Raw genomic sequence first — 57,671 nt, forward strand, 5'->3', positions numbered from 1 at the left:
GCGCCCCCCCCCCGGGCCCCCCGGCGGGGGGCCCCCCGCCCACCCCCCCCACCCCCTCTCCCCCCCGGGGGCCGGGCCACCACCCTCACCCGGGGGGCCCCCGGTCGACGCCACCCCCGGGTGGTTACCCCAGGCGGGCCTCGATGGCCTCGATGATGCGCGGACGCAGCTCGGCGGCGCGGATGACGGCGTCCACCGAGCCGACCTCGACGGCGCGTTGGATGTTGTGCACCCTGTCGAACTCCGTTGCCACCTCGCCGACCTTCTCGGCGCGCACCGACGAGCGCAGCTCGTCGAGTTCGGCGGTCAGCGCGGCACGCTCGGTGCCGGCGGCGGCCGCGGCCCGGGCCTCCAGGTCCCGGACCCGGGGGTCGGCCGCCGTGCGGGCGTTGACGTCGGCGGAGAACACCACAGCGGCGGCGGGGGCGCCACCGAGCACCGAGGCGAACGAGCCCTCCAGCGCGAGCACCGTCATGTTCGGGTTCAGTGCCTTGGAGAACACCACGAACGCACCGCCGTGGTAGCGCGAGATCACGCAGAAGACGATGGGCCCCCGGAAGTTGACGATCGCGCGGCCGATCTCGGCGCCGTACTCCAGTTGCAGCTTGCGCATCGACTCCGGCGAGCCGTCGAAGCCGGACAGGTTCGCCAGGACCACGAGGGGCCGGTTGCCACTGGCCGTGTTGATCGCCCGCGCGGCCTTCTTCGACGAGCGGGGGAACAACGTGCCCGCCGTGTAGGTGTCCGGGCCGTCGGTGGGCGGGAAGCCGTGCCGGGGCACCGACCGGGATTCGATGCCGAGCAGGCAGACCGGGATGCCGCCGAGGTGGATGTCCTGCACGACCGCGGTGTCCGCGTCCGCCATGCCCGCCCAACGCTCCAGCACCGGGTGGTCCTGGTCGGCCAGGGCGCGCATCACCGTACGGATGTCGAACGGCTTCTTGCGGTCCGGGTTGTGCGCGGCGGAGAAGATCTCCCCGACGGTGCGGAACGCGCTGCCCGCCACGTCGTGCGGGAAGTCGGAGATGTCGCGGTCGGTGGGGTCGGTGGTGACCGCCCGCCGGGGCGCGGCCTCGCCGGGCGCGACGTACGTGTGGTCGTAGTGCGCCATCACCACGTCCCGCGCGGCGGTCAGGCTCGGCGCCCAGTATTGCGCCTGCCCGTTCGGCCCCATCACCCGGTCGTAGCCGCCGATGCCGAAGTTGTCCTCGGCGGATACGCCACCGGAGAAGTCGAGCGACTGTTTGCCGGTGAGCACCATCGCCGAGTCGGGTGTCATCACCAGGATGCCCTTGGTGTGCATGAGCATCGTGGCCTCGGCGTTCCAGTACGGCTGCGCGCCGACGTTGATGCCCGCGACGACGATGTTGATCTCACCACCGGCCTGGGTGAACTCGACGATCCGCTTGAGCGCCGCGGCCACCCAGTCCATGTTCTCCGTGCCGGAGGTCATGGAGATCCGGGCGCCGGCGGACAGCGCCCACCACTCCAGCGGCACGTTTATCCGCTCCGCGAGATCCAGAGCGGCGATCACGCGACGGCACTCGGGCTCGGACAGGGCGCCCAGGGACTTCGTCGGGTCGCCGAGCAGCACCACCCGGGTGACGCCCTGTGGGTGCCGCTCGGTCGGCGTGGTGACCACCCCGGCGACGATGGCGGCGCTGTTGCGCCCCTTCGGCCGGTCCACCGGCACCAACGCGTGGTCGGCGTCGAGATCGTGCTCGACGAAGGCGCCGAGCCGGCCGGTCAGCTCGTACGGGTACACGGTGTTGCGGCTGCTGGCGCGCAGCACCTTGAGCCGGTACTCGTCCAGCGGCTCGATCGGCTCGACCGGCGGCTCACCGACGGCCAACTCCGCGCCGCCCGCGGCGTCGAACGTGATCCGTACGGCGATCTTGGCCAGCTCGCCGGTCCGGCGGTCGCGCTGCCGCGCGATGAACAGGATCTCCTCCAGGCCGGCACCCACTGTCGTCGGGCGGACACGCCCGGCGATCATCTCCATCTCCTGGCGGGTCAGCTCGCTCGGCGGCCAGACGTAGACGACGATCCGGTTGGTGTTGAAGCGGGTCTTCGACGGCCGCCGCGACTGGGCGCGGCGGATCGAGTCGAGGCAGGTGGCGATGGCGTCCTCGGCCGTCGGCAGTGCCACGAGGCGGCCGTCCTGCTCGCGAAGCTCGGTCAGGTCACGCACCTGCGCGAACGCGACGAGGCGTTCGTCTGCCCGGTTGTCCCGCGCCACGCACTGGAAGAGGTAGACCTCCTCGTCCGACGACGGCAGCCGGGTCAGGTCGAACTTGTGCAGCCGCTCCAGCTGCATCCGCTGCGCGATGTAGGGGTGCAGGCCCCGGATCAGCCGGTCCTCGGTCAGCGCGTCGTTCGACGGGCGGAAGGTGAAGTGGTGGTGCATGACCGCCCCACCGCGACCCGCGACGGTGGTGGTGACCCGGCGCACCTGGGGCGGCAGCGGGTGCGCGGAGATGACCTCGGCCAGCGCCGCCGCCATCTCGTCGAAGTCCTCCGGTTGGTTTTCCCAGCCGAGATAGATGTCGGCGTCGACGGAGTCCTCGTCGGTGGCCAGCTCGGCCAAGCCGCGCAGCGCGCTGCCCAACGCCTCGAAGCTCACCGCGGCCGAGACGACACTGGAGTCGGCCCGCTCGGCGACGACGAACGTGCAGCCCGCGACCTCGTGGGACCGCACGCTGGTGAGCGCCTTGTTGCCGTAGTACCGCCGGGTCAGCACCTCCAGCATCACCGCGTTGTCCAGGTGGTCACGGACGATCCGCTGGCCGAGCAGCCGGACCAGCGGTTCGGTGCTGCGGACCATCTCGGCGACGCGCTGGGCGCGGTCCGCGGCGTCCGGCTGGGCGTCCAGGTGCCGCAGGTGCCTACGGACCTCGGCATAGACGAGGGCGCGGTTGCGGCGCAGCAGCGGCTGGGCGAACCAGGCGAACACCACGCCGCGGGCGAGGTCGGCGATCGCGGGGAAGCGGACCTGCGTCGCGGCGATCAGCCGCTCCAGCGCGAGACCGGCGGGCTCGCGCAGCGCCTCGCTCGGCGGCGTTTCCGGCAGCCAGGCGCGCAGCAGCGCCGCGATGACAGCGGAGTCGGCGGACGCGCGTTGCTGGGCGAGGAAGATCCGGAAGACTGCCGCTTCGAGGGCGGGGGAGCGCTCCAGGTCGGTGACACCGTAGTGGCCGAGCGCCTTGGCGAGCTTGGCCTGGAAGGCGTCCGGCAGCCCGGCCCGCTCGACGTCGAGGCTCTGTAGGTAGGTGTGGAAGTACTCGCGGGCGCTGTGCACGTGCGCGGCGCCGCCGTCCTCGCCGGTCGGCCGGTTGCGACTCAGCTCGGCGAGGTCGGCGAACACCTCGATGAGGTCGAGCTCGGCGGCCAGGGGCCGCTGGCTGGTCGACCAGCCCGAGGATCGGGGTCCTGCCTCGGTGGCGGCCTGTCGGGCGGTGAGGTAGTCGTCGAGCACCCGCCGTTCGTCGTGCGGGTCGACGTCGAAGCCGAGCAGTAGGCCGCGCAGGTCTTCCTGACCGCGCCTGCTGCGCTCGTACGCCGGCACCTCCTCGGCGGCGGTGGGCAGCTCCAGTTCGACGGCCTCGGCGCTCGGGCCGGCCGCGGTCTCGCCGGCCTCGTCCGCGAGCGGCTCCAGGCGCAGCAACGGCGCACCCGCCTCCACCTGGCTGCCCACCGAGACGGCGCACTCCTTCAGCCGCGCCTTGAACGGCGCCCGCAGCACCGTCTCCATCTTCATGGCTTCCAGCACCAGCACGGGTGCGCCCGCCTCGACCTCGGCGCCGATCTCCAGCGGCGTGGCGACGACGAGCGCGGGCATCGGGGAGCGCAGGACGCCGCCCTCGTCGCGGCTGACCCGGTGCGTGACGCCGTCCACCTCGACCAGGTGGGTCGGCCCGTGCGTGCCGGTGAGCAGGCGGTATCGGATGCCGTTGACGACGATCTGGCCGGTGTGCCGGTCGAAGCGGTCCAGCTCGACGTCGGCGGTGCGCACGACGGGGCCCGCCTCGATGCCGACGCGGAACCGGTGCGCGCCGACCCGGGCCACGCGAGTGCGGTAGCCGACGCCGCGCAGCTTCAGATCCAAGGGGCGGCCGCTGGCGTGCTGTACCTGCGGGCGCCCACCGGACGCCGTGGACAACAGCCGCTGCCGCTCGATGCGCTCGTCCTCCTCGTACGCCTCGATGGCGGCGGCGGCCAGCGCGACAGCGGAGTGGCGGTGCGTGACGAGCCGCCCCTCGCCGCGGACGCGGTCGATCCAGCCGGTGTCCGCGCTGGCGTCGATCACCTCGGGCTGGTCGAGCAGGTCGAGCACGAAGCTCTTGTTCGTCGCGCCACCCTCGATGATCACCGTGGTGTTCGCCATCGCCCGACGCAGCTTGCCGAGCGCCTCGTCACGGTCGCGGCCGTAAGCGATGATCTTCGCGATCATGGAGTCGAAGTCGGCCGGGATGGTGTCGCCCTCGCTGACGCCGGTGTCCACCCGGATGCCGGGGCCACTGGGCAGGTCCAGTCGCGCGATCCGCCCCGGCGACGGCGCGAAGTCACGGTCGGGGTCCTCGGCGTTGAGCCGCGCCTCGATGGCGTGCCCGCGCTCGGCCGGCGGCGTACCCTCCAGCCGTCCGCCCGACGCGACGTGCAGCTGCGCCTTGACCAGGTCGAACCCGGTTGTCAACTCGGTGATCGGGTGCTCGACCTGGAGGCGGGTGTTGACCTCGAGGAACGCGAACAGCCGGTCGCCGGGGTGGTACAGGAACTCGACTGTCGCCGCACCCCGGTAACCGACAGCGATGGCGAGTCGCTCGGCCGACGTCTTGAGCTCGGCGGCCTGCGCCGGGTCGAGCACCGGCGACGCCGACTCCTCGATGACCTTCTGGTTGCGTCGCTGCACCGAGCAGTCGCGCACGCCGAGCGCCCACGCCGTGCCCTGCCCGTCGGCGATCACCTGGACCTCGACGTGCCGAGCGCCGGTGACCAGGCGCTCCAGGAACACGATGCCGCTGCCGAACGCCCGCGCCGCCTCCTGGCTGGTCCGCTCGTACGCGTCGACCAGCTCGGCCTCGCTCCGGACCACCCGGATGCCGCGCCCGCCGCCGCCCGCTGTCGCCTTCAACATCAGCGGGTAGCCGATCTCGGCCGCTGCCGCCCGGGCGGCGTCCAGGGTCTCGACGGCGCCGCGGCTCCACGGCGCGACCGGCACGCCGACCTCCTCCGCGATCAGCTTGGAGCCGATCTTGTCGCCGAGTTGGCGCATGGCGTCCGGGCTCGGCCCGACGAACGTGACGCCGATCTTCTCGCACAGCTCGGCGAACGCCGGATCCTCGGCGACGAAACCCCAGCCGACCCACGCGGCGTCGGCGCCGGTCTCGGTCAGGGCACGCTCCAGCACCGCGAGATTGAGGTACGGGCGAGCGGATGCCGGACCGAGATCGTAGGCGATGTCCGCTTCACGGACGAAAGTGGCGGTGCGGTCGACGTCGGTGTAGAGAGCGACGGTTTCGAGCTGTCTGCCGGTTTCCGCAGCCAGCTCGCGGACCGCGTGGATGAGCCGCATGGCGGCTTCACCTCGGTTGACGATGGCGACACGGTTGAACACCCGACTGACCCCTTAACTAGACCTCGAACTGCGTGCCGCGAGACGACGGCTCCCAGCAGTGATCACCCTTCCGTCTGGCGGCGGCCAGCGCTATGGCGCAACCACCGAACCAACAGTCCCTCAGTTGTAGGAAGTGCACAAAAGTTTTTGGCTGTCGCACATCGTCGATCGACAGGCCCGGCCGGTCGGGTCCAGCGTAATAACCTATTTTTCAGATAGGGATGAGTGGTTAACCGGTCGTCCCTATGGTCATGGGCAACCGTGACCCGGAGGTGCCCGTGAGTCTCCTGTCCGCGCCTGCCGCAGCCCCCAGCACGACAGACCCGCCCACCTTGACAGTGGTGCCGGCCCGCCATCCCTGGCGTTGGGTCGCCTCCGTCGTCGCGCTGGTGCTCGCGGCGCAGTTCACCCACGGGCTCGTCACCAACCCGGGCTGGGACTGGCCGACGTTCGCCGGCTACTTCCTCGAACGGTCGGTGCTCCGCGCGCTGCTGACCACCATCGAACTCACGGTGGCCGGCGCGGCGCTGGGTTTCCTCGCTGGGATCGCGCTGGCCGCCATGCGGCTGTCGCGCAGCCCCGTCCTCCAGGCGCTCAGCTGGACCTACATCTGGGTGTTCCGTTCGGTGCCGCTGATCGTGCAGCTGCTGTTCTGGGCGAACCTCGGCTACCTCTACGACACACTGCAACTCGGTGTGCCGTTCGGGCCGGGCTTCTACCAGGTGCAGACGGCGAACCTGATCGGACCGTTCGGTGCCGCGCTGCTCGGCCTCACCCTGCACCAGTCGGCGTACGCGGCGGAGATCGTCCGCGCCGGCATTCTCTCGGTCGACCAGGGGCAACTGGAGGCCGCCGCCGCGCTGGGCATACCTCGGCACCGCCAGTTCCGCCGCATCGTGCTGCCGCAGGCGATGCGGGCGATCCTGCCCAACGCCGCCAACGAACTGATCAACCTCCTGAAGAGCACGTCAGTGGTCTACGTGCTGGCGATCGGTGAGATCTTCTACCAGGTCCAGGTGGTCTACGGCCGAAACGGCAGAGTGGTGCCCCTGCTCATGGTGGCCACCGTCTGGTACGTAGTGCTCACCGCTCTGCTGTCGATCCTCCAGTTCTACGTCGAGCGGCACTTCGCCCGGGGGGCGCTGCGGACCCTGCCCCCGACGCCGCTGCAACGCCTGCGCGTCGTCCTGCGCCGGACGGTGACGCGGTGACGGTCATGGTGGACGTGCGTGACGTCCACAAGACGTTCGGCACGCACGAGGTGTTGCGCGGCATCGACCTCACGGTGCAGACCGGCAGCGTGACGGTGGTCCTCGGGCCGTCGGGTTCGGGCAAGTCCACTCTCCTGCGGGCGATCAACCACCTGGAGAAGGTGGACCGAGGCACGATCCGGGTGGACGGTCAGCTCATCGGCTACCGCGAGGTCGGCGACCGGCTGTACGAGCTCAGCGAACGTCAGATCCTGCGGCAACGCGCCGACATCGGTTTCGTGTTCCAGAACCTCAACCTGTTTCCGCACCTGACCGCCCTCGACAACGTCGCCGCGGCGCCGCTGGCCACGCGACGCCGACGGCGGGCGGCTGCCTTCACCCACGCTCGGGAATTGCTCGACCGGGTCGGGCTGGCCGACAAGGTGGACGCCTACCCCCGGCAACTCTCCGGGGGCCAGCAACAGCGGGTGGCGATCGTCCGCGCGCTGGCGTTGGACCCGAAGCTCATCCTCTTCGACGAGCCCACCTCCGCGCTCGACCCCGAGTTGGTCGGTGAGGTTCTCGACGTGCTCCGCGCGCTGGCCCGGTCCGGCACCACGATGATCGTCGTCACCCACGAGATCGGCTTCGCCCGGGAGGTCGCCGACGCTGTCGTGTTCGTGGACGCCGGGCGTGTCGTCGAGCAGGGGCCGCCCGCACAGGTGCTCGACAAACCCACCCACGAACGCACCAGAACCTTCCTGTCCAAGGTCCTGATCTGAGGAGACGCACCATGCGCGCCCGCCCCCTCCTGCTCGCCGTCGTGCTCGCCCTGGGCCTCACCGCCTGCGCCGCTCCGGAAGAGACTCCCCGGGCGACGGCCGCCACCCCCAGCACCGTGAACGACAGCCCGGACCAGAAGCGGATCGTCCCCGCGAAGGTCGACGCCGTCGCCGCGCTCCTGCCGGCGGACATCCGCGCCGGCGGCACGCTCGCCATCGGGGTCGGCGCCGCGGGTGCCGGCTCGCCACCGTTGGCTTTCACCGCCACCGACAACAAGACCCTGATCGGCAACGAACCCGACATCGCGGTGGCCGTGGCCGGGATCCTCGGCCTGGAACCGCGTCTGGAGAACACCTCCTGGGAGAACCTCTTCGTCGGTCTGGACAGCGGCAAGTACGCCGTTGGCGCCTCCAACATCACGGTCACCGAGGAACGGAAGCAGAAGTACGACTTCGCCACGTACCGGTTGGACAACCTCGCGTTCGAGGCGAAGAAGGGCGCGGGTTGGAAGGCGGCCGGGCCCAGGGACGTCGCCGGCAGGCGAATCGCGGTGGGCTCCGGCACCAACCAGGAGAAGATCCTCGTCGAGTGGAGCGCCGAGGCGAAGCGGCAGGGTCTGGCACCTGTGGACATCAAGTACTACCAGACCAACCAGGCCACCCACCTGGCGTTGGCCTCCGGGCAGATCGACGCGTACCTCGGCCCGAACCCCAGCGTCGCCTATCACGTGGCGGTCGCCGGTGAGACCGAGATCATCGGGACCTACTCGGGTGCCGGCGCCGCGCTGCAAGGGAAGATCGCGTTGACCACGAAGAAGGGCAGCGGCCTGGTCGGCGCGCTCGCCGCCGCGGTCGACGAACTGATCCGCTCCGGCGACTACGGCAGGATCCTGGCCCGGTGGAACCTCGGCGACGAGACGACCACCAAGTCGGAGATCAACCCGCCGGGCCTGCCGAGCGAGGGCAAGTGACAGACACGCACACCGACGAAGCCCTGGACAACCCGGTGTGGGCCGCGTTGACCGGCCCGCACCGGCGGTTCGCCGAGATCCACGGCCGGGCCGCCCGTTACCAGCCGGACGTCGCGCCGTTCACCTGCGTCAGTGTGGATGACGATCCCGGTGTCTGGGCCGACCTCGCCACGCTTGTCGGGCCGGGCGCGGTGGTCGCGGTGACCGGGACCACCGCACCCCTGCCCGACGGCTGGGCGGTCGACGCCACCATCGCCGGGGTGCAGATGGTCGACGTCGGGGTCGACGCGGCCGACGACTCGGAGGCGGTGCGGCTCACCGCCGCCGACCTACCGGAGATGTTCGCTCTGATCGCCCGCACCGAACCGGGCCCGTTCCTGCCCCGGACCGTCGAGCTCGGCACCTACCTCGGCATCCGGCGAGGCGGCGCGCTGGTGGCGATGGCGGGCGAGCGCCTGCACCCGCCGGGCTGGACCGAGATCAGCGCGGTGTGCACCGCACCGGAGGTCCGCGGTCAGGGCCTGGCAACCCGACTGGTGCGGGCCGTCGCGGCCGGCATCCGCGCTCGGGGTGAGCGACCCTTCCTGCACGCGGCGGCCAGCAACACCACGGCGATCCGGCTGTACGAGTCGCTCGGCTTCCGGTTGCGGCGGCACACCACGTTCCGTGCGGTCCGGGCGCCGAGCACACCCGGGGTGGACCGCCGACTCGGAGTCTGAGCAGCTCAGGCCCCCGCAACCGAGCCGCGGCGTCCGCGGCCACCGCCGCACCAGCCCGTCCGACGGTACGAAGCGTCTGGTCGCCAACGGCTTCGGTGTTCCCGTGGGCCGCCACTGCCCGGTCGGCCGAGCACGGATTCGCCCCGCCCTGGTCCCGACGGGACGGGGCGAGAGCGTGCCCCCATGGCCGAGGCGGGACGGACGGGGTGCGCGGCGATGGTGATTGGGCACGTTCCACGGGAGGCGATCACATGACATCGATGGGACGAAGTGACGCCGGGCAGATCCGTACCGACGGCAAACTCATCGCCGTCGGCGGGATCGGAGTCGGCAACAGCGCCCCCGACACCACGCCGGGTGCGGTGGTTCGCAAGATCGAGGTGTTCTCCTCCACCGGGCAGCGCCTGGGCTGGGCGCCGGTCTACAACTCGATCACCTGATGCCGTAGACCGACGCGCTGGTCGATGCTTGCATCGATGTTCGTCAACTGCCATGCTGTGGTCGGTCGTGCTCGGGAGCCAGCGCGCACCACACCTTCTCCGGTCCACGGGGCGCACGCGGTGGTCACGTCACCCGTGCCGGGCAGTCCTCGTCGATGACCGGGCACCCGAGCGCGGCACCGACCACCACCTCGGTCCTCGGTGCCCGCTAGACCACGGAGGCACCGATGCTTCGCACGTTCCTCGCCGTCACGACAATGGCGCTGGCCGCCTGGGCCGGGACCGCCGTCGCCGAGGCGACGCCAGCACCGACACCGTCGGCCACTGCGGCACCCACGCCCACCCCGATCGCCACGCCCACGATCGCCTGCCCGCCGGCCCTGCCGATCAGCGCCAGCGTCACCGCTGTCACCACCACGAGCGTGACCCTCTCGTACTCGATCTTCTTCCGCCCGCCCTGCGGCTACGACCCGCCGATGACCGTCAGCCTCTTCACCAGCCGCGAGGACGCCCTGCATTGGCAGGCCCCGGTGGCGACGGCCGTCTCCGGGCCGGACCGCACCGGCTCGGTGACCATCGCCGGGCTGAAGCCCGGCACCGAGTACTGGTACCGGTTCACCGACGCCGGGGGCCGGCGGGACCCGTTCGTGATCGCGTCGACCCGGACCGCATCGCCGACGTCGTGCCGGGCGACGGCCACGATCGACGCTCACTGGGGCAGCGGTTACGTGGTCACGGTCATCGTGCGCAACATCGGTAGCCAACCGGTGGACCGGTGGCGCGTCTCCTGGCGGTGGCCCGGAGACGAGCGGGTCGAGACGGTCTGGGGTGGGGTGACCGAGACGAACGGTGCCGACATCTCGGTCCGCAACGCCACGTACAACGGGAACCTGGCGCCGGACGGTGTGGCGAGGTTCGGGCTTGTCGTGTCGGCCAGCGCGGTGCCCGACGGGTTGACGATGACGTGTGACGCGTGAGTGACGTCCGCCCCGCTGTCGCGGTCGTACGTGGCGGCGGGGCGGCGTCCGGTCGGTCAGGGCTTGCGGGCCACCGCGCCGTAGGCGTCGATCCCGACGGCGTCGGGATCCTCCGGTCGCCACAGGGGGATCGGCACCAGGCCCGGCTGCGCCATCGTCAGCCCGTCGAAGCAGCTCTCAAGCTCCTCCGGGCTGCGCAGGATGTACGGGACCCCGCCGCTCTGGGCCAGCCGCTCCGCGCCGGACACCACCGCCGGGCTGGTGTTGGTGCCATCCCAGAGCACCAGGTGCGAGCCGGACGGCATCGCGTCCATCGTCCGCCCGACGATGGAGCGCACCACGTTTAGGTCGGGCTCGTAGCCCAGCACACCCATGAACATCACGGCGATCGGCTTGTCGAAGTCGAGTGTCTTCGCCGCCTCGGCGAGGATCTGCTCCGGGTCGTGGTAGTCGGCCGGGACGTAGGTGGTGACGCCCTCCGAGGTCGTGCTGGCCAGCAGCGCCCGCGCGTGCACCAGCACCATCGGGTCGTTGTCCACGTAGACGATCCGCGAGTCGGGCGCGATCTTCTGGGCGACGGCGTGCGTGTTCTGCATGGTGGGCAGGCCGGTGCCGATGTCCAGGAACTGCCGGATGCCGGCCTCGGCCGCGAGGTGACGCACGGTTCGCACCAGGAACACGCGTGACTGCTGCGCCATGAGGACGATCTCCGGGTACACCTCGGCGACGGCGTCACCGGCCGCCCGGTCGGACTGGAAGTTGTCCTTGCCGCCCATCCAGTAGTTCCAGATCCGGGCCGCGTGTGGCACGTCCGGCTGAAGCTTCGCGGCGAGTTCGGCGTCCGGACCGGCCATGCCAGGCTCCTATCGAGGGGTCGTCGGCGGGAGATCACCACCGAGTACGAGCGGGATCGTACTCCGGTGACGTCCACTGTCGACGCTGGCCAGGATGGGCGACGGCACCCCGCTCGATCCGGGGCTTGAATTCCTACTTCATCGGTAGGAAAATCGAGGACATGCCGTCGGTTCGGTTGTTCACCTCCCGCCGGGTCGTCGACCTGATGCGCGTCGCCGCGCAGCTCTGTCCCGGCGCCCTCAGCGCGGCCTGAACGGGCTGCCCAGCCTCCGCCGGTCCCCTTTTCCCATCGCCGACGCACGGTCGCGACCGGCATCCCGCATCCCGCGCCCGCGGCGGCGCATCTCGTCGAGGAGGACGCTGCGATGACAAACGCCGCATCGGCGACAGCCGTGGACCCCCGGCTCGACTTCGAGGTGGCCTGGTGGGAGTGGCACCGACGCCACGAGGAGGTTCGGGACGACCCGCACGGCATCCTCGCCGTCACCGGTCTGCACCGGCTGACCTCGGCGCCGAGGCGGTTCCCCGACGTGCCGGGGGAGTGGCACACCGGCGACGACGGGCCGGTGGTCGCTCTCGGCGATGGCGAGTTGCTCGTCATCGACGGCCGGCAGGCCCAGGGTCGGCACGGGTTCGGGCCGATCGCCGAGCGTGCCGGCGTCATCGCGGGCATCGACGGTGGGGTGCTGGAGGTGGCCCGCCGGGGTGGGCACGACATCCTGCGTCCCCGGCGCCCGGACCACCCGCTGCGCGTCGGCTACCGGGGCACCCCCACCTATCCGCCCGACCGGCGGTGGGTCCTGAGCGGGCGCTTCGTACCCTTCGACAGCCCTCGGCCGACCACCGTCGGCGCGGCGGTGGAGGGGCTCCGGCACGTCTACGACGCCCCCGGTCAGATCGAGTTCGCCGTCGACGGGGTGCCGCTGCGCCTGACCGCCTTCAACGGCACGGCACCCGGGAGCCTGTCGGTGCTCTTCACCGACACCACCTCCGGCGTGACGACGTATCCGGCCAGCCGGTCCCTGGCCGTCGGCGCACCGGACGAGCAGGGCCGGGTGATCCTCGACTTCAACCGGGCCACCAATCTGCCGTGCGCGTACACCGACTTCGCGACCTGCCCGCTGCCCCCGCCGGAGAACCGGCTGCCGGTCGCCGTCGAGGCCGGCGAGAAGACCCCGTACGAGCGGCTGGCGGGCGATTCCGCCGACCGTTCGTAGCCCCGTGCGTACCAACCCCCTCGGGAGGCTCGTCATGCCCCAGTCCAGCGACGCCCCGATCGACGCCGACAGCGACGCGCTGCGGACGCTGCTGCGCCACCAGGCCAGCACCGTCACGGTGGTCACCGCTCCCGGCTCGCCGGCGGTCGGCTTCACCGCCACCTCGTTCACCTCGGTGTCGCTGGCGCCGCCGATCGTCTCGTTCTGCCTGAACCTCGGTTCGTCGAGCTGGCCAGCGGTCGCCCGGGCCCGGCATGTGGCGGTGCACCTGCTCTCCCACCACCAGCAGGAGCTGGCCCGGACGTTCGCGACGAGCGGCATCGACAGGTTCGCCGCTCCCACCCGCTGGCACACCGGCCCGGAGGCGGTGCCGATCCTGGACGACACCCTGGCCTGGCTGCTCTGCCGGATCGTCGACCGGGTGACCGTCGGCGATCACGCCGTCGTGCTGGCCGAGCCGGAGGTGCTCCGGCACGCCGACGTCGGCTCGCCCCTGCTGTACCACCGGGGCCGCTACGCCGGGCTGGCCGGCGACCAGAACGCGGCAGCCCGGCGTGCCGCCGCCTGACCTGGCGCTCGCACGCCGCATTCACCCGGAGGAGGAAGCCGTGCAAGCGATAGTCGCCGCACCGGACACCCGTGCGGGGTTCCGGGTGACGGACCTGCCCGATCCCACTCCAGGCCCGGGGCAGGTTCTCGTCGAGGTGCGACACGTCGGTGTCAACGCCGGCGAGATCCGTCATCTCGACGTCTGGCCGGCCGGTGCGGTGCTCGGGCATGACGCCGCGGGTCACGTGGTGGACGGCGGCGTCGACGGGGCCGGCCTGCGCGAGGGTGACCGGGTGGTCGCGTTCGGGCCGGGCGCCTGGGCCCGCCTCGCGGTGTTCGACGTGGACAGTGTGGCGGTGGTGCCCGCCGGCGTCGACCTGGCCGAGATGGCCGTGCTGCCCACCGTCGGCCTCACCGCCCTGCGCACACTGCGGACGTCGGGGCCGCTTCTCGGCCGTCGGGTGCTGGTCACTGGCGCGTCCGGGGGAGTGGGCCGGGTGGCCGTCCAGCTCGCCCGGCACGGCGGCGCGTACGTGGTCGCGGTGGTCGGCTCGCCGGCTCGTGGCGCGGGGCTGGCGGATCTCGGCGCCGACGAGGTCGTGGTTGGTCTCGACGCGATCACCGACCCGGTCGACGTGGTGCTGGAGACGGTCGGTGGCGCCCCGGGGTCGGATCTCGGTCTGCTCACGGGCCTGGTGGCGCGTGGAGCGCTGCGCGCGCCGATCGGTTGGCGCGGCTCGTGGCAGCGTCTCGAGGAGGCGGCCGACGCGCTGCGGGAGCGCCGGGTGAGCGGGAAGATCCTGCTCGAGCTGGACTGAGCGCAGCGGTGGCTGTCAGGCCGCGCACTAATCCTGTAAACCCTATAGCCATAGTAGGATATCCGTCAACGGATCGACGTCCGCGCGTGCGATAGCCGACATCGATCGTCGGATTCGTTGACACCACCACCGCTCGGAAGGTGGACTCGGCTCATGTCCAGCGAGCTGCGGTTGACGATCCGCGGCCACATCGACTTCGGTCGGGTGTGGTCGAGTTCCTGTCTGGCCTGACCCGGCACCCTCGCCCGTAACCCGGCCCGCCGCACCGGCCCGCCGAGGTGAGGCGCACCGCCGCGCCGCCACCGCACCGACACCGTCACCGGCCCGCGCCCCTGGGCGCTGCCGGGTGTCGGCACACCCGCTTCCGCCTGCCTGGACAGGAGATCCCCGCATGCCCGCGTACCGTCTGCGTACCCTGGCCGCCACCGCGCTCGCCCCACTGCTGGCCGTCGTCGCCGGCTGCTCCACCGGCACCACCCCGGCCGCGTCGGCGGCCGGCCAGCCCCGCTCCGGCGGCACCCTCACCTGGGCCGTGGAGACCGAGCCGATCACCCTCAACCCGCACCAGTACGCCCAGGCCAAGGCCCGCCTGCTGGTCTGGAACACCTTCGAGTCCCTGCTCACCTACGACGGGCAGGGCAAGCTGGTGCCGTGGCTGGCGACCGGCTGGCAGGTCGCACCGGACGGGCTGTCCTACACCCTGACGCTGCGCGACAGGGTCACCTTCACCGACGGCACCCCCTTCGACTCGGCCGCCGTCAAGGCCAACATCGACAAACTCCGCGAACCCGGGTACGCCCCGAACGTCGCGGCCGTCCAACTGCGCAACCTCAGGACCGTCGAGACCGTCGACCCGCGCACCGTACGACTCGTCCTCACCGCGCCGGACGTGCTCATCCTCGACTTCCTCGCCTCCCCGCAGGGCGCGCAGGTGTCCCCGACGTCGCTGCGGCAGGCGAAGAACCTCAAGGCCGGTGGCACCGACGTGGTCGGCACCGGGCCGTTCGTGCTGGACCGCTACGTCCCCGGTCAGGAGCTGCGCTATCGGCGCAACCCCGACTACGACTGGGCGCCGCCCACCGCGACGCACACCGGCCCGGCCTACCTCGACGGGATCACCTACCGGTTCCTGAAGGAGTCGGCGGTGCGGGTCGGTGCCCTCACGTCGAGCCAGGTGCAGCTCATCGAGGGGGTGCCCGCGACCGATCAGCCGCTGGTCACCGGCAACCAGGCGCTGCGCCTGAGCCGCGAGCTCAACTCCGGCTCGGCGTACTCCTACTACTTCAACGTCTCCCATCCGCCCTTCGACGACCTGCGGGTCCGGCAGGCGTTCCGGGAGGCCGTCGACGTCGACACCGTGTTGACGTCGGTCTACCGCGACACCGCCACCCGCGCCTGGAGCGTGGTCAGCCCGTCCAGCCCGCTCTACGACAAGCGCCTCGAAGGCGGTTACGGTGGCGACGCGGGCAAGGCGAACACCCTGCTGGACCAGGCCGGCTGGGCCACCCGGGACGCCGACGGCTACCGGGTGCGCGACGGCAAGCGGCTCACCGTACGGCTCGTGCAGGCCGCACCCTTCGTCCGGGACCGCCGCGACGTCCTGGCCCAGGCCGTGCAGGCCGCCGTCAAACAGAGCGCCGGCATCGACCTGAAGGTCTCGCTCGTCGACCAGGGCACCGCCACGGAGGCGTTCCAGCGCAACGAGTACGAGGTCTTCGACAACTCCCGCGCCGACACCGACGCCGGTGCCGCGCTCAACCTGCTGCTGCACTCCAAGGGCGGCATCAACCGCACCCAGCTCAACGACCCGCACATCGACAGGCTCCTGGAGGCCGGTCAGGCCGCCGCCGACCCGACCAAGCGGGCCAGCATCTACGCCGACGTGCAGCAAGAGGTCGTCGCCGAGCGGGCCGTGGCGCTGCCGCTGTACGCGCCGGCCGACCAGATCGCCGCCAGCACCGCCGTCGGCGGGGTGCGCTTCGAGCCCACCGCCGGGGTTCCCGCGAGCGCCTACGACCTGTGGATCGGCAAGTGACATGGGCCGCCCACCCGTACGTGCCGTGGCCCGCCGGCTCGGTGCCGGCCTGATCGTCCTCTGGGTCGCGGCAACCGCCGCCTACCTGGCGCTGCTGGCCGCGCCCGGTGACACGGTGGACAACATCGTCGGCGACGGTGCGGACACCCCGCAGATCCGTGCCGAGATCATCGCCGAGTGGGGTCTGGACCGACCGGCCCTCGTCCAGTACGCCGACTACCTGCGCCGGCTCGGCGAGGGCGACCTGGGCCGCTCCTACCTGCTGCAACGCCCGGTCGCCGAGGTGATCGGTGACCAACTCGCCCCCACCCTCACCCTCGCGGTCGCCGCCGCCGGGCTCGGGGTGCTGCTCGCCCTGCTGATCGCGGTCGCCACGGCCGGGGACCGGCGGCCCTGGCTGCGCCGGGTCAGCTCCGGCACCGAGTTGCTCCTGGTCTCCACCCCGTCGTTCCTGATCGGGCTCGTGCTGCTCAGTGTGCTGTCGTTCCGGTTCGGGCTGTTTCCGGTCTCCGGCGACCAGGGGGTCACCGCGCTGGTGCTGCCCGCCGTCACCCTCGCGCTGCCCATCGCCGGGGTGCTCGCGCAGGTGCTCCGCGACGGGATCGACAGGGCACTCGACGAGCCCTTCGTGCTCACCGCCCGGTCCCGGGGCGTACGCGAGCGCACTGTGTTGCTGCGCCACGCGCTGCGGCACGCTCTCCTGCCCGCGGTCACCCTGGCCGGTTGGCTCTTCGGCATCCTGCTCGGCGGCGCCGTGATCGTCGAACAGGTCTTCGGCCGGCCCGGTCTCGGCCAGGTCACCCTCAGCGCGGTCACCAGCGGAGACATGCCTGTGGTGCTGGCCGTCGTCACCCTCTCGGCCGCCGTCTACGTGGTGGTCAACACCGCCGCCGACCTGGCCTACCTGCTCGTCGACCCGCGTCTGCGAAGGAGCTGACCCGATGACCGTCACCCTGGGCCCGCCGCTCACCGACGCTGCGGCGCTGACCCTCACCGACCCGGCCCGTCCGGCCGTACGCCGACGACCCCGGCCGCGACCCGGCCTGCTCGTCGCCGGGGCGTACCTGCTGCTGCTTGTGGTCGCCGCGGCCGGGCCGGCGGTGCTCGCCCCCGCCGACCCCCTCGCCGCCGACCCGCTCGCCGTGCTCTCCCCGCCGAGTGCCGCGCACTGGCTCGGCACCGACCACCTCGGCCGCGACGTCTGGACCCGGGTGGTGCACGGTGCCGGGCACTCCCTCACCATCGGGGTGGCCGCCACCGCGCTCGCGGTGACCGGCGGCGTGCTGCTCGGCCTGCTCGCCGGCCTCGCGCACCGGCTCGCCGACGAGGCGCTCAGCCGTACGCTCGACGCGCTGTCGGCGTTTCCGATGCTGCTGCTGGCGCTGCTGTTCATCGCCATCGCCGGCCCCGGCACCGTCAGCCTGATCGTCGCCATCGGCATTGCCACACTGCCGCACCACGCCCGGGTGGTCCGCGGTCAGACGCTTGTCGTCCGCCGCTGCGGCTACGTCGAACAGGCCGTCACCTTCGGCCAGTCCCGACCCCGGCTGGTGCTGCGGCACGTGCTGCCCAACGTGGTCGGCCCGGTGCCGGTGCTCGCGGTGATCGGGCTCGGCGAGGCGGTCCTGGCCGCCGCCGGGCTCAGCTTCCTCGGCATGGGCCCGCAACCACCGTCGCCGGAGTGGGGAGCGATGCTCTCCGAGGGACGTAACTACCTCCAGGTGGCCTGGTGGATCAGCATCCTGCCGGGCCTGGCGGTCACCGCCACAGTGGTGTCGCTGACCGTCGTCGGCCGCCACTGGCAGACCCGCTTCGACGGGCGACGGCGCTGATGGCCCCCCTGGTCACTGTCGAGGACCTGCACGTCGACTTCGACACCCCGACCGGCCGGGTGGCCGCGGTGCGGGGGATCAGCTTCACCGTCGAGCGCGGCGAGTGCGTGGCGGTCGTCGGGGAGTCCGGCTCCGGCAAGAGCGTCACCGCTCGTACCCTGGTCGGTCTCGCCGGCCCGGGCGCGCGGGTCCGCGCCGCTCGGCTCGAACTGGCCGACCAGGACGTGCGGGGGCACCGGCCACGGGACTGGCGGCGGGTCCGTGGCCGGCTCGCCGGGCTGGTCCTCCAGGACGCGCTGGTCTCCCTCGACCCACTGCGGACGGTGGGTGCCGAGATCGGCGAGGTGCTCGCCACCCACGGCATCGTCGGCCGCCGGGAACGGGCCGGTCGGGTCGCCCACCTGCTCGACGAGGTGCACCTGCCGGAGCCGGAGCGCCGCGCCCGGCAGTATCCGCACCAGCTCTCCGGAGGGCTGCGCCAGCGGGCCCTGATCGCCTCGGCGATCGCCGGGGAACCAGCCCTGCTCATCGCCGACGAGCCCACCACCGCACTGGACGTCACAGTGCAGGCGCAGATCCTGCGGCTGCTCGCCGAGCGGCGGGCTACCGGGGTGAGTCTGCTGCTGATCAGCCATGACCTGGCTGTCGTCGCCCAGATCGCCGACCGGGTCCTGGTGCTGCGCGACGGTCGGATCGTCGAGCAGGGGCCCACCGGCACGCTGTTGCGGGCCCCCGCGCATCCGTACACCCGGCAGTTGCTGGCGGCGGTGCCCTCGGCGACGTCGCGGGGACGCCGGCTCGGGGTGTCGCGGGCCGGGGACGCACGGACGGCCCTGCCCGCCCGTCCCGAGGTCCGCGCCGACGACACGGTGCTCGACGCGGACGGGCTGACCAAGACCTACGGCGAGCACACAGTCGTCCGGGACGTCTCCTTCTCCATCGCGCGGGGCGAGACGCTCGGCCTGGTGGGGGAGTCCGGTTCCGGCAAGAGCACAGTCGCCCGGCTCGTCGCCGGTCTGCTCAACGCCGACGCGGGCGCCGTCACCTTCGAGGGCGCCGCGTGGACCGGCGTGCGGGAACGGGCCCGTCGCCCGCTGCGGCGCCGGTTGCAACTGATCTCCCAGGACCCGCTGACTTCCTTCGACCCCCGCTACACCGTCGGACGGGTCGTCGCGGAGAACCTCGACCCCGGCGTCAGCCGGCCGGATCGGCGCGATCACGTCGTCGACCTGCTGCGGCGGGTAGGTCTCGGCGCGGACCTGGTCGACCGGCACCCCCGGCAGCTCTCCGGCGGCCAACGGCAGCGTGTCGCCATCGCCCGCGCGATCGCCCCCCGTCCGACGCTGCTCGTCTGCGACGAGCCGGTCTCCGCCCTCGACGTCTCAGTGCAGGCCCAGGTGCTCGACCTGCTGGCCGACCTGCGGGCCACCGACGGCACCGCCCTGCTGTTCATCTCCCACGACCTGGGTGTGGTGCACCACCTCAGTGACCGGGTGCTGGTCATGCACGACGGCGCGGTGGTCGAGCAGGGGCCGGTCGGTGACGTCTTCACCTACCCCCGACACGACTACACCCGGTCCCTGCTGGACGCGCTGCCCACGCTGGTCACCGCCGGCCGACCGTAGGAGGAACACCCATGACCGACAAGAGCCTGCACCTGGCCGTGGCGCTCGACGGTCTCGGCTGGCACCCCGCCGCCTGGCGGCTCTCGGGTGCCGAGGCGACCGCGCCACTGACCGCCCGCTACTGGAACGCCCTCGCGGGCGAGGCCGAACGCGGCGCACTCGACCTGCTCACCATCGAGGACAGCCTGGACCTCCAGACGTCTGCGCCGGACGGCCCGGACGACCGCACCGACCAGGTCCGGGGGCGACTGGACGCGGTGCAGATCGCCGCCCGCCTCGCCCCGCTGACCCGGCACATCGGGCTGATCCCCACCACCAGCACCACCCACACCGAGCCGTTCCACCTCTCCACGGCGATCGCCACCCTCGACCACGTCAGCGGCGGGCGGGCCGGTTGGCGGCCCCGAGTCTCCGCCCGCAGGGCCGAGGCCGGGCACTTCGGCCGCCGCGACATCCCGCCGCTGGACCCGGCGCGGCTCGACGAGCCGGAGGTCGTACGGCTCGTCGGCGACCTCTTCGCCGAGGCCGGCGACGCGGTGGAGGTGGTCCGCCGGCTCTGGGACAGCTGGCAGGACGACGCCGTGATCCGGGACGTGCCGACCGGCCGCTTCGTCGACCGCGAGCGGCTGCACTACATCGACTTCACCGGCCGGTGGTTCTCCGTCAAGGGCCCCTCCATCGTGCCCCGGTCGCCGCAGGGGCAACCTGTCGTCGCCGCGCTGGCCCACTCGTCGGTGCCGTACGCGTTCGCCGCCCGGCACGCCGACGTCGTCTTCGTCACCCCGACCGATCCCGGGCACGCCGCCGCCATCGTGGCGGAGGTGCGGGCGGCCGAGGAGACCGTCGGTCGGGCCGGCGCCCCGCTGCGCATCCTCGCCGACGTGGTCGTCCTGCTCGACGACTCGTCGACATCGGCCGGACAACGCAGGGCCCGTCTGGACGAGTGGCATGGTGCCCCGTTCACGTCCGACGCGGCCATCTTCGCCGGCACCCCGGGACAGTTGGCCGACCTGGTCGCCGCCTGGCACCGCGCCGGGGTGGACGGTTTCCGGCTGCGGCCGGGCGTACTTCCCGACGACCTGATCGCGATCACCCGGGCGGTGGTGCCCGCGCTGCGGGAACGGGGCCTGTTCCGCGCCGGCTATCCGGTCGGGACGCTGCGCGACCTGCTCGGCCTGCCCCGACCGGTCAGCCGGTACGCCGCCGTGGCGACCGCCTGAGCACTGGAGACCCTCATGCCCAAGCAGATCGTCCTGGCCGCGCACTTTCCCGGCGTGAACAACACCACAGTGTGGAGCGACCCGGCCTCCGGCAGTCAGATCGACTTCTCGTCCTTCGTCCACCTGGCCCGTACCGCGGAACGGGGGAAGTTCGACTTCCTCTTCCTGGCCGAGGGGCTGCGCCTGCGCGAGCAGCGGGGCCGCATCCACGACCTGGACGTGGTCGGCCGCCCGGACACGTTGACGGTGCTCGCCGCCCTCGCGGCGGTCACCACGCACCTGGGTCTGGCCGGCACGCTCAACGTCACCTTCCGCGAGCCGTACGAGTTGGCCCGGCAGTTGGCCAGCCTCGACCACCTGTCCGGCGGGCGGGCGGCCTGGAACGTGGTCACCACCTCCGACGCGTTCACCGGGGAGAACTTCCGCCGGGGCGGCTACCTGGACCGCTCGCTGCGCTACGACCGGGCCGCCGAGTTCGTGCGTACCGCGCGGGAGTTGTGGGAGTCGTGGCCGGCGGACGCGATAGTGGGCGACCGCGACAGCGGCCGGTACCTCACCGAGGCCGGACCCGGCGCGTTCGCCCACCACGGCGACCAGTTCGACATCGCGGGGCACTTCACGGTGCCCCGCAGCCCGCAGGTGCACCCGGTGATCCTTCAGGCCGGCGACTCGCCGGACGGGCGCGAGTTCGCCGCGTCCAGCGCCGACGCGATCTTCTCCCGGCACGGCACCCTGGAGGACGGCCAGGACTTCTACCGGGACGTGAAGTCCCGGCTGGCCTTCTACGGCCGCCAACCCGAGGATCTGTTGATCATCCCTGGTGTCACATTCGTGCTCGGCGACACCGACGCCGAGGCGCAGGAACGCGCGCACCACATCCGCCGCCAGCAGGTCAGCCCACAGACCGCGATCCTGCTGCTGGAACAACTCTGGAACCGGGACCTGTCCGGGTACGACCCGGAGGGCCCGCTGCCCGCCGAGGACCCGGACGTCTCCGGCGACGCGATCAGCCGGGGCCGGGCCGGCATGTATGCCGACCCGGTCGACACCGCCCGCCGGTGGCGGGCACTGGCCGAGGAGAAGGGGCTCGGCATCCGCGATCTGATCATCGAGGTCACCGGCCGGCAGTCGTTCGTCGGCACCGCGCGGCAGGTCGCCGAGCGGATGAACCACTTCGTCCAGTCGGACGCCGCCGACGGGTTCATCCTGGTGCCGCACCTGACCCCCGGCGGCCTCGACGAGTTCGTCGACCAGGTCGTGCCGCTGTTGCAGGAGCGCGGCGTCTTCCGCGGCGAGTACACCGGCACCACACTGCGCGACCACCTCGGTCTCGGCCCCGCCCGCCCGGTCACCCGACCCTCCAGCCGAAAGTGACGGTCGCCGCATGAAGTTCCTGCTGATAACGCTCATCACCCACCTGCCCGACCCGGTCACCGGTCTGCGCAGGAGCACCACCGACCGGTTCCGGGAGGTGGTCGACACGGCGGTCCTCGCGGAGGACCTCGGCTTCGACGGGTACGGCGTCGGTGAACGCCACGAGCGCCCGTTCATCTCGTCCTCACCGCCTGTGGTGCTGAGCCACATCGCGGCCCGTACCTCCACCATCCGGCTGTTCACGGCGGTGACCACGCTCAGCCTGCTCGACCCGGTGCGCGCCTACGAGGACTACGCCACCCTCGACCACCTCAGCGGCGGCCGACTCGAACTGATCATCGGCAAGGGCAACGGTGCCGCGCAGGCACAACTGTTCCACGTCACCGCCGAGGACCAGTGGGACCGCAACCGGGAGGGCTACGAGCTGTTCCGTCGGCTCTGGCGCGAGGACCGGGTCACCTGGTCCGGGACGTACCGGCCGTCGCTGACCGACGCCGAGACCTGGCCCCGCCCGCTGCAACAGCCCATCCGCGTCTGGCACGGCAGCGCCACCAGCAGAGAGTCGGTCGACCTCGCCGCCCGGTACGGCGACCCGATCTTCTCCGCCAACGTCACCAACCCGATCGAGCCGTACGCCGAACTCATCAGCCACTACCGGGAACGGTGGGTCCACTACGGGCACGACCCGGCGGACGCGCTCGTCGGCGCGGGCACCGCCGGCTTCTACGTGGCCCGCACGTCACAGGAGGCGGTCGAGCGGTACCGGCCGATCTTCGACGCCCGCGTGGCCGCGTTCCGGCGGCTCGGCATCCAGCCGGTCTTCGCGACCCTGGAGGACGCCATCGAGCGCAGCTCGATCCTGGTCGGCAGCCCGCAGCAGCTCGCCGACAAGGTGTTGCGCTACCACGAGCAGTTCGGCCACGAGGTCATCCACCTCCAGGCCGACCACGACGGGCTGACCGACAAGCAGCACCGGGAGAGCCTGGAGCTGTTCCAGGCCGAGGTGGCCCCGGTGCTGCGCCGGGAGATCCCGAGCCGCCCCTTCGCAGCGCCGGCGACCGCCGCCGCGGCGGCCTGACCAGAGAAACGGGGACCAGCATGCCGTCCACTCCACTGTCCATCCTCGACCTGTCGCCGGTGCCCGCCGGCGCCACCGTCACCGACGCCCTGCACAACACCGTCGACCTGGCTCGTCGGGCCGAGCAGTCCGGCTACCACCGCTACTGGCTGGCCGAGCACCACCTCGCCGCCGGCGTCGCCAGCTCCGCGCCGGCCGTGCTGATCGGGCAGGTCGCCGCGGCCACCAGCGTGCTGCGCGTCGGCTCCGGGGCCGTCCAGGTCGGGCACCGCACCGCCCTGTCGGTGGTCGAGGAGTTCGGCACCCTCGCCGCCCTGTACCCGGGCCGCATCGACCTCGGGCTCGGCCGCTCCGGTCAACGGCGGATCGAGGCGGCCCAGGCGGTCGCCGCGCCCGCCCCGCCGGTGCCGGCCCGGGTGGTCGACGGGCTGCTCATTCCGCCGCCGTTCTCCTACACCAGCGTGCTCACCTCACCGCGCTTCGCCCTGAGCACCGCCCTGCTGCACCAGCCGGGCGCGCAGCCGCCACCCTTCGCCGAGCAGGTGGCCGACGTGCTGGCCCTGCTGCGCGGCGACTACACCGACGCCGACGGCCTGGACGCGCACGCCGTGCCGGGGGAGGGCACCGACCTCCAGGTGTGGCTGTTGGGCAGCAGTGGTGGGGAGAGCGCCCAACTGGCGGGCGCGCTGGGCCTGCCCTTCGCCGCCAACTACCACGTCAGCCCCTCCTCGGTGCTCGACGCGGTCGCCGCGTACCGGGCGGCGTTCCAGCCCTCGGCGACGCTCGCCGAACCGTACGTGGTGGTCTCCGCCGACGTGGTCGTGGCCGAGACCGACGACGCGGCCCGCCGGCTGGCCGCACCGTACGGCCCGTGGGTGCGCAGCATCCGCAGTGGCGAGGGCGCGATGCCGTTCCCAAGTCCGGAGCAGGCCGCCGCGCTGCCCTGGACCGAGGACGATCGCCAGCTCGTCGCCGACCGGGTGGACACCCAGTTCGTCGGGGCACCCGGCACTGTCGCGGAGCGGCTGCGCACCCTGCGCGACGTCACCGCCGCGGACGAGCTGCTGGTCACCACGATCACCCACGCCCACACCGACCGGGTCAGCTCCTACGAACTGCTCGCCAAGGAGTGGGTCGACTGACCGGCGTGCCGCGGTCAGGGGCGGGCCACCCCGTTCTGGTACGCCCACACGACGGTCTGTAGCCGGTCCCGTGCGCCGATCTTGCCCATGGCTCGCCCGAGGTGCGACTTGACGGTGCTGGTCTCGATGAAGAGCCGGTCGGCGATCTCGACGTTGGACAGCCCCTGCGCGAGCAACTGCACGATCTCGGTCTCCCGCGCGGTCAGCCGGTGTGCGTCGGCGGCGTCCGGGTGGGGAGCGGGGGTGCGTCTGGCGAACTCCGCGATCACTCGACGGGTGACGGCCTGGTCGACGAGACCGTAGCCGCCGGCGAGGCGACGGACCGCCTCGACGAGATCCTCGGGCTCACAGTCCTTGAGGATGAACCCGCTGGCACCGGCCTCCAGCGCGCCGAAGACGTACTCGTCGAGGTCGAACGTGGTCACCACCAGCACCGCGGGCGGCGTTCCGGTGGCCTCGGCGACGATCTGTCGGGTCGCGGTGAGCCCGTCGCCGTGCGGCATCCGGACGTCCATGCAGATCACGTCCGGTTGCAGCCGACGGGCCAGCTCGGCGGCGGCGGATCCACTCGACGCCTCGGCCACCACCTCGATGTCCCCGGCCTCCTCCAGGATGACGCGGAAGCCGGCGCGGACGACCGCCTGGTCGTCGACGAGCATCACTCTGATCATGCCGGGTTGTCTCCCTTCGGGTGCGACGCGACGGGATCGTGTGTCGGTAGCGTCGCGGTGACCGACCAACCGCCGGCCGCGGTCGGCCCGGCCGTGAACGTCGCCCCGACCAGCTGTGCGCGCTCGCGCATGCCCACCAGGCCGACGCCGCCGGTGCGGGCCGCCGGCACGGTACGCCGGGCGGTGGGCTCGTTCACCACCTCCAGCGACACCGAGCGCGGCCGGAAGCGGAGCACCACCCGCGCCCGCGCGCCCGGGGCATGCTGACGGGCGTTGCTGAGTGACTCCTGCGCGATCCGGTAGAGAGCGACGTCGGCGATCGGCGACACCTCGCGCTGCTGCCCCTCGCGGACCAGCTCGACCGGGCCGGCGAGGGTGCCCACGTCGCGGACGAGGTCGTCGAGCATGCCCAGGCCCGGCACCGGAGCGCCACCGTCGCCGCCCTCGTGTCCCGGGCGCCCGCGCAGCACACCGACCACCAGGCGCAGGTTGTCCAGGGTCTCCTTGCCCTGGCTCCGGATCCAGGCCACCCCGGCCTTCGCGGCTGCCGGGTCGCGGTCGATCAGCCGCTCGACCGCCGCCGCCTGCACCACCATGCCGGAGAGGTGGTGGGCGGCCACGTCGTGCAGCTCCCGGGCCATCCGGGTCCGCTCCGCGCCGATCGCCGCCTGGGTCTTCGTCCGCTGTTCCCGGATCGCCTCCTCCGCCCGCACCCGGACCAACTCGACGTAGCGCCGCGACGTGGCCACGTAGCTGCCCACGAATGTCGCACCGAGGTAGGTCAGGGCGCTCGCCGAGACGTACGCGACGGCCGTGAGAAGGTCGGGGGTCACCAGGACGGCCGCCCCGATCGACTCGACCAGCACGGCCGCGCCGACGGCAAGCAGCGCGCGCCGCAGCGGCAGCAACGACCCGATGGTGTACGCCACGACGAACGGTGCGAAGCCCCGGATGGTCGCCTCCGGCAGCGAGACTCCGACGACGAGCAGTTGCAGGCCGAGGACGGAGGCGAGGCAGAGCAGCGGGCGGACCCGACGCAGGCACAGCAGCATCGCCTGGGCGCAGCAGATGGCGACGAGCAGCCAGGCCCGCGTCGGGTCGAGGGACACCCCGTCCTCCGGTGCCACGAGCCAGAACAGCACGGTCAGCAGGACGAATGTCGATACGGTCAGGACCACCGCGAGCAGGCAGTCGCGGGGGAAAACCCCCGTCACGCCGAGTCGGGTGAGCCGTCCGTCGAGCCACTTCGTCAGTCGCGGCGGGTCGGGTTCGGTGCCGGTGTGGTCCGTCATGCGGTGCGCATCCTCGCTCCGGATCGTCCCGGGTCGGGCGGGTCAGTAGGAGATGCTAGGCGCGAGCAGCCGGAACTCCACGGCGAACCAGCCCGCGCCGGCGAGAGCGAGCAGGAGCAGGGCGCTGCCGGTGATCCTCCGCCAGCCGACGTGGCGTCGGGCGTCGTCGGCCAGCCGGACGGCGGCGGGCAGCACACCGAGCAACCCGACCAGTTGCAGCACCTGAGCGGTGCGCAGCACCGCACCGGGGACGTCGCGCAGGCCCATGATGCTGCTGAGGGCCAGCACCCACCCGGCGAAGGCGAGCAGCGTACCGGCGACGGCGACGCGGCTCAGGATCCGGGCGGTGCGCCCCGCCCGATCGCGCCGGGCACCGCCGAACCTACGACGAACGAGCGCGCCGACCGGCCAGGACAGCACGGTGAGCAGCAGCACGACCGTCGACACGGCGAGCACCGGGACGACCACAGTGGATGTCCGCGCGGGCTCGACCGGGAGCAGCGCGAACGCGGAGTCGAAACCGATCGCCTCGACCCGGTCGTCGGCCACCCGCATGGCGATCGTGCGTTGCCCACCGACCTCGCGCCAGACCCACGGGGCCACCTCCTCGTAGCGGGCGGGGGAGCCCGACAGCGGGCCCGGCTCGAACAGCAGCCGGTTGCCGTCGGCGACGCTGACCGTCGTCCGGCCGACCAGGCCGATCATCGTCAGGAAGTTGCTCCGTACCGTCCGCGAGGACTCGTACGTGCCGGCCGCCAGCGCGGCGTGCTCGGCGGCGGTCGCCGAGTCGACACCGGCGGTCGGTTGCCCGTCGCGGGCGGGGAAGTAACGGTCGGCGAAGCCGTGCACTACCGACTCACGAAGTTCGTGGCTGGCCAGGGCGCCGCCGGAGCCGCTGCTGTTGAGCGAGAGGAAGATGCCGGCCCGGTCGTCGGGGTAGATCTGGAGGTGGGTGTGGAAGTAGTTGGTGTCGCCGCCGTGGCCGAGGATCCGGTGGCCGTTGCGGTTCTCGTCGAAGAAACCGAGGGTCATCCGGGGGCCGTCGGCAAGGGCGCCCAGCGAGGTCGAGTCGAGTGCGGGACGCTGCATCAGCTCGCGGGTCGGCCTGTCCAGCAGGGGTGCGAAGCCCACCGGCTCGCCGAGCTGGGCGAGCATGAAGCGCGCCATGTCCGTCGCCGGGGCACTCAGCGCGCCGGCCGGGGGCGTGCCGACGATCTCGAAGGGCGCGGCGGGCCCGGCGGAGGTGTCGTACCCCTCGGACATCCGGTCGCGCAGCGGCGCCGGCAGCGGCTGCTCGAAGGTCGACGACGGCATGCCGGCGCGGTCCAGGATGTTGCGCTGGACGTACTCCTCGAAGCGTGTCCCGCTGACGCGTTGCACGATGTAGCCGGCGAGCGCGTTGCCGTAGTTGGAGTAGGCCGGGGTCGTGCCCGGCTCGTAGATCTGCTCCGGCGGGTCGGCCGTCAGGGCCTCGCGCAGGTCGAGGTCTGTGGCGTCGGTGCCGATCAGGCCGGCGATCCGCTCCTCGAAACCGGCGGTGTGCGTCAGCAGGTGCCGCAGGGTGACGGCCCGCTCGTAGCTGCGCGGCAGGTCGAAATCGAGGTACGTCTCGACGTCGGCGTCGAGGTCGAGTTTCCCGCTCTGCACGAGTTGCAGGACGGCGGTGGCGGTGACGAGCTTCGACACCGATCCCATCCGGAAGAGATGGCGGTCCGGAGCGACGGGGACGGCCCCGGTGTCACCGTCACCGGTGTCGGCGTGGCCGTACCCCCGCGTCGTGAGGATCTTGCCGTCGTCCACGACGGCGACAGTGGCCCCGGCGATGCCGGTGCGGTCGAGTGCGGCCGGCAGCACGCCGTCGAGCCAGGCGTTGACGTCGGTGCCGGTCAGGGCGGGGCCCGTGCCGCCCGGGGCTGCGGCAGCCGCCGGGGTGTCGACGTGCGGGGCGGGGCGGGCGGGCGACGCGCCGCAGCCCGCGGTGGTCCCCGCGACGACGGCGGCGACCGCGAGGATCGCGCCGAGTCGGACGAGCCTTCCCGCCGGGCGGGTTGAGCGGGTTCGGAGACATGTACGAGAGCGCATCTCTGCCGGTGCCTTCCCCGGCGACCGGGTGTCCGGAGCGGGTCCGTACGGCGTCACCCGATGCCATGGCACAAGTCTGTTCGACAGCGCGCGCCGAACCATCTGGCGCAGGGTGGCAATGCCCTTGCGACCTGAGGAGGAGAGGCGTGCGCACCCGTGGTGGAAAGATCCGCGCGAGTCGCGTGAACCACCGCCCGTGTCGGGGCATCCCAGGTAGTGACAGATCCCGCAGAGGAAAGGACCACCCATGCGCGGCAAACTGCTCGTCGGTGTGGCACTCACCGTCACGGTCGGCGCCGGCTGCACCCCATCGGTCGACCGGCTCGACGGTGACGCGGGGCCCGCCGGTTCCGCCGCGGGCAGCGCCAGTCCGTCGGTGCCGGGCGCCCCGACGACCGCCAGCTCCGGCTCGGTTACGCCGGCCACCGTGAGCACCAGCCCGGCTGCTCCGGTGTCCGGCACCTCCGGACCCGCCACCCAGGCGAGCGAGATCCGGCGGACCGACTGGCCCAACGCGGTGATCCGCAAGCTGGGCTTCTGTGGCGAGTCCGACGACAGCGTGGCGTTCCGCAACGGGTCGAACGGGTTCGACGTGCCGTGCCGCATCCTGCCGGGTGGCGCGCAGCCGGTGTACGGCGAGTTCATCGTCGAGGAGCCGGCGAACGCACCGTCGACCGAGGACGCGCTCGTCCTCGTCGAACTGGGCAACCCGAACGCCGCGCGACGGCAGGCCCTCGTGCCCGTTCAGCTCTCCGACAACGGCCGGGGCCGCTACGCCTGGCCGGTCATCGGGGGAGACCAGCCCGGTTCCGGAGGCGTCAAGGTCATGACGTTCCTCTCGTACCGGTTGGTGGGCCAGAACGTGGAGGCCACCGTCCGCAGGCTCGACGGCGGCACCGAGACCCGCCGGTGGCGCAAGGCCGACGGCAGCGGCAACTGGGAACGGTACTAGGGTCCGCCCACGCGCAGCGTGCTGAGGATCTCGTCGGTGCGGTCCGCGCCCCCGCTCTGTCTGACCTGGACATAGACGTCGAGGGTGCCGCTGGCCGCGGTCAGGATGACCTCGCTGAAGGACGTCGTGGTGTTGGCGCACCGCGTCCAGCGCCGGACGCTCCCGCTGAGGCTGCCGACCGTGACCGTGCGGTCGGCAGCGCGGGTGCACCGGTTGTGGCCGGTCAGGGTGGGCGGGACCGTCGCGCCGGTGCGGGTCCGGCTCACCCCGACGAACACGCCGGGCGTGGGGCTGTTCGCGGTGGACCACACGGTGAGGTCGGGCCCGACGACCAGGCCCGGCTCGTGTGCGCCGGGCGGGCCGATCACCCCCGGTTTCCAGCCGCCGTCGCGGAGGTGCCGGGCCCAGTCGTCGGGCACGGCGACAGAGACGGTGCCGGTCACGTCGCGCACCCGTGTCCAGCCCGGCGGCGTGTCGGCGGCGGCGGACGAACTGGCCAGGACCAGCGTCGTGGCCGCCGCACCGACGGTGGTGAGGGCCCGGCGGGCGCGCTGCGGCGACCGCCGGGCCGGAGCCGTCCGCGCGGCGAGCAGGCCCTCCAACGCGGCGGCGTACGCGGCGGCACTCGGCCAGCGGCGGCCCGGCTCGCGATGCAGGGCCCGACGGACGACACGCTCGACGGCGGCGGGCACCCGGGCCGCTGTCTCCGCCGCCTGCCCCGGCGGCAGCCCGGTCACCATGTGCTGGGTGAGCGCGCCGATCGCGTAGACGTCGGCACGCGCGTCCAGCGCGCCGCCCGGGACGAGCTGCTCGGGTGCCATGTAGCCGGGCGTGCCGGCGACCAGGGTGAACCCGGAGGCGTGCGCGAGTGCCTTGGCCAGCCCCAGGTCGGCGACCAGCACCCGGCCTCCGGCGACCGGGGTGTCGAAGAGGACGTTGGAGGGCTTGAGGTCGCGGTGCAGCACGCCCCTGTCGTGCAGGACGGCCACCGCCCTGGCGATCTCGGCGGCGATCCGCAGCGCCTCGGGCACCGGCAGCGGACCGTCGGCCAGCCGCTCGGCGAGCGTGCCGCCACCGGCGTACGTCATCACCAGGTACGGCCGGCCGTCGGGCAGCTCGCCGATGTCCAGCACGCGGACCAGGTGGTCGGAGTCGACCTGGCGCATGAACCGGGCCTCCTGGCGGAAACGCGCCCGGATGTCGGCCCGCTGCGACCAGTTCTCGGCGAGCACCTTCACCGCCACCGGGGCCTGCAACTCGTCGTCGTACGCCAGCCACACGGTGGCGAACGCGCCGGCGCCGACGGGCCGTGCGACGCGGTACCGGCCGACCTGTGGCGGGATGGACACGGCCGTATTATCCGGCAGCCGCAACCGCGGTGTCGCACAGGGAGCGGGGGAGCGCCGACGTTGGACGGGTCGTCGATCGAGGAACTAGCACGCCGGGCAGCGGCCGGTGACAGCGCGGCACTTGAGGAGTTGCTGGCGGCGATCGGCCCGCGGGTGCTGGAGCAGTGCGGGCGGTTCCTGCCCTGCCGGCAGGACGCGGAGGAGGCGGCGCAGGACGCGTTGGTGCAGGTGGCCACGCACATCGAGCGATTCGAGGGGCGGTCGCTCTTCACGACCTGGCTGCACACCGTTGTCGCCAACTGCGCGCGGCAGACCTACCGGGCGCTGCGGCGACGGGCAGCCGAGCGGCCGAGCCCGCTGCTGCCCGTCGAGGTGGGCGATCCCCGTACGACGAGCGTCATCGCCGGGTCGCGTCTCGACCTGCTCGACGCGTTGGACAGGTTGGAGGCCCACCGGCCGGAGTTGGTGACGGCACTGGTGCTGCGCGACCTCTGTCAGCTGGACTACCAGGAGATCGCCGGGCAACTGGGCATTCCGGTCGGCACGTTGAAGTCCCGGATCCACCACGCCCGCAGACACGTCCGGGAGTCGTTGCGGGGCGGGGAGTAGGACGCGGCCCTTTCGGAAATGGCCCCGATCTGAGACTTTGTCGCTGATCGAGTGACATCGTTTGACATGCGCCGGCGGCCCATCTTGGATAGTCGATGTTCACACTCCGACCGGGTCGGGCGCCGGGCCCTCCGGCGCCGGGTCGGTCCGGTCGACGCCCCGATCCTGGAGGACGGATGTCAGCCATCGCGCGGTCCCACCCACGTCACTCCCGATGGCGACTGCTGCCGGCGGCGATGGCAGCGGCGACACTGCTGACCGTCGCGGTCGGCGTGCCGGCATCCGCCGCGGTCACCTCGACGGTGGTCAGCGCGGCGTCGGGCCGCTGCCTGGACGTCGTCGGCAACGTCCGCACCGCCGGTGCCGGCGTCAACATCTACGACTGCAACGGTCAGGCCAACCAGGCCTGGACCCTCACCTCGGCGGGTGAGCTGCGCGTCTACGACGAGACGATGTGCCTGGACGTGGTCGGTCAGGACACCACCGCGCCGGCCACGTTGCAGATCAACACCTGCACCGGTGGCGCCAACCAGCGCTGGCGGATCAACACCAACGGGACCATCGTCGGCGTCCAGTCCGGCCTGTGCCTGGACGTCAACGGCGGGGCCACCGCCAACAGCACCCTGGTTGGTCTCTGGACCTGCAATGGCCAGGCCAACCAGCGCTGGACGACGACGCTGGGCAGCGGTGACAGCCAGCCGCCCACGGCTCCGGGCAGCCCGCGGGTCAGTGGCCTGACGTGCAACTCCGTGACCTTCGCGTGGAACGCCTCGACGGACAACGTGGCTGTCGCCTTCTACGACATCTACCACGACGGCCAGTTGATGACGTCGGTGAGCGGCTCGACGCTGTCCACAAGCCTCACCGTGGTCGCCGGGGCGACCTGGGGCCTGTACGTCAACGCCCGGGACGCCGCCGGCAACGTGTCCCAGGCGAGCAGCACCGTGTCGATCACGCCCCCGCAGTGTCAGGCGGACACCCAGGCGCCGACCGCACCGCAACAGCTCAGCGGCACCGCGTCGGGCACCACTGTGACCCTGCGCTGGACCGCGTCGACCGACAACATCGGCGTCCGGGCGTACGACGTCTTCCGGGGTGGGGTGAAGGTCGGCACTGTCACCGGCGCTCCGCCGGCGACCACCTTCACCGACAGCGGGCTGGCGGCGAACACCGCCTACCAGTACTACGTGGTGGCCCGGGACGCGCAGGACAACGTCTCGTCGCGCAGCGCCACCGCGACGGTGACCACCGGCGCGGGCTGCGGCAACCCGGTGTGCGCGGTGCGTCAGGTCACCACCGACACCGACATCCCGTGGGGGCTGGCGACGTTGCCCGACGGCAGCGTCCTCTACAACCGCCGCGACGCGCACGACGTCATCCAGCTCAACCCCAGCACGGGGGCCAAGACCAACCTGGGCACGGTCCCGAACGTGCAGAGCACCGAGGGTGAGGGTGGCCTGCTCGGGCTCGCCGTCTCGGCCACCTTCACGAGCGACCGCTGGCTGTACATCATGCACACCTCGCCCAGCGACAACCGGATCGTGCGGATCAAGTTGGAGAACGGTCGCCTCAACACCTCCAGCGAGCAGGTGCTGATCAGCGGCATCCGGCGCAACAAGTACCACGACGGCGGCCGGCTGCGCTTCGGCCCGGACGGCAAGCTGTACGCCAGCACTGGCGACGCGCAGAACGGCAACTACGCGCAGGACCGGTCGGCCCTCGAAGGCAAGATCCTCCGCCTCAACCCGGACGGCACCGTCCCCTCGGACAACCCGTTCGGCAACTACGTGTGGAGCTACGGCCACCGCAACCCGCAGGGGCTGGCGTTCGACTCGCAGGGCCGGCTGTGGGAGCAGGAGTTCGGCAACTCGATCATGGATGAGACCAATCTGATCACGAAGGGCGGCAACTACGGCTGGCCGGCGTGCGAGGGCACCAGCGGCACCTGCGGCACCGCCGGGTTCATCGCGCCGGCACGCACCTACCCGACCGCGGAGGGGTCCTGCTCCGGCATCGCGATCGTGCGGGACGCGCTCTACGTGGCCTGTGCGCGGGGTGCCCGCATGTACCGCGCGGTGATCAGCGGCAGCAGCCTGACCAACGTGCAGACGTACTTCAACGGCACCTACGGCCGGCTGCGGACCGTGGAGCCGGCCCCCGACGGCGGCCTGTGGCTGACCACCACCACCGTCGGTGACAAGGACAGCACCCCGAACAACAGCAACGAGAAGATCCTGCACGTGACGCTGGGCAACTGACAGCCGCGACCCAGGCGGCTCAGCGACTCGTCAGGATGACGAGTCGCTGGGTCGCCCGGGTCATCGCGACGTAGCGGTCCACCGCCCCCTCGATGCCCGTGCCGAACGCCTCCGGGTCGACGAGGACGACCAGGTCGAACTCGAGTCCCTTGGCCTGCTCCGGGCTCAGCGATCGAACGCGGGACGTCGCCGGGAACGCCGGGTCGCCGATCACGCAGGCGGTTCCGTCGGCGTGCTCGGCGAGCCAGGCGTCGAGGATCGCGTCCAACTCGGCGGCCGATCCATACACGACGGGGAGCCCGGTGCCGCGGATGGAGGTCGGCACGTTGGCGTCCGGGAGCACGGCCCGGATGACCGGTTCGGCCTCCGCCATGACCTCCTCCGGGGTCCGGTAGTTGATGTTCAGCGAGGCCACCGTGATCCGGTCGAGCCCGATCCGTCGCAGGCGTTCCGGCCACGACTCGGTGAACCCGTGGCGGGCCTGGGCGCGGTCCCCGACGATGGTGAAGCTGCGCGACGGGCACCGGGCCAGCAGCATCTGCCACTCGGCGTCGGTCAGCTCCTGGGCCTCGTCCACGACGATGTGCGCGAACGGGCCGGCGAGCAGGTCCGGGTCGGCGGCGGGCCCCGCGGAGTCGTCGGCCAGGACGTCCCGCAGATCCTGCTGGCGCAGCATCGTCAGCAGGCCCTCACCGTCGTCGTAGGTATCGGCCGCGAGCAGTTCGTCGACGACCCTGGCCCGGTGCTCGCGTTCCACGGCGGCGGCGGGGTCGTGCCGTCGCGGACGCTCCGAGGCGTCGCCGAGGCGCCGCCGGGCCGCGTCCAACAGCGGCAGGTCCGACACGGTCCAGGCCCGGGCGTCGTCGCGTTGCAGCGTCCGGACCTCCGCCGGGCTGAGCCAGGGCGCGCAGGTGCGCAGGTACGCGGGCACCGACCACAGGTCTCCCACCAGGTCGGCGGCGTCCAGCAACGGCCAGGCGCGGTTGAAGGCGGTGCGCAGCTCCCGGTTGCGCAGCAGCGCTCGACGCAGTGCGTCGTCCGGCTCGTCGCCGCCGTGCCTGTCGACGAGGATCGTGAGCAACTCCGCCCAGACCTCGTCGCGCGCCTCGTTGTGTGGGGTGCCCGGTCCCGGTGCCTGGAACGCGTCGGCCCAGTCGTCGGCGCCCAGCCAGATGTCGCCCTCCTCGGTCGTGACGGTCATCGGCTTGACCGGTGGGTCCTCGTAGAACCGGACCGCCGCGTCGATCGCCCGGACCAGGTCCGCGGAGGACTTCAGCCGGGCCACGTCCGGGTCCTCTTCGACGGTCGCCGCGGCGCCCTCCCCGACGAGGTCCCGCAGGGTGCAGGTCTGCACGTCCTCCTCGCCGAGGCTGGGCAGGACGTCGGCGACGTAGGCCAGGTAGGGCTGGTGTGGCCCGACGAAGAGCACCCCACCCCGGCGCTGACCCAGCCGAGGATCGGAGTAGAGCAGGTAGGCGGTGCGGTGCAGCGCGACAACTGTCTTGCCGGTGCCCGGGCCACCGTCGACGACGAGCGCGCCGGCCGACCCCGCGCGGATGATGGCGTCCTGGTCGGCCTGGATCGTGCCGAGCACGTCCCGCATCCGGCTCGACCGCGCGCCGCCCAGGCTGGCGATGAACGCGGACTGGTCGTCGAGCGCGACGGCGTGCCCCACGAACCCGTCCGGGGTGAAGACCTCGTCCCAGTAGTCGCTGATCCGGCCGCGCGTCCACCGGTACCGGCGACGGCTCGCCAGGCCCATCGGGTTGGCGTGGGTCGCGCCGAAGAAGGGCTCGGCGGCGGGAGAGCGCCAGTCGAGCAGCAGCCGCCGACCCGCGCTGTCGGTGAGGCCGCGACGTCCCACGTACACGGGCTCGGGGTCGTCGGTGCCGACCACGTGGCCGAGACACAGGTCCAGGCCGTAGCGACTCAGCGCCCGCAGGCGACCGGTCAGCCGGCGGATCTCCTCGTCCCGGTCCATCGCCTGCCGGCCCTTGCCGCCGGGCGCCAGGCGCTCGGCGGCAAGGCGCTCGGACAGCTCGGCGTTCAGGTGGGCGAGGCTTTCCGCCATCGTCGCGAAGTGCTGCTCGTCGCGGGCGATCAGCGTCGGGTCGGCCTTGGGGGCGAGGTGACCGGGAAGGTCGAACACGGAGGGAGGCTGGGAACTCAAATGATGACTTCCATTTCGGCAGAATCTGGTCTCGGCCGACGATTTTGCGGCACGACCCGGGTCTTGCCGCAAGCCCCCCAGTGCGCTATATGTTAGAAGTGGCAGGGGGCCGGGTGCCCCCGTTTCCCGAGCTCAGGGCGCTTTTCCGAACTCAGGGCGCGTCGACGACCTCCCGACCGAGGGGCCAGAACGCCGCCGGCACGAGCTTGAAGTTGGCGATGCCAAACGGGATTCCGATGATCGTCACGCAGAGGGCGACACCGGCGAGGATGTGCGACAGCGCCAGCCACCAGCCCGCCAGCACCAGCCAGAGGATGTTCGCCAACCCGGAGGCGACGCCCGCGCCGGGCTTCGGCGCCAGGGTGCGGCCGAAGGGCCACAGCGAGTAGACGGCGAGGCGCAGCGACGCGACGCCGAACGGGATGGTGACGACCAGGACGAAGCAGATCAGGGCGGCGACGCCGTACCCGACCGCCAGCACGATGCCGCCGCCGAAGATGAGCCACAGCACGTTCAGTACGAAGCGAATCACCTCTTCAGCATGAGCGATGGTCGCCACCCGGACGCGCGGGTGCTGTCGCCGCCGTGGGGCCACGCCGAAGGTGAGCGCTTGTTACACTCCGCCATTGATGATCATGGGCGGTGTGGCGCGGCGAGCTGACGGCCACCGAGGGTGGCGGTGATTCTGGTGAACGACGGGTTCGCGGTCGACGCGGACGAGATCCGTGCCCACGCGCGCAACATCGAGGCGCTGGCGGGGCGCTTCGCGGCGGTGCGGGCGGCCAGCGCCCACATCACCCAGGACGACTCGGCGTACGGGTTGCTGTGCGGCTGGATCTCCGGAGTCCTGGCGGACAAGCACGCTCGGCAGGACGAGTTGTTCGCCGCCGTCGAGGAGAATCTGACGCTTGCCGCCTCGGGGCTGCGCCAGACCGCCGACGGCTACGACACTGTCGACGGCGACAACGCCGCGCTGATGAGCGGCGTGGAAAGCCAGCTGGCCCGATGACCGACCTGTCACTCGTCGCCGACGTCACCTCCACGCGGGAGGTCTGGACGGGCGCCTCCCTGGCCGACAGTGTCGAGGGTCTGGTCGACGCGATCAGGAGTGAGGGCTGGGTCGACGACCTGCTCGCGGGTGCCGCGTTCGGGCTCGACGCGGCGGTGACGGTGCTGGATCCGTTCAGCGCGCTGCTCGCCAACGGCCTGGGCTGGGCGATGGAATACTTCGAGCCGCTGCGGGAGATGCTCGACCAGCTCACCGGCATGCCCGACGTGGTCGCCGCGCACGCCGCCACCTGGGACAACATGGCCGCCGAGCTGCACAGCATGGCCAACGACCTGCGGGCGCACCTCGACGCCGACCTGCCCGAGTGGTACGGGCAGGCCGCGCTGGCCTACCACGGCCTGATGGACCACAACGTCGAGGCCCTCGGCGGGCTCGGTGCGGTCTCCGCCGCGATGGCCGCGGCAACCGAGGGTGCCGGCAACCTGGTGGCCTTCACCCGCGACATCGTGCGCGACCTCATCGCCGACCTGGTGGCACGCGTGATCGTCTGGGCGGTCGAGGCGATCTTCGTCGTCACGATCCCGGTCATCGCCGCGCAGATCACGGCCGCCGTCGTCAAGTGGGCCGGGCGCATCCTCATGTACGTCGGCGCGTTGATCACCAGCCTGACCAACCTCACCCGCATCCTGAACGGATAAGGCGTCCATGGCGAAGCCCGGAAAACCCGGCGGCGGCAGCGGCGGCACGGGTGGCGGCGGCGGCAAACCCCCGAAGAGCTACGGCGGCATCAACGCCGGCAAGGGCATCGCCAGTGCCCAGCAGGCCACCGGCCAGGCGGCGCAGCAGGGCCATCCGCCCGGGGCCGGTCAGGGCCCCGGCAGCACCAGGCCGGTGAGGCCGACCCGACCTCCCGCGCCGACCAAGCCACCGACGGCGGGCGGCATCCACCACAGCGACGCGTCGCGGAAGCACATCATCGAGGGCGACGGTGGCCGACAGGGCGGTCACCTCGCGGGCACCGGCTTCTCCAACAAGACGGAGTTCCCGAAGAGCTGGGACGAGGCCAAGATCCTCGATGCCGCGCACCAGGTGACGCAGCAGGGGCCGCCGAACAAGGGGCCATATCCCACCAAGGACGCGGACGGCAACCCGGCGTGGGCCTACGACTACGTCGGCGTCGTCGATGGTGTGCAGGTCAAGACGACGGTGCTCGCCGACGGTGAGATCCGCACCGCCTTCCCGCCGGACCGGACCAACCCGGGCGTCATCAGCAACCCCCCGGCGCCGAACCCCGCCCCGCAGGGAATCCCGATGGGCAATCCGCCCCGTTACAGTAATCCGGACGTCGGCGGCGACGGCAGTTGGACCTGGGAAGGCCCGAAGGGCAACAAGATCATTAGAGTGGTCCAGGACGACCAGGGCAACGTCACACGGACCGAACTCGGCGACTACAAGAAGAAATGAACACCATGGATGCGCAGACGTACGCGACGGTCGCCGAGGTGTGCCGGCGGCTCGTGGGCCGGCTTCCCGACGACGTCCTCGGCACCGTGCGGGAGCAGTACGCCGCGGGTGAGTTCGACCTGGCCGACGCCACCCTCCTGCTCAGCCTGGCGTACTACGGCGTCGGGATCACCAGCGCGGAACTGGCGCTCCTGCGCACCGTCGTCGGTGAGCCCGACGGCCCCGACCTGGCCGACGTGCCGGTCGTCGCGGAGGTGCCGCCACTGGCGTACCTGTTCAGCCCCGACGGCCCCCCGGACGCGCCCAACCCGGTGCCGGCCGACACCCTCCTGGCCGCCGACGCCCCACGCCGCCACGGACGCAGCCTGCACCGCGCCTGGCGGACACCACTGGACGGCGCACCGGACGCGGCGGCGTGGACGTACGTGCTGCGGGTGACCGAGGGCACCGATGAGCTCTCGACGTACTCGGGCGTCATGTCGACGCTCTGGGTCTCGTTGCGGCAGAAGTGGCCGGTGGAGGTCATCGCCGGCGACTCACCGCGGACGCCCTACCAGGAGGCCGCGTTGGCCGCCGCCCAGGTGATCTGGCGCGCCTGAGGGGCCTGCGCCCCCGACCGGGGGTCGGCTCGGTGGAAAACCTGAGACGGAAGTCGGGGGCCGGGCGAGGGATCTTCCCGGAGCCGGCCGGGGCACCGCGGACCAGATGATGGTCGGCATGAGACGCGCAGCGCTGTACGTCCTCGCCGGACCCGTCGGGATCGCCGCCTACGGCCTGGTACGCCTGTGGGCACGAGCCGACGACGTGTACGGCCCCGGGCTCGACTGGCAGGCCGCGCACCTGGTCGCCCTCGCCGGCATGGTGTGCTTCGTCCCGGGTGTGCTCGCGCTGTCGGGCCTCCTGCCCCGCAGCCCCTGGCGCACCGGCGTGGTGACCCTCACGATGGTGGGGCTCGCCGCGACGATGGTCCAGTTCGGCGCCGACATCGTGGCGGGTCTGCTGGCCGCCGACCGGGCGGAGATGTCGGCGCTCGGCGCGGACTTCAAGGACATCCCCGGCGTCGAGATCGCCTTCTACGACGTCGTGCCCCAGTTCTTCTTCCTCGGCCTTGTCCTCCTGGCGGGCATGCTCGCCGCGAGACGGCGGCTGCCGTGGTGGAGCGTGCCGCTGCTGGTCGCCGGCATCGTCCTGCCGGTGGTCACCCTCGACCTGCTTCCCGTCGCCGGCCTGGCCATGCTCGTGGCACTCGCGCCGGCGCTGCCGGCCCTCCGGGAACGGCAGGACGCGACGGTGACGGTGGACCGCATCCCGTCGCGCCGTTGAGGACGATTCGGATAGTACGTGATCCGACAGCAACTTCTGGGGCGGCTGTATAGCGTCTGACCTGGGCAAACGTTTCGAATGGATCGAGCGGGACGCCCCTACTCCGATGCCACTGCCGGGCATTCCCCGTACCTCGCGCAAGGAAGGCCCTCCCATGCATCGCATGATCCATCGACTACTGCTCCTGACCGGCACGGCCGTCGTCATCGGAATGCTGACGACCACGGCGGGCGCCGCGGCCCGGCCGGGCAGCGCCCCGTCGGTGCGTACCTCGTTTCCCGGTCTGGCGTCGTCGAACGCCGGCTCCTGCACCATCCTCTGGGAGTTGCTCAACGCTGGCGGCCGCAACGGTCGGGTGGCGGTCGGTCTGACCGAGGACCAGCAGCTTCTGAAGTTCGCCGCCAACCGACCGGGGTTGGCCTGCGTGATCGGCACCGTGGACCTGCCCGGCACCGAGAACCTCGTGGGCATCGACTACCGGGTCCAGGACGGCCGGCTCTACGGCGTCGGCGACAGCGGCGGCATCTTCACCCTGTCCACAAGCAACGCGGTCGCCACGAAGGTCAGCCAGCTGACGATCCCCCTCAGCGGGTCGTTCTTCGGCGTCGACTTCAACCCGGCCGCCGACCGGCTGCGCATCATCAGCGACGTGGGCCAGAATCTGCGGCACAACGTCAACGTCGGCGGCGTCACCCTCGCCGACGGCACCCTCACCTACCCGCCTGCGGTCACCGCCGCCCCCGGGCTGACCGCGGCGGCCTACACGAACGTCGACCTCGATCCCAGCACCGCGACCACGCTGTTCGATGTCGACACCAACCTCGACCAGGTCGCGCTACAGTCCCCGGCCAACGCCGGCCAGCTCGTCGCCACCGGCAGCCTGGGCGTGGCCGCCAACCCACGGGCCGGCTTCGACATCCACAGCACCCTGCGTGGCGGGCGAGCGGTGAGCAACAACGCCTACGCCGTCCTCAACGGCGGCTTCCCCAGCCAGGTGTACCAGATCGACCCGCTCACCGGCACGGCCCAGCTGACCGGTGGCTTCGCCGTGAAATACCTGGTCATCGACCTCGCGCTGCGCCTCAACCAGCAGTAGACCCCCGGCGTCCGGCAGGGGCGGCCGACCTTCGGGTGGGCCGCCCCATCCGTCCACCGACAGTCAGTTCGACAGGCCGGTGCAGGCGGCCCCGTCGATGGTGCACGCCTCGGGGGCGGCGCCGGCGGGCGCGCCGTTGACCCGGAACGTCACCCGGGCCGACGCGCTGCCCGGCACCTGGCCCGCCGTGCCGTCCGGCACGAACGTCCACACCGCGCCGTCGCGGGTGGCCCGTGCGCCCTCGACCGCGCTGACCCGCAGCGACTCCCGGGGCAGGGTGACCACCAACGTCCACTGTGGCGCCGGCGCCGAGCCGGGGTTGCTGATAGTCACCGCCGCGCCATAACTGAGCAGCGCGGTGTCCTCGATGGCGAAGTCGGCGACCAGGGCGGCCGGCGTGGCAGTCGCTGTCGAACCGGTCGGCGCGGGGCTGGTCGACGCCCCGGCGGTCGGTGGGACCGCGGTGGCCGAGGCGGCCGGCGGGGGAGCGGGCACCGCCGGGCTGGTGGCCGCGGGTCGCGCCTGCGCCCGGGGCGTGCCGGGCGGTGGTGTGCTCTCCCGGTCGACCGACAGTGGCGGATCGAGCGTCACAGGTGTCAGCTTCTCCGGCGTCCGCAGCACCCCGGCGACGAGGACGGCCGTCACGACCAGCACCCCGAGCACCGCGATCACGGCCAACCAGGTGGCCCGCGAGACGTCGTCCCGACCGGTGAGCACCCGCCGGGCAGCGGTGGCGAAGGCCACCAGCCGGTCCAGCAGGATGATCGCCACGGTACGGCGTGGCTGGGGTGGGGTTGCCGGCACTGCCTGTCTCTCCTTCGGTTCGTCGCCGGATGCCCGCCCGCGATCCGTCCCGGTCGCGCGGGGCAGCCGACCGGTCACAGGTCGCGGAGCCCGACGAGTATCGCCTCGAGCAGATCCTCGGTCGGCAGCTCCGACAACATCGGCGGGTCGTGCGTCTCGATCAGCCCGGCCGCCAGCAGGTCGCCGAGCAGCACCCGGACGGTCCCCAGTGGGAGGTCCAACTCGGCGCCGACCTCCGCGACCGACACCGGATGGTGACACAGCTCGACGATCCGCGCCTGTTCGGGGAAGAGCGGTGTGGGCGGCGTGCCGGCCCGCCGGGCGACGACAAGCGAGATCAGGTCGAGTTGACCGTGTGCGGACGAGGTGCGCCCGCCGGTCATCGTGTACGGCCTGGCGACCGGGCCCGCGTCGTCGTCGTACCACGCCTCGTCAGTGCCGCCGCTGGTGTGCACCAGTGTCCCCGATCGTCGCCGAGGAGGCCGGCCCCAGTGTGATCGGCAGGTGCCGCTCGGCCTGCCCCACGAACAGCGCCACCTCGTACGCCATGTCGCCGACCTTGACGTCGTCACCGGCGATCCGCACGGTGAGGATGGTCCCGTTCGGGATGGTGGCGACGAACAGGAACGTCCGTGCCATCTGCACCACGACCTGACGCAGAGCGCCCGCGTCGCAGGTGCGGGTGGCGGCCAGCCCCAACGCGATCAGACCGGCGACCACGCCGGAGATCTGCTCGGCCAGCTTGCCCTCCACCCGCCGGGAGCCGCCGAGGGCCAGCCCGTCCGGGGAGAGCACGACGGCGAACTCCGCGCCGGGCACTCGGTCGACCAGGCGGTCCAGGGCACCGGTCAGGCCGTCGTCGGTGACCACTGCAGGGGTCATTGGTGTCTCCTCGCTGCTCTGGCGACCGGCATCTCGACAGTGTCGAGGCTGGCCCTGCCGTGTTCGGGGCCGGTGGGTCCGCTCTGGCGGACCCGCGTCGGCAGCGCGCCGTCGCCGTTCGGCTCGGGTGGGCCGGTGCCGTCGTGCGCCGGCGGGTACGGGGTGGTGGGTGGCGCGGTGGACGGGCCCCGGACGGTGCCGCCGCCCGGGACCAGTCGGGCCGGCAGGAGCACTGTCGCCGCCGTCCCACCGCGCCGGCTGGGACGCAGCGAGACGTGGGCCCCACAACGGCCGGCCAGCACGGCGACGGTGTACAGGCCGGTGGGGCCCGTGGGCGGGGCGGCCGGCGGGCTGCCGAGCAGGTGGTTGGCGTCGGCCAGCGCGGTGGCGTCCAGACCGGGCCCGTCGTCGACGACCAGAACGGCGCACCCCTGCGGTCGGTGCTCGCCGCTGACCCGGACGGTGGTGTCCGCCGGCGAGAAGGCGAGGGCGTTCTCGATCAGCTCCGCCAGCAGGTGGACGACGTCGGTGACGGCCGGGCCCGCGAGCGACCACGGCCAGTGCGGCGCGATCAGGACCCGGTGGTAGTCCGGCACCTCGGCGACGGCACCGCGTGCCACGTCGAGCAGTGGCACCGCGCGCCGCCAGCGGCGGGCGGGCGTCGCGCCGGCAAGGGCGATCAGCTTCTCCACGTTGCGGCGGACCCGGGTGGTCAGGTGGTCGAGTTGGAACAGCTCGGTGCTCTCCTCGGCGGACCGCTCCCGGCGCTGCATCCCGTCCAGCAGATTGAGCTGGTCGCGCAGCAGGACCTGGTTGCGGCGGGTGACCCGCAGGAACAGCTCCCGGTCGGGGCCGGCGGGCGGTGCCACGACATCCGGGGTCGGGGCCGGCGGGTGCACGACCGGCCGGGTCAGCTCGTCGGCCAGCCGTCGGACGGTGCGCGCCCAGCTCAACAGGAGCACGAGCACCACGACGAGGCCCAACCCCACCACCGCGCCGGTACGCGCGACGATCACCGCGGCACCCGGCGTGGCCCGCTCGACGCTGCTGCGGGCAGTGCTCGTCACAAGTGCCTGTAGTGCGCCGAGGGCGGTGTCCGCGGCGGCCCGCCAGCCCGGAATGGTGGTCCCGGCCAGGACGTTGGCGGCGTCCGCCCGCAACAGCCGGTCCTCCAGGGTGATCAGCCCCGCGAACTCGGGGCCGGTGGCGATCCGCTGGTGCGCACCGGGGCCGTCGGCGGGCAGCCCGGCCGCCGCCTCGGCACGCGCGAATCGCTGGTTGTCGACGAGCGCGGTCAGTCGGCGTCGATCGTCGACTCCGAGCCGCCCGGCCGTCAGGGCCGCGCTGACCAGGGTGTCCTCCCGCGCCAGCAACTCCCGGGCGCGGGCCAGCGCGATCACCGCACGGGTGTCGGCGGCCAGCGCGCTCTCGTACGCGCCCCACTCCGGGCCGTACACCCGGAAGGCGACGTCGATGACCTGGTCGTACCCGTCAACCGCCGTGGCCTGGTCGAGGTGCCCGGCGTCCAACTGGGTCCGGATCGTGCTCAGGCCGTCGAGCCGGCGGACCAACTCGTCGGCCCGGTCGCGCACCTCGCCCGCGCTGAGCAGCCGGATGTCGCGGCCCTCGGTGAACTCGCGAAGCTCGGCGGCGGCCCGGTCGGTGCCCTCGCGTGCCCCGCCCAGCGGGGTCGCCGTCGACCCGGCCCCGGCGATCGCCTCGGCACTGGCCCGGCGCTCGGTCTGGAGGCTCAGGATCAGCCGGTCGATGGGCTGCCCCAGGGTGTCCGCCAGAGCCCGCACGCGCAGCAGGTCGATGGCGTCCTGGCTGGTCACATAGGCCGCGAACGACCAGAGCGTGAGAAGCACGGCGGCCAGCACGACAAGCCTGGTCCGCAGCAGCCGGACCTCGTCTCGCGTCACGCCCCGCTCCGCTCGGTGCGGGAACGCCCGCGTCGTGGACCCCTCATCGCGTCGCCCGCTGCGGCCACGGCTGCCCGGCCGTGTCGCTGGCCCGGTCGGCGACGAGAGTGCGCAGCAGAGCCAGCAACTCGGTGCGGTTGGCGCAGTTGAGCCGGTTGCGCATCCGCGCCACGTGGTGCTCCACGGTCTTGGCCGAGATGAAGAGCCGGTCGCCGATCTCGCGGTAGGTCAGCCCGGCCAGCACCAGCTCGGCGACCTCGTACTCCCGGTCGCTGAGCCCCTGCTGGGTGGGGCCGGCGACCCGCGTGGCGCTCCCGGTGCTCGTCGGCGTCGGCTCGCCGTGCCCGCCGGGTGGTCGCCCCTGCAACGCCCGCGCGCACTCCAGCAGGGTCGTCATCGCCCGCCGGTCCGCGGTGCGGATGGCGGCCTGACCGGCGAGGCGCGCACCGTCCCAGCACAGCCCGGTGTCGTGCAGCGCGCGGGCGGCGGCCTCCACGCGGGCCGGGTCGACGACGCCCCGGAGCACCTCCACCCAGCATTCCGCGGCGGCGGCGACCACCGCGGCGTACCGGCTGTGGTCGGCCGCGGCCAGCAGAGCCGCCACATGGTCGTCGGCGACGGCCGGCGCTCCGGTGAGGATCGCGGCGTGCAGGCCACTCCAGTGCAGCGGCACACTCCACAGTGGCGGATCGTCGAGTCGGCCGAGCAGGGCCCGGGCCTCCCGCAGGTACGGTTCGAGGCGGGCCAGGTCACCGAGGCGCGCGCCGGCGATGGCCAGCTCACCCAGCGGCAGGAGCGTGAACAGGTCGACGGGGTGCCGGACCACCGCCTCCAGCGCCTGCCCCCAGCCACGCTTGAGCGCCCCGATGTCGCTGTTGCGGCGGCCCACGCCCATCCGGATCGCGGCGGCGAAGAGCAGGTCGCGTGACTCCAACTGCCGCCCGTCGAGCGTCACCGCGGCGAGGTGCTCGGTCGCGGCGCGCGTCTCGCCCCGGACCATCAGGATCCAGGCCTGCAACAGCCGGTGCCGGCGAGCCATCAGCGGGCCACCGACACCGGCGCCCAGGGCCCGGTGCAACACCTGCTCGGCGATCTCCAGCTCACCGCAGTGCACAGCCGTCAGCGCGGCGAGCGCCGCCGGGCTGTCCGGTAGCAGGGCCGCCCGGCCGTCCGGTTCGAGTAGTGCGGCGGCCTGCACGAGCGTGGAGAGCGCGGCGGTCGGCGGGCCGCTCACGCTCTCGCGTACCCCGTCGGCCATCAGTCGGGCGGCGCTGGCGTGCAGGGTCGGCGGTTCGCCGGCCGGGTCGCTGGCCGGCGAGCCGGCGGCGGCGTTCGGGTCTCCGGTGGCGAGCCCGCCGACGATGGCGAAGGCCAGCGCCGAGGCGGTGCCCGACCACCGGTACAGCTCCACGCTGCGGCCGATGTGGCCGCGGTGCGCCAGGGCGGTCGCGGCCACCACCGCCGCCTCGCGGCGGTCCGGTGGGGCGGCGGTGGCCAACAGCCGGTCGGCCAGCCGCAGGGCGTCGTCGAGGTTGCCGGCGAGCGCGACGGCGAGCGACTGTCGGGCGCTGGCCGGCTGCCCGGCCGCGGTGGCGGCGGCGAACAGCTCGGCGGCGAACGCCGGCTCGTCGGCCAGGGCCTCACCCGCCGCCGCGGCCAGGGTCGAGGCCGGGCAGTCGCCGAGCGCGCCGACCGCGAGCAGGGAACGGACCAGCGGCAGCACCGCGCCGCCCCGCGCGAGCTGCAACTCGGTGAGCCGGCGCCAGACCGCGCTCCGGTCGGTGGTGGGGCTGAGCGTCGTGACGGCCCGTCGGACGATCGGCGCGAGCCGGCCGTCCGCGCCGAGCAGCCCGGCTGCCCGGGTCGTGGCGATTACCTCGTCCACCGCCGCCGGGTCCCCGCCCAGGAGCGCGGCGAGCATGCCCGCCGGCAGCGCGCCGCCGGCCGCGACGGCGAGCAGCAGCCGCCGGACGGCGGCGGGCTGCACGTCCAGGTCCGGACCGAACTCCCCGAGGACGGACCGGGGCGGGTGGACCATCGTGCCGGTCTGGGGCTCCCCGCCGGCCAGGCCGCGGACCAGCCGTTCGACGTCGCGGGGGACGCCGGCGGTCTGCGTGTGGACGAAGTCGACAAGGTCGTCGTGGCGGCCCAACTCCGGTGCGGCGGCGAGGTAGCTGGCGGTCTGCTCCCTGGTGAACGGCGTGAGGAGCACGGCCTGCCCGTCCCGTCGAAGAGAGTCGACAAGCTCGCTGAGCGCCGCCGACCGGGGCCACGGGCGATGGGCGACCACCAGGCGGTGCCGGCGGGTGGCGAGCAGACGCAGGAGCACCTCGATCCGCGCGTCGTCGAGCAGGTGCGCGTCGTCGACGAGCACCAGCGCGTCGGGGTCGACGGGTGCACCGGGCTCCGGGGCGGCGGTGTGGACGGTGATCCCGGCCCGCTGGTGCAACCGCGCCAGCTCGGCCAGCAGCGCTGTCTTTCCGTGACCGCCGGGGCCGGCGATGCCGACGGCCAGCGGGCCGGTCGGGTCCTGCGCGACCCTGTCCAGCAGGGCCTGTGGCCCCTTGTCCAGGGTCAGCCCGGGTGCGGCGATGTCATTCATGATCATTGGGGTCATCCTTCGCGTCCCCGGCCCCGAGCCAGTGCCAGGCGGGACGGCTTCGGCAGATCCAGTGGGAGGACCCGGACCGGGGGCCGCGGTGGCGGATCGCCCGGGACGGTGTCGTGGTGGGGGCGGTGCGGTGCCGGAATGGTGGCCCGTCCGGCGCCGCGTACCGGGTCGCGGACCGGTGCCGGCGGGCGCGGGCGCGGCGACACCACCTGGACGGCGGCCAGTGCCGCTCCGGCGGCGGCGGTCAGTTGCGAGTCCGGTTCGACCTCGACCGGCACCGGGAGGGCCGCGCTGATCAGCTCGGTGACGAGCGGAACGCGGGTCGCGCCTCCCGCCAGCAGGACACCGTCGAGCTGCGCCGGCGTCAGGTCGGCGCTCCGCACGGCCCGCAGCAGCAGGTCGACGGTGGCCTGCACCAGCGGCCGGATCATGTGCTCGAACTGCGCCCGGGTCACCGGGATCCGCGCCGGGCCGCCCGGCAGCGCCAACACCACGTCGGCCGCCAGGTCGACGGTCAGCACCCGCTTGACCCGGTCACACTCCGCACGCAGCCCGCGCAACGCGGCCTGGGTGCCGCGACGGGCGGTGCTGGCCAACTCCCGGGCCAGCACCGTACGGGCGTGCTCGGCCAGTGCCTCGTCGAAGTCGGCGCCGCCAACCGAGTCGAGGCCCTGGGGCGTGCCGAACGTCTCGTACGTCCCGTGGGCGGTGCGACGCACCAGGGCAGCCTCGAAGCTGTTGCCTCCCAGGGCGTAGACGACGGCCGTGGTGCCCGCGAACCCGCGGGCGGCGTGGCTCTCGGCCACCGTGACCGTGCGCGGCAGCAACGTCACGTGCCGCAGGCCGAAGGCCGACAGGGCCCGGTGCAGCACCTCTCGCCGGTAGGGGCGCCACCCCGCCGGGTGGCTCAGCACGACGGCCTCGGCCGGACCGCCCTCCAGGGCGTGCACCCGGTCGACCACCCACGCCGCGAGCTCCGCGGTCAGCGTCTGCGGTGTGCACGCCTCGCCGCCCAGCAGCAGTGGCACGTCGTCGCCGATCCGGTGGACGAAGTCTCGTGTGGTGCGGCTGCCGTCGTCGGTCGCGGGCTCGCCGACGTGCAGCGAGCCGTCCTCGGACAGACACAGCACCGACGGTACGACAGGGGAGTCGACGTGCAGCGGGACCGCCTCGGGGCGGGCCCAGCTAGCGCCGTTTCGCCGTGCGACCGCGGCGGCGGTGTTGGTGCTCCCGATGTCTATCCCCAGGACGTACGCCATCGTCTCTTCTCCCCCCGTGAGTTGGCCGGTCGGTGGCGATGGTGTCGGTGCTCTCGACGACCCACCCCCGGCGAACCCCGCGGGCTCCTACGTTCGTACCAGAGATCAGCCCCTGGTCGGGACCCTAATCTCGCCGGGACGGTTTCCCCCTGTCCCCCTAACGTACGAGGTGGCGGAGCCCCTAGTTCAACCGGGCCGGATGCGGGCTGAGCCCCGATGCCCGGGGCGGGCCCCCGGCCATAGCGTCACTGTCGACGTACGACACCCGCCGACGCCACATCCGAGGAGAACCCGGCACATGGACTCGCACCAGACCCTCCACGACTTCGTGCTCGACCTGCTGACGAACCCCGACGCGCGGTCGGCCTTCGACCTCGACCCCGAGGGCGCGCTGCGGGGCGCGGGGCTCACCGACATCACCGCGGCGGACGTGCAGGACGTCGTGCCGCTTGTCGTCGACTACGCGCCGGGGGCCGGCCTCGCGCCGTTGGCCTCGCCGGTCGGGCAGCTCGGGTTGGACCCGCTGCTCACCGACGCCACGGATGTGGTGGGTCAGTTGCAGAGCGTGGCGCAGCAGATCAGCGTGACGACGTCCCCCACCGGCGTGGACATCAAGGCCGGCGTGCTCGGCGCCATCGCTGTGGACTCGTCGACGGCCGCCGCCGGGGTCACCGTGCTGCCGGGGATCGGCCTGGGCGTCGGCCCGTCCGGTCTCGACACCGACTTCGCGGGCGTCTCCGATGTGGCGTACACCCTCGACGCCGACGTGGTGCAGCCGGTGGACGCGATCGCGGACCCGGTGATCGGCGACGTCACCGGCACCGTCGGTGACGCGAGCGGTCTGCTCGGCGGCACCGACCCGAACCTGATCGGCGGCGACCTGGTCGGTGGCGTCCTCCCCGGCGCCCACGGCCAGATCGGCGGGCTCGTCAGCTCCCTCGGTGTCGACGAAACCCTTGGTGGGCTGGGCCTCGGGCACGGCGACGGTGTCGTCGGCGGTGTGGTCCCGCCGCTCGACGTGCAGTCGACGGTGGGCGGCGTGACGCACCAGGTGGACAGCCTCCTCCCCGGTGTCACCGGCACTGTCGGTGACGTGACCGGCGGGGTCACCGATGGTGTGCTCGGCGGCGACCCGCACGCCTCGTCCGATCACGGGCTGCTGGGTCTCACCGGCGGCCTGCTCTGACCCGGATTTCCGGTCGGAGCGGAGGGTCGGATCGTCTCGGGCGATCCGGCCCTCTCCGGTTCCCGTTCCGGAACCTCTTGATAATTGAGCCGAAATCCGCACACTTGGTGCGGTGATGGCCGGGATCTGGTTGGACGTGCTGGACGACATCGCCCGCACGTGCAGTGCACACGGTCGAGGCGACCTGCTCCAGACGGTCCGGCAGAGGCGTGCCCAACTGCTGGACCCGACGCTGCGCGTCCTGGTCATCGGTGAACCGAACCAGGGCAAGAGTCAGTTGATCAATGCGATCATCAACGCCCCGGCCTGCCCGGTCGGCGACGGGCGCACGACAGTCCTGCCGACGGTGGTGCAGCATGCCGAGGCCCCGTCCGCCGCTGTCGCGCAGGCGCCACCCGCCCGCGGCGGTGCCGCCGGCACCGCGCTCGCGGTGGCCGTCGAGCGGACCCCGGTGGCGCTCGACCAGGTCGCCCAGAGCGTGGCCGGCATGGTCGGACGACAGCCGGGCGGCGGTCCCGCGTACGTCGAGATCGGGGTGCCCCGCGCCCTGCTCGGCGCCGGGCTGGTGCTTGTGGACACTCCCGGCACCGACGAGGTCACCGGTCTCGGCGGCGCCGCCCCGGTCGCCGCTCCCGCCCGCGCCGACACCGTGCTGCTGGTCTCCGACTCCACCCGGGACCTGTCGGTCGCCGAACTCAACATGCTGCTGCACGTCGTGCGCTCGCACCCCAACGTGATCGTGGTGCAGAGCAAGACCGATCTGGTGGCGGACTGGCGCGCGGTCGCCGAGCGCAACCGGCAGCACCTGGCCGAAGCCGGCATCCCGGCGACGCTCATCCCGGTCTCGGCGACGTTGCGCCTGCGCGCCGCCGGTGCCGACGACCGGGGTCTCAACGCCGAGTCCGGGTTCCCCGTGCTGATCGCCCGACTACAGCGGGACCTAGCCGGCAAGGCCGACCACCTGGCCAGGGCCTCGGTGCAGACGGTGGCTCGGACGGTGGTGGAGCAGTTGGCCGCGCCGCTGCGCGCCGAGCTGGCGACCCAGGAGGCCGAGGAGCAGTCCGGGCCGATCTCCCGGCTGCACGCCGCACAGCGCGAGGTCGACGAGCTGCGCCGGTGCTCCACGCGCTGGCAGAACACGTTGAGCGACGAGATCGGCGACCTGCTGTCCGACATCGAGTACGACCTGCGCGACCGGACCCGACAGATCCTGCGCACTGTCGACGAGGCGTTCGACACCGCCGATCCCCTCGTCGCCTGGGACACCTTCCAGGACTGGCTGGAGCGGAGCCTGGTGGAGGCCGCGGAGGCCAACCACGAGTGGCTGGTCCAGCGCTGCGACTGGATCGCCCGCCGGGTGGCCGCCAACTTCAACAGGTACGGCTACGACGTGCTGCCGCCCTGGTCGATGACGATGCCGGAGGACATCGGTGAGCGCCTGCCGGAGTTGCAGATGCCGACGATCGACCGGTTCACCGCGAGTCAGAAGCTGTTCACCGGCATGAAGGGCTCCTACGGCGGGATGCTGATGTTCGGCCTGGCGACCACCCTGGCCGGCATGCCGATGATCAATCCGGTCTCGGTGGGGATCGGGGCGCTGTTCGGCGGCAAGAGCATCCGCGACGAGAGCAAGCAGTTGCTCCGTCGCCGGCAGGCGACGGTCAAGACGGCCATCCAGCGACATGTCGACGACTTCTTCGTCCGGATGATCCGCGACTGCCGCGACGCCGTCCGGCAGGTGCAGCGGATGTTGCGGGACCACTTCACGGGCCTGACCGAGGAGCTTCAGGAGGCGATCGTCCAGTCGTTCCGCAGCGCCAAGCAGGAGGCCGACACCGATGCCTCGCTGCGCGAGCAGCGGCAGCGCGAGATCCGGCTGAAGATGACCCGGTTGGCCGCACTGCACGAGCAGGCCCAGCAGTTGACGGGCACGCGTTCCGCCCCGCTGCCGTTGGAGCCGCAGGCATGACCGTGGGGCAGCGCCTCGACGAGGCGGCCTGGGGGTTGCTGCACCAGGCCATCGACCTCTACCAGGACAACCCCCGGGCCGTCGGGCAGTTGCGCCACCAGGTCGCCCGCCTGGAGCAACCGCTGCGGATCGCGGTTGCCGGCCCGTGGCGTTCGGGCAAGTCGACGGTGCTCAACGCGCTGATGGGGGAGGAGGTCGCGCCGGTCGAGAGGGCGGACGGGGCGTTCACCTGGTACGAGGACGGCGCCGAGCCCCGCGCGACCGCCTATCCGGCCGGTCAGCCGCCGCAGGAGTTGACGGTGGTCAAGTCGGCGACCGGCCTGCGGGTGGATCTCGGCTGGGGCGCGGGGGACGTACGCGACATCGTGGTGCGGTGGCCGACGCGGGCGCTGCGGCAGGTCACGCTCATCGACACCCCGGCGGTCAGCGGCGGCGTCGAGCAGGGCCGGGCGCCGGTGTTGGAGCGGGTGTTGCGGGACGCGGACGCGGTGTTGTATCTGACCCGCGACGCGCGCGACAGTGATCTGCGGGTGCTGGAGTCCGGCCGGGACGGCGTGGTCGGGCAGACCGCCCCGGTCAACGTGATCATGGTGCTGTCCCGGGCGGACGAGATCGGCGGAGGTCGGATCGACGGCCTGCTCACCGCCCGCCAGCTCGCGCGTCGGCACTACCGCGATCCACGGGTCAGCGCGCTCAGCGTGAACGTGGTGGCGTGCAGCGGGATGATCGGCCTGGCCGGCCGGATGCTCGGCGAGTCGGACTTCGCCGCGCTCGCGGCCATCGCCCAGGTGCCCAGGGCGGAGTTGGACGCCCACCTGCTCTCCGCCGACCGTTTCCTGCACGGTGAGCTGCCGGTACGGTTGGAAACCGAGGTGCGTGCCGCACTGCTGGACCGCTTCGGCGTCTTCGGCGTCCGGCTGGCGACCACACTGGTGCGCGGCGGGTTCGACAGCCGCGTGAAACTCTCCGCCGAGCTCATTCGGCGCAGCGGTCTCACCGAGTTGCGCGAGTCGGTGACCCGCTGTTTCATCGACCGTGCCGACGCGCTCAAGGCCCGGTCCGCGCTGGCCGCGGTCGAGATGTTGCTGCGGGCCGAGCCCACCCGTGGGTCCGCGGAGCTGGCCGGCGCCATCGAGCGGATCCTCGCCGGTGCGCACGAGTTCCGGGAGCTACGCCTGCTTGTCGCGCTGCGCGGCACCCGGCTCGGCTTCGACGCGGAGTTGGCCGCCGAGGCACAGCGGCTCGTCGGTGGCAACGGGGTGGGCCTCGCGGCTCGGCTGGGCGTGGAGCACGAGGCGACGGTGCAGCGACTCTGGGAGGCCGCCGCCGACGCGCAGTGGCGGTGGCGGGACCGGGCCGAGGATCCCCTGCTTCCGCTGGCGCAACGGCGCGGGGCCCAGGTCGTCGTCCGCAGCTGCGAGGGGATGATCGCCGAGCTGGTCGCGGGCGGTCGCTGACGGGCGGTGGGGGCGACCCCGGACGGTCGCCCCCACCGGTGCCCGCGCCGCGCTCAGCGCGGTTGGTACGTCTGGCAGTCGGCGATGTCCTGCCCCGGGCCCACCCGGATGGACGGCGCGTGACACTCCAACTCGGCGTTGTGTTGGCAGTCGCCGCGCTTGCAGGCGCCGACCTGGGCGATGACGCGGTCCAACCCGCCCTTTGTCGAGGTGTCGATGAACGTCGCGCAGGTGGCGTTCTGCTGCCCGATGGTGATGGCGAACGCGTGGCAGCCATCGTGGTTGTAGCCGCAGTCGGTGACTGTGCACTCGTGTACCCGCGGCATCTCCAGCATGTCGGTCATCAGCGATCTCGCTTCCGTCGGTGTGCCTGGCAAGCTCAGTACCCGGCTTCGACGGGACAACTCCCCATCAGCTGGCTCTTTCGGGGAGATTTTGCAGAGGCGAGCCTTCCCTAACCGCGCTGATCAGTGCCGGTCAGTCAGCGAGCACGTCGGCTTCGGCAGCCGTGCGCCTGGCGGAGCAGCGCCTCGATCTGGTCGCCGAGTTGGTCGGGATGCCGCACCGGCGCCCCGAACCGCAGCCGGACGTCCCGGTCGCCCCGGGCCAGCTCCAACCGGAGCACGACGCCGTGCCGGTCCAGGCGGACCGGCCGGACTCGGCGGACACCCTGGAGGTGGTGGGTCGGTATGAGCCGGCACAGCCGGTCGACGGTCTGCGGGTGATGGTGGTCGAGGTGGCACAGCAGGTCGGCCTCGGCAGTGGCCAGTGGGTCGGGCCGGGCGGCCACGAAGGCGTCCGGGTCGACGGAGGTGGTGCGGCCGTCGGCGGTCAGCTCGGCGGTGGCGAGGTCGAGGACCGCCACCAGCTCCTGATCACTGTCGGTCGGGACGGTCTCGGTCACCAGCCAGCCGGTGAGCGTGCCGCGCCCGCGTACCCGACTGCGGACCGGGGTGGGTGCCAGGTCGGTCACCTCGACCATCGCCACGGTCTCCCGCTGCTGCGCGAGGTGGTGGGTCAGGTGGCAGCCGGCCGGCAGGTCGATCCGCAGCCGCCCGTCGTCGGCCACCACGTGCCGCCCGGCGACGTACGCCTCGATCCCCGGGATGTGCAGGGTGAGGGAGTCGGCGGCGGCGAGCATCGAGCGGAGTCGCACGCCCGCGTCGTCGATGGTGTCCGTGCTGGTCGAGGGGTTGCTCACGGCGATCATCTCCTAATAAGGTTAGCCTTACCTTACTAGAGAGGTGACTGATGAATCAGACCCGTCCCAAGGTCAGGCGTTCCCGCGCTCTGGGCATCGCGCTGACCCCGAAGTGCGTGCGCTACTTCGAGCGTCGACCGTTCCCACCCGGGCAGCACGGCCGGGCTCGCCGCACCACCAGCGACTACAAGGTCCGGCTGCTGGAGAAGCAGCGCCTCAAGGCCCAGTACGACCTGCACGAGGGGCAGCTTCGGCGCGCGTTCGACAGGGCGGTGCGCCGGTCGGGCAAGACCGGCGAGGAGTTGATCGTCGAGCTGGAGAGCCGGTTGGACGCGCTGGTGCTGCGCGCCGGGTTCGCCCGCACCATCTACCAGGCCCGCCAGGTCGTCACCCACCAGCACGTCACGGTGAACGGCCGGCGCGTGGACCGACCGTCGGCGCGGCTGCGGCCCGGCGACGTCATCGCCGTGGCGGAACGCAGCCGGGGCAAGGCGCCGTTCGTCGTCGCGGCGGCCGGGGCGCACGCCTCGGAACGTCCGGCCCCCTATCTGGAGGTCAGCCTGTCGGGCCTGACGGCGCGGCTGACCCGCCTCCCGCAGCGGTCGGAGGTCCCGGTCGTCTGCGACGAGCAACTCGTCGTCGAGTACTACTCGCGCTGACGTCTTGCGATGGCCGCCGGGTGGGGTCCCGGTCGCGGCGGGGCCCCACGCGCGGGTCGGAAAACGGTTATCTGATCTTGCTTCGGAGAGTCGCGCCTGACCTGCGGAGATAACGCTCTCACGGATAGCGGAAGAGTGCTTGACGCGCCGGGGATCCGGCCGCAACGATGCATGCACATACCTCACTCCACCGCCCAGGCGTGATCGGCGCACGCCGTCCTCGCACCGCGAAAGGACAATCGTGCGCAGATCCCTGAGATCGTGGTTCGGCGTCGCGCTGAGCGCGATCCTCGTGGCCGGCGGCATCGTCGCCGTGCCACCCGCGGCCAGCGCCGCGCCGTTCACCGTGCTGGTGTTCAGCAAGACCGCCGGCTTCCGGCACGGCTCCATCACCCCGGGCATCACCGCCATCCAGCAGCTCGGCGCCGCCAACGGTTTCACCGTCGAGGCCACCGAGGACGCCGCCCAGTTCACCGACGCCAACCTGGACCGGTTCGCCGCGGTGATCTGGCTGTCCACCACCGGCGACGTGCTCAACGCCGCCCAGCAGGCCGCGTTCGAGCGCTACATCACCGGCGGGGGCGGCTACGTGGGCGTGCACGCCGCCTCGGACACCGAGTACGACTGGCCCTGGTACGGCGGGCTGGTCGGGGCGTACTTCGCCGCGCACCCGGCCGAGCAGACCGCCACCGTCACTGTCGCCGACCAGGCGCACCCGTCCACCGCGACGTTGCCGCAGCGGTGGAGCCGGTTCGACGAGCTGTACAACTACCGCACCAACCCCCGGGGCGCCGCGCACGTGCTGGCCACGCTTGACGAGAGCACCTACACCGGCGGGAGCATGGGCGCCGACCATCCGATCTCCTGGTGCCAGAACTACTCCGGCGGTCGAGCCTGGTACACGGGCCTCGGGCACACCGACGCGTCGTACACCGAGGCGGCCTTCCGGCAACACCTGCTCGGCGGCATCCAGACCGCCGCCGGGGCTGTCGACGCCGACTGCGGCCCCACCGTCACCAGCAGCTTCCAACAGGTGGAGCTGGCCAGGGGCGCGGCCGAGACCGGCGAGCCGATGAGCCTCACCGTCCTGCCGGACCGGGGTGTGCTGCACACCTCCCGCGACGGCGTGATCCGGCACACCGACGCCGCCGGCAACACCAAGGTCGCCGCCACCCTGCCGGTCTACACCGGGGACGAGGAGGGCCTACAGGGCATCAAGGCCGACCCGAACTTCGCCACCAACCGCTGGGTGTACGCCTACTTCGCCCCGCCACTGAGCACTCCCGGCGGCGGGGCGCCCGCCGAGGGCACACCTGCCCAGTTCGCCGTCTGGGACGGCGTCAACCGGCTGGCCCGGTTCACCGTCAACGCGGACAACACCATCAACCTGGCCAGCGAGACGCTGATCCTCAACGTGCCGACCAGCCGGGGCATGTGCTGCCACGTCGGCGGTGACATGGACTTCGACGCGGCGGGCAACCTGTACCTGTCCACCGGTGACGACACCAACCCGTTCGACTCGGCCGGCTTCACCCCGATCGACGAGCGGGCCGGGCGTAACCCGGCGTTCGACGCGCAGCGCACCTCGGCCAACAGCAACGACCTGCGCGGCAAGGTGCTCCGGATCAAGCCGAGCGCCGCCGGCGGCTACACCATTCCGGCCGGCAACATGTTCGCCCCGGGCACCGCGCGGACCCGACCGGAGGTCTACGCGATGGGGTTCCGCAACCCGTTCCGGATGAGCGTGGACAGGGCCACCGGCGTCGTCTACCTCGGTGACTACGGTCCCGACGCGGGCACCGCCGACCCGAACCGGGGACCGGCGGGCAACGTGGAGTTCGCCCGCATCGACAGGCCCGGCTTCTACGGCTGGCCGTACTGCACCGCCCGCAACGACGCCTACAACGACTACACCTTCCCGTCCGGGCCGTCCGGGGCGAAGTTCGACTGCGCCGGTGGGCCGGTGAACAACTCGCCGAACAACACAGGCATCACCCAACTGCCGCCGGCCGTCCCGGCCTGGTTGCCGTACGGCGGCTCCGGCTCGCCCCCGGAGTTCACCGGCGGCGGCCTGTCGCCGATGGGCGGCCCGGTCTACCGGTACGACCGGAACAACACCTCGCCGGTGGCGTTCCCCGAGTACTACGACGGGACCTACTTTGCCGGTGAGTTCGGTCGTCGCTGGATCAAGAACATCAAGCTCGACGCGTCCGGGCAACCACTGAAGATCAACCCGTTCCCGTGGACCGGCACCCAGGTCATGGACCTGGAGTTCGGGCCGGACGGTGCGCTCTACGTGCTCGACTACGGCACCGGCTGGTTCAACGGCGACGCCAACTCGGCGCTCTACCGCATCGAGTACGCCCGCGAGGGCCGCGCGCCAGTCGCCAAGGTGTCGGCCACGCCGACAAGTGGCACCGCGCCGCTGACGGTGGCCTTCTCCTCGGCCGGCACCCTGGACCCGGACGGTGACCCGTTCACCTACGCCTGGGACTTCGACAACAACGGCACCACCGACTCGACAGCCGCGAACCCGAGCTTCACGTACACCACGAACGGGACCCGCAGCCCCACGCTGACGGTCCGGGACTCCACCGGCAAGACGGCCACCGCGAGCCTTGTCGTCACCGTCGGCAACAGTGCCCCCGTCGTCACCGTGAACACGCCGTTGAACGGGCAGACCTTCACCTTCGGGGACGCGGTGCCGTTCAGCGTGACAGTCACCGACGCCCAGGACGGTGCGATCAACTGCGCCCGGGTCAAGGTGAACTACGTCCTCGGTCACGACTCGCACGGCCACCAACTCGGCAGCGCGCAGGGCTGCACCGGGGTCATCCAGACCTCGGCCGACGGTGAGCACGACACGGCGGCGAACATCTTCGGCATCATCGACGCCGAGTACACCGACCTGGGCGGCGGCGGCCAACCGGCGCTGACCACGCACACCCAGGCGGTCCTGCAACCGCGGGTCCGTCAGGCCGAGCACTTCGGCGACTCGTCAGGCGTCC

General features: G+C 72.3%; 47 protein-coding genes (1 of these 47 running past the window's edge). 31 read left to right on the forward strand and 16 right to left on the reverse strand.

What is annotated here, in order from left to right:
- Window positions 1-124: 124 nt before the first annotated feature.
- A complete protein-coding gene (locus AB0A95_RS20190) occupies window positions 125-5,614 on the reverse strand; it encodes a carboxyl transferase domain-containing protein (RefSeq protein WP_357557291.1) in 5,490 nt (1,829 codons plus the stop codon).
- Between the two features lie 278 nt (window positions 5,615-5,892).
- Between AB0A95_RS20190 and AB0A95_RS20195 the strand changes: the two genes are divergently transcribed.
- The 6 genes from AB0A95_RS20195 to AB0A95_RS20220 all read left to right on the forward strand — a co-directional run bounded on the left by AB0A95_RS20195 (window position 5,893) and on the right by AB0A95_RS20220 (window position 10,693).
- Window positions 5,893-6,825, forward strand: coding sequence for an amino acid ABC transporter permease (locus tag AB0A95_RS20195; RefSeq protein WP_357557292.1), 933 nt, complete (start codon window positions 5,893-5,895; stop codon window positions 6,823-6,825).
- A 5-nt stretch (window positions 6,826-6,830) separates the two neighbouring features.
- Window positions 6,831-7,586 carry an amino acid ABC transporter ATP-binding protein gene (locus AB0A95_RS20200; protein WP_357557379.1) on the forward strand — a complete coding sequence of 252 codons (756 nt, stop codon included), beginning with the start codon at window positions 6,831-6,833 and terminating at the stop codon, window positions 7,584-7,586.
- Between the two features lie 11 nt (window positions 7,587-7,597).
- Window positions 7,598-8,557 carry an ABC transporter substrate-binding protein gene (locus AB0A95_RS20205; RefSeq protein WP_357557293.1) on the forward strand — a complete coding sequence of 320 codons (960 nt, stop codon included), beginning with the start codon at window positions 7,598-7,600 and terminating at the stop codon, window positions 8,555-8,557.
- Window positions 8,554-9,276, forward strand: coding sequence for a GNAT family N-acetyltransferase (locus AB0A95_RS20210; protein WP_357557294.1), 723 nt, complete (start codon window positions 8,554-8,556; stop codon window positions 9,274-9,276). The genes AB0A95_RS20205 and AB0A95_RS20210 overlap by 4 nt, the downstream gene beginning before the upstream one ends.
- Before the next feature lie 260 nt (window positions 9,277-9,536).
- Window positions 9,537-9,716, forward strand: a complete 180-nt coding sequence (locus AB0A95_RS20215; protein WP_357557295.1) for a hypothetical protein — start codon at window positions 9,537-9,539, stop codon at window positions 9,714-9,716.
- Between the two features lie 227 nt (window positions 9,717-9,943).
- Window positions 9,944-10,693 (forward strand): cellulose binding domain-containing protein, encoded by a 750-nt coding sequence (locus tag AB0A95_RS20220; protein ID WP_357557296.1) that lies wholly within the window; start codon window positions 9,944-9,946, stop codon window positions 10,691-10,693.
- A gap of 56 nt (window positions 10,694-10,749) precedes the next feature.
- Here AB0A95_RS20220 and AB0A95_RS20225 read toward each other — a convergent pair whose 3' ends face one another.
- Window positions 10,750-11,547, reverse strand: a complete 798-nt coding sequence (locus AB0A95_RS20225) for an SAM-dependent methyltransferase (RefSeq protein WP_357557297.1) — start codon at window positions 11,545-11,547, stop codon at window positions 10,750-10,752.
- Window positions 11,548-11,913: 366 nt separating this feature from the next.
- Here AB0A95_RS20225 and AB0A95_RS20230 point away from each other — a divergent pair, with 366 nt between their 5' ends.
- From AB0A95_RS20230 to AB0A95_RS20280, 11 genes are all read left to right on the forward strand, one after another.
- Window positions 11,914-12,765 carry a DUF1684 domain-containing protein gene (locus tag AB0A95_RS20230; protein WP_357557298.1) on the forward strand — a complete coding sequence of 284 codons (852 nt, stop codon included), beginning with the start codon at window positions 11,914-11,916 and terminating at the stop codon, window positions 12,763-12,765.
- A 34-nt stretch (window positions 12,766-12,799) separates the two neighbouring features.
- Window positions 12,800-13,333: a flavin reductase family protein gene (locus AB0A95_RS20235; protein WP_357557299.1), complete on the forward strand. Its 534-nt coding sequence runs from the start codon at window positions 12,800-12,802 to the stop codon at window positions 13,331-13,333.
- A gap of 40 nt (window positions 13,334-13,373) precedes the next feature.
- A complete protein-coding gene (locus AB0A95_RS20240; RefSeq protein ID WP_357557300.1) occupies window positions 13,374-14,132 on the forward strand; it encodes a zinc-binding dehydrogenase in 759 nt (252 codons plus the stop codon).
- Window positions 14,133-14,523: 391 nt separating this feature from the next.
- Window positions 14,524-16,167 carry an ABC transporter substrate-binding protein gene (locus AB0A95_RS20245; RefSeq protein WP_357557301.1) on the forward strand — a complete coding sequence of 548 codons (1,644 nt, stop codon included), beginning with the start codon at window positions 14,524-14,526 and terminating at the stop codon, window positions 16,165-16,167.
- Window position 16,168: 1 nt separating this feature from the next.
- A complete protein-coding gene (locus AB0A95_RS20250) occupies window positions 16,169-17,104 on the forward strand; it encodes an ABC transporter permease (protein WP_357557302.1) in 936 nt (311 codons plus the stop codon).
- Between the two features lie 4 nt (window positions 17,105-17,108).
- On the forward strand, window positions 17,109-17,999 hold the full coding sequence (locus tag AB0A95_RS20255; RefSeq protein ID WP_357557303.1) for an ABC transporter permease: 891 nt from the start codon (window positions 17,109-17,111) through the stop codon (window positions 17,997-17,999).
- Window positions 17,999-19,624, forward strand: coding sequence for an ABC transporter ATP-binding protein (locus AB0A95_RS20260; protein ID WP_357557304.1), 1,626 nt, complete (start codon window positions 17,999-18,001; stop codon window positions 19,622-19,624). Before AB0A95_RS20255 ends, AB0A95_RS20260 begins: the two co-directional genes overlap by 1 nt.
- Window positions 19,625-19,635: 11 nt before the next feature.
- Window positions 19,636-20,844, forward strand: coding sequence for an LLM class flavin-dependent oxidoreductase (locus tag AB0A95_RS20265; RefSeq protein ID WP_357557305.1), 1,209 nt, complete (start codon window positions 19,636-19,638; stop codon window positions 20,842-20,844).
- Window positions 20,845-20,859: 15 nt separating this feature from the next.
- A complete protein-coding gene (locus AB0A95_RS20270; RefSeq protein ID WP_357557306.1) occupies window positions 20,860-22,218 on the forward strand; it encodes an NtaA/DmoA family FMN-dependent monooxygenase in 1,359 nt (452 codons plus the stop codon).
- Between the two features lie 10 nt (window positions 22,219-22,228).
- Entirely contained in the window at window positions 22,229-23,296 is a 1,068-nt protein-coding gene (locus AB0A95_RS20275) for an LLM class flavin-dependent oxidoreductase (protein WP_357557307.1), read from the forward strand.
- 20 nt (window positions 23,297-23,316) lie between these two features.
- On the forward strand, window positions 23,317-24,438 hold the full coding sequence (locus tag AB0A95_RS20280) for an LLM class flavin-dependent oxidoreductase (protein ID WP_357557308.1): 1,122 nt from the start codon (window positions 23,317-23,319) through the stop codon (window positions 24,436-24,438).
- A gap of 14 nt (window positions 24,439-24,452) precedes the next feature.
- Here the strand turns inward: AB0A95_RS20280 and AB0A95_RS20285 are convergent, their stop codons facing one another.
- The 3 genes from AB0A95_RS20285 to AB0A95_RS20295 are packed head-to-tail and all read right to left on the reverse strand — an operon-like array spanning window position 24,453 to window position 28,483.
- On the reverse strand, window positions 24,453-25,109 hold the full coding sequence (locus AB0A95_RS20285) for a response regulator transcription factor (protein WP_357557309.1): 657 nt from the start codon (window positions 25,107-25,109) through the stop codon (window positions 24,453-24,455).
- Window positions 25,106-26,401, reverse strand: a complete 1,296-nt coding sequence (locus AB0A95_RS20290; RefSeq protein WP_357557310.1) for a histidine kinase — start codon at window positions 26,399-26,401, stop codon at window positions 25,106-25,108. The genes AB0A95_RS20285 and AB0A95_RS20290 overlap by 4 nt, the downstream gene beginning before the upstream one ends.
- Before the next feature lie 42 nt (window positions 26,402-26,443).
- On the reverse strand, window positions 26,444-28,483 hold the full coding sequence (locus AB0A95_RS20295; protein ID WP_357557311.1) for a serine hydrolase domain-containing protein: 2,040 nt from the start codon (window positions 28,481-28,483) through the stop codon (window positions 26,444-26,446).
- A gap of 247 nt (window positions 28,484-28,730) precedes the next feature.
- On the opposite strand from AB0A95_RS20295, the gene AB0A95_RS20300 reads away from it, so the two are divergent.
- Window positions 28,731-29,435, forward strand: coding sequence for a hypothetical protein (locus AB0A95_RS20300; protein ID WP_357557312.1), 705 nt, complete (start codon window positions 28,731-28,733; stop codon window positions 29,433-29,435).
- Here the strand turns inward: AB0A95_RS20300 and AB0A95_RS20305 are convergent.
- Window positions 29,432-30,784 (reverse strand): serine/threonine-protein kinase, encoded by a 1,353-nt coding sequence (locus AB0A95_RS20305; RefSeq protein ID WP_357557313.1) that lies wholly within the window; start codon window positions 30,782-30,784, stop codon window positions 29,432-29,434. The two genes, AB0A95_RS20300 and AB0A95_RS20305, sit on opposite strands and share 4 nt — an antisense overlap.
- Window positions 30,785-30,844: 60 nt before the next feature.
- On the opposite strand from AB0A95_RS20305, the gene AB0A95_RS20310 reads away from it, so the two are divergent.
- Window positions 30,845-31,393: an RNA polymerase sigma factor gene (locus tag AB0A95_RS20310; protein ID WP_357557314.1), complete on the forward strand. Its 549-nt coding sequence runs from the start codon at window positions 30,845-30,847 to the stop codon at window positions 31,391-31,393.
- 176 nt (window positions 31,394-31,569) lie between these two features.
- Complete coding sequence (locus tag AB0A95_RS20315; protein WP_357557315.1) at window positions 31,570-33,651, forward strand: PQQ-dependent sugar dehydrogenase; 2,082 nt, start codon at window positions 31,570-31,572, stop codon at window positions 33,649-33,651.
- Between the two features lie 19 nt (window positions 33,652-33,670).
- On the opposite strand, the gene helR is transcribed toward AB0A95_RS20315, so the two are convergent.
- A complete protein-coding gene (gene helR, locus AB0A95_RS20320) occupies window positions 33,671-35,800 on the reverse strand; it encodes an RNA polymerase recycling motor ATPase HelR (protein ID WP_357557316.1) in 2,130 nt (709 codons plus the stop codon).
- Between the two features lie 172 nt (window positions 35,801-35,972).
- A complete protein-coding gene (locus tag AB0A95_RS20325) occupies window positions 35,973-36,353 on the reverse strand; it encodes a YccF domain-containing protein (protein ID WP_357557317.1) in 381 nt (126 codons plus the stop codon).
- A 156-nt stretch (window positions 36,354-36,509) separates the two neighbouring features.
- On the opposite strand from AB0A95_RS20325, the gene AB0A95_RS20330 reads away from it, so the two are divergent.
- From AB0A95_RS20330 to AB0A95_RS20355, 6 genes are all read left to right on the forward strand, one after another.
- The gene (locus AB0A95_RS20330; protein ID WP_357557318.1) at window positions 36,510-36,830 is read left to right on the forward strand and encodes a type VII secretion target; all 321 of its coding nucleotides are present in this window, start codon (window positions 36,510-36,512) and stop codon (window positions 36,828-36,830) included.
- Window positions 36,827-37,528, forward strand: coding sequence for a hypothetical protein (locus AB0A95_RS20335; RefSeq protein ID WP_357557319.1), 702 nt, complete (start codon window positions 36,827-36,829; stop codon window positions 37,526-37,528). Before AB0A95_RS20330 ends, AB0A95_RS20335 begins: the two co-directional genes overlap by 4 nt.
- A gap of 7 nt (window positions 37,529-37,535) precedes the next feature.
- Window positions 37,536-38,294, forward strand: a complete 759-nt coding sequence (locus AB0A95_RS20340) for an EndoU domain-containing protein (RefSeq protein WP_357557320.1) — start codon at window positions 37,536-37,538, stop codon at window positions 38,292-38,294.
- Window positions 38,291-38,893 carry a hypothetical protein gene (locus tag AB0A95_RS20345; RefSeq protein WP_357557321.1) on the forward strand — a complete coding sequence of 201 codons (603 nt, stop codon included), beginning with the start codon at window positions 38,291-38,293 and terminating at the stop codon, window positions 38,891-38,893. The genes AB0A95_RS20340 and AB0A95_RS20345 overlap by 4 nt, the downstream gene beginning before the upstream one ends.
- A 118-nt stretch (window positions 38,894-39,011) precedes the next feature.
- Window positions 39,012-39,617, forward strand: coding sequence for a hypothetical protein (locus AB0A95_RS20350; protein ID WP_357557322.1), 606 nt, complete (start codon window positions 39,012-39,014; stop codon window positions 39,615-39,617).
- A 163-nt stretch (window positions 39,618-39,780) separates the two neighbouring features.
- The gene (locus tag AB0A95_RS20355; protein WP_357557323.1) at window positions 39,781-40,713 is read left to right on the forward strand and encodes a DUF4394 domain-containing protein; all 933 of its coding nucleotides are present in this window, start codon (window positions 39,781-39,783) and stop codon (window positions 40,711-40,713) included.
- 63 nt (window positions 40,714-40,776) lie between these two features.
- Here the strand turns inward: AB0A95_RS20355 and AB0A95_RS20360 are convergent, their stop codons facing one another.
- The 6 genes from AB0A95_RS20360 to AB0A95_RS20385 all read right to left on the reverse strand — a co-directional run bounded on the left by AB0A95_RS20360 (window position 40,777) and on the right by AB0A95_RS20385 (window position 48,191).
- Window positions 40,777-41,517, reverse strand: coding sequence for a cellulose binding domain-containing protein (locus AB0A95_RS20360; RefSeq protein WP_357557324.1), 741 nt, complete (start codon window positions 41,515-41,517; stop codon window positions 40,777-40,779).
- Between the two features lie 74 nt (window positions 41,518-41,591).
- The gene (locus AB0A95_RS20365) at window positions 41,592-41,972 is read right to left on the reverse strand and encodes a DUF742 domain-containing protein (protein ID WP_357557325.1); all 381 of its coding nucleotides are present in this window, start codon (window positions 41,970-41,972) and stop codon (window positions 41,592-41,594) included.
- Window positions 41,950-42,399 (reverse strand): roadblock/LC7 domain-containing protein, encoded by a 450-nt coding sequence (locus AB0A95_RS20370; RefSeq protein WP_357557326.1) that lies wholly within the window; start codon window positions 42,397-42,399, stop codon window positions 41,950-41,952. Before AB0A95_RS20370 ends, AB0A95_RS20365 begins: the two co-directional genes overlap by 23 nt.
- Window positions 42,396-44,321 (reverse strand): nitrate- and nitrite sensing domain-containing protein, encoded by a 1,926-nt coding sequence (locus AB0A95_RS20375; protein WP_357557327.1) that lies wholly within the window; start codon window positions 44,319-44,321, stop codon window positions 42,396-42,398. Before AB0A95_RS20375 ends, AB0A95_RS20370 begins: the two co-directional genes overlap by 4 nt.
- Window positions 44,322-44,364: 43 nt before the next feature.
- Window positions 44,365-46,929: a LuxR C-terminal-related transcriptional regulator gene (locus AB0A95_RS20380; protein WP_357557328.1), complete on the reverse strand. Its 2,565-nt coding sequence runs from the start codon at window positions 46,927-46,929 to the stop codon at window positions 44,365-44,367.
- Between the two features lie 5 nt (window positions 46,930-46,934).
- Window positions 46,935-48,191 carry an Hsp70 family protein gene (locus AB0A95_RS20385; RefSeq protein ID WP_357557329.1) on the reverse strand — a complete coding sequence of 419 codons (1,257 nt, stop codon included), beginning with the start codon at window positions 48,189-48,191 and terminating at the stop codon, window positions 46,935-46,937.
- Window positions 48,192-48,489: 298 nt separating this feature from the next.
- On the opposite strand from AB0A95_RS20385, the gene AB0A95_RS20390 reads away from it, so the two are divergent.
- From AB0A95_RS20390 to AB0A95_RS20400, 3 genes are all read left to right on the forward strand, one after another.
- The gene (locus tag AB0A95_RS20390; protein ID WP_357557330.1) at window positions 48,490-49,377 is read left to right on the forward strand and encodes an IniB N-terminal domain-containing protein; all 888 of its coding nucleotides are present in this window, start codon (window positions 48,490-48,492) and stop codon (window positions 49,375-49,377) included.
- Window positions 49,378-49,492: 115 nt separating this feature from the next.
- Window positions 49,493-51,346 (forward strand): dynamin family protein, encoded by a 1,854-nt coding sequence (locus AB0A95_RS20395; RefSeq protein ID WP_357557380.1) that lies wholly within the window; start codon window positions 49,493-49,495, stop codon window positions 51,344-51,346.
- On the forward strand, window positions 51,343-52,803 hold the full coding sequence (locus AB0A95_RS20400) for a hypothetical protein (protein WP_357557331.1): 1,461 nt from the start codon (window positions 51,343-51,345) through the stop codon (window positions 52,801-52,803). The genes AB0A95_RS20395 and AB0A95_RS20400 overlap by 4 nt, the downstream gene beginning before the upstream one ends.
- Window positions 52,804-52,856: 53 nt before the next feature.
- On the opposite strand, the gene AB0A95_RS20405 is transcribed toward AB0A95_RS20400, so the two are convergent.
- Together AB0A95_RS20405 and AB0A95_RS20410 are read right to left on the reverse strand one after the other, a co-directional pair.
- Entirely contained in the window at window positions 52,857-53,147 is a 291-nt protein-coding gene (locus AB0A95_RS20405; RefSeq protein WP_357557332.1) for a DUF1540 domain-containing protein, read from the reverse strand.
- Window positions 53,148-53,284: 137 nt separating this feature from the next.
- Window positions 53,285-53,944 carry a DUF2470 domain-containing protein gene (locus tag AB0A95_RS20410; RefSeq protein ID WP_357557381.1) on the reverse strand — a complete coding sequence of 220 codons (660 nt, stop codon included), beginning with the start codon at window positions 53,942-53,944 and terminating at the stop codon, window positions 53,285-53,287.
- A gap of 110 nt (window positions 53,945-54,054) precedes the next feature.
- On the opposite strand from AB0A95_RS20410, the gene rpsD reads away from it, so the two are divergent.
- Window positions 54,055-54,663, forward strand: a complete 609-nt coding sequence (rpsD, locus tag AB0A95_RS20415; protein ID WP_357064267.1) for a 30S ribosomal protein S4 — start codon at window positions 54,055-54,057, stop codon at window positions 54,661-54,663.
- A 241-nt stretch (window positions 54,664-54,904) separates the two neighbouring features.
- On the forward strand, window positions 54,905-57,671 hold the 5' portion of the coding sequence (locus tag AB0A95_RS20420) for a ThuA domain-containing protein (RefSeq protein WP_357557333.1). It continues 1,163 nt past the right edge of the window; only the first 2,767 of its 3,930 coding nucleotides appear in the window; its start codon is at window positions 54,905-54,907; its stop codon lies off the right edge, out of view.

The organism is Micromonospora sp. NPDC049230 (genome assembly GCF_040647875.1).
Lineage (GTDB): Bacteria > Actinomycetota > Actinomycetes > Mycobacteriales > Micromonosporaceae > Micromonospora.

Coding starts and splice junctions, on each gene's coding strand:
- AB0A95_RS20395 (WP_357557380.1), top strand. CDS start 49,493: ATGGCCGGGATCTGGTTGGACGTGCTGGACGACATCGCCCGCACGTGC.
- AB0A95_RS20315 (WP_357557315.1), top strand. CDS start 31,570: ATGTCAGCCATCGCGCGGTCCCACCCACGTCACTCCCGATGGCGACTG.
- AB0A95_RS20255 (WP_357557303.1), top strand. CDS start 17,109: ATGACCGTCACCCTGGGCCCGCCGCTCACCGACGCTGCGGCGCTGACC.
- AB0A95_RS20345 (WP_357557321.1), top strand. CDS start 38,291: ATGAACACCATGGATGCGCAGACGTACGCGACGGTCGCCGAGGTGTGC.
- AB0A95_RS20230 (WP_357557298.1), top strand. CDS start 11,914: ATGACAAACGCCGCATCGGCGACAGCCGTGGACCCCCGGCTCGACTTC.
- AB0A95_RS20285 (WP_357557309.1), bottom strand. CDS start 25,109: ATGATCAGAGTGATGCTCGTCGACGACCAGGCGGTCGTCCGCGCCGGC.
- AB0A95_RS20300 (WP_357557312.1), top strand. CDS start 28,731: ATGCGCGGCAAACTGCTCGTCGGTGTGGCACTCACCGTCACGGTCGGC.
- AB0A95_RS20275 (WP_357557307.1), top strand. CDS start 22,229: ATGAAGTTCCTGCTGATAACGCTCATCACCCACCTGCCCGACCCGGTC.
- AB0A95_RS20290 (WP_357557310.1), bottom strand. CDS start 26,401: ATGACGGACCACACCGGCACCGAACCCGACCCGCCGCGACTGACGAAG.
- AB0A95_RS20265 (WP_357557305.1), top strand. CDS start 19,636: ATGACCGACAAGAGCCTGCACCTGGCCGTGGCGCTCGACGGTCTCGGC.
- rpsD (WP_357064267.1), top strand. CDS start 54,055: ATGAATCAGACCCGTCCCAAGGTCAGGCGTTCCCGCGCTCTGGGCATC.
- AB0A95_RS20280 (WP_357557308.1), top strand. CDS start 23,317: ATGCCGTCCACTCCACTGTCCATCCTCGACCTGTCGCCGGTGCCCGCC.
- AB0A95_RS20350 (WP_357557322.1), top strand. CDS start 39,012: ATGAGACGCGCAGCGCTGTACGTCCTCGCCGGACCCGTCGGGATCGCC.
- AB0A95_RS20295 (WP_357557311.1), bottom strand. CDS start 28,483: ATGCGCTCTCGTACATGTCTCCGAACCCGCTCAACCCGCCCGGCGGGA.
- AB0A95_RS20205 (WP_357557293.1), top strand. CDS start 7,598: ATGCGCGCCCGCCCCCTCCTGCTCGCCGTCGTGCTCGCCCTGGGCCTC.
- AB0A95_RS20235 (WP_357557299.1), top strand. CDS start 12,800: ATGCCCCAGTCCAGCGACGCCCCGATCGACGCCGACAGCGACGCGCTG.
- AB0A95_RS20405 (WP_357557332.1), bottom strand. CDS start 53,147: ATGACCGACATGCTGGAGATGCCGCGGGTACACGAGTGCACAGTCACC.
- AB0A95_RS20260 (WP_357557304.1), top strand. CDS start 17,999: ATGGCCCCCCTGGTCACTGTCGAGGACCTGCACGTCGACTTCGACACC.
- AB0A95_RS20390 (WP_357557330.1), top strand. CDS start 48,490: ATGGACTCGCACCAGACCCTCCACGACTTCGTGCTCGACCTGCTGACG.
- AB0A95_RS20380 (WP_357557328.1), bottom strand. CDS start 46,929: ATGATCATGAATGACATCGCCGCACCCGGGCTGACCCTGGACAAGGGG.
- AB0A95_RS20200 (WP_357557379.1), top strand. CDS start 6,831: ATGGTGGACGTGCGTGACGTCCACAAGACGTTCGGCACGCACGAGGTG.
- AB0A95_RS20225 (WP_357557297.1), bottom strand. CDS start 11,547: ATGGCCGGTCCGGACGCCGAACTCGCCGCGAAGCTTCAGCCGGACGTG.
- AB0A95_RS20340 (WP_357557320.1), top strand. CDS start 37,536: ATGGCGAAGCCCGGAAAACCCGGCGGCGGCAGCGGCGGCACGGGTGGC.
- AB0A95_RS20370 (WP_357557326.1), bottom strand. CDS start 42,399: ATGACCCCTGCAGTGGTCACCGACGACGGCCTGACCGGTGCCCTGGAC.
- AB0A95_RS20410 (WP_357557381.1), bottom strand. CDS start 53,944: ATGCTCGCCGCCGCCGACTCCCTCACCCTGCACATCCCGGGGATCGAG.
- AB0A95_RS20270 (WP_357557306.1), top strand. CDS start 20,860: ATGCCCAAGCAGATCGTCCTGGCCGCGCACTTTCCCGGCGTGAACAAC.
- AB0A95_RS20215 (WP_357557295.1), top strand. CDS start 9,537: ATGGGACGAAGTGACGCCGGGCAGATCCGTACCGACGGCAAACTCATC.
- AB0A95_RS20355 (WP_357557323.1), top strand. CDS start 39,781: ATGATCCATCGACTACTGCTCCTGACCGGCACGGCCGTCGTCATCGGA.
- AB0A95_RS20400 (WP_357557331.1), top strand. CDS start 51,343: ATGACCGTGGGGCAGCGCCTCGACGAGGCGGCCTGGGGGTTGCTGCAC.
- AB0A95_RS20335 (WP_357557319.1), top strand. CDS start 36,827: ATGACCGACCTGTCACTCGTCGCCGACGTCACCTCCACGCGGGAGGTC.
- AB0A95_RS20385 (WP_357557329.1), bottom strand. CDS start 48,191: ATGGCGTACGTCCTGGGGATAGACATCGGGAGCACCAACACCGCCGCC.
- AB0A95_RS20250 (WP_357557302.1), top strand. CDS start 16,169: ATGGGCCGCCCACCCGTACGTGCCGTGGCCCGCCGGCTCGGTGCCGGC.
- AB0A95_RS20220 (WP_357557296.1), top strand. CDS start 9,944: ATGCTTCGCACGTTCCTCGCCGTCACGACAATGGCGCTGGCCGCCTGG.
- AB0A95_RS20245 (WP_357557301.1), top strand. CDS start 14,524: ATGCCCGCGTACCGTCTGCGTACCCTGGCCGCCACCGCGCTCGCCCCA.